Origin of the sequence: Micromonospora sp. NPDC047644 (assembly GCF_040704315.1) — a bacterium.
GTDB lineage: Bacteria > Actinomycetota > Actinomycetes > Mycobacteriales > Micromonosporaceae > Micromonospora.
Map to the genome: position 1 here is coordinate 112,112 of NZ_JBEYSY010000009.1, position 57,671 is coordinate 169,782.

A 57,671-nucleotide genomic window follows, 5' to 3' on the forward strand; every position below is an offset into this window, starting at 1 on the left:
GGCTGCCCCGGCTGCTCGCCGGTCTGGCCATCGGCGTGGCGCTCGGGTTCGCCGGCGCGGCGTTGCAGTCGATCGCCCGCAATCCGCTCGCCTCCCCCGACACCCTCGCGGTGAACGCGGGCGCCCACCTGGCGATCGTCGCCGTCGCCGCGTTCGGCGTCTCGTTGCCGGCGCTGCCCTCCGGCGGCCTCGCCTTCGGCGGCGGGCTGGCCGCGGCCGGCCTGGTGATGGCGATGTCGTCCGGTGGGCAGGCCGGCACCACCCGGCTGATCCTCGCCGGCTCGGCGACCGCGCTGGCGCTCGGGTCGGTGACCACCCTGCTGCTGCTCCTCTTCGAGCAGGCCACCATCGGTCTGTTCGCCTGGGGCAACGGCTCGCTGGTGCAGAGCGACCTGACCGCGCTGACCCAACTCGCCCCGGTGATCGTCGGCGCGGCTCTCGTGCTCGTGCTGCTCGGGCACCGCCTCGACATCCTCGCCCTCGGCGACGACACCGCCACGGTGCTCGGCCTCGACGTGCGGCGTACCCGACTCACCGTCATGGTGCTGGCGGTGCTGCTCTCCGCCGCCGCGGTCACCCTCACCGGCCCGGTCGGCTTCGTCGGCCTGTGCGCACCGGTGATCGTCCGGCTGCTCGCCCCCGTGGTGCCGGGGGTGCACCGGCACCGTGTCCTGCTGCCGTTGTCCGGCATCGCCGGGGTCATCATCGTGCTCGGCTCCGACGTGCTGCTGCGGGCCGTGATGGGCGGGCAGGCCGGCGTCGACATCCCCACCGGCGTGGTCACCACCCTGCTCGGCGCGGCGATCCTCATCTGGCTGGCCCGCCGGCACCGCGACGCGGGCCCCACCCGCCGCCCGCCCGGCGGGCACGCGGCCGTCCGCTCCGCCGCCTTCCACCGCGGCGTCGTCGCGGTCACCGCCGTCGTGACCATCGCCGCCGTGACGGTCGGCATGCTCGTCGGCGACACGTGGGTGCTGCTCGGGGATGTCGTCAACTGGATCAACGGCAGCACCGGCCCCGCGTACACCTTCGTGCTGGACCAGCGGTGGCCGCGCGTCGCCGCGGCGGTCCTGGCCGGCGCGGCGCTCGCGGTCGCCGGCACCACGGTGCAGGCGGTCTGCCGCAACCCGCTTGCCGAACCCGGCATCCTCGGCATCACCGCCGGCGCCGGGCTCGGCGCGGTCTCCCTGCTCACCTTCGTGCCGCTGGCCGGGGTGTGGGCGGTCTCCGGCGTCGCCGGGCTCGGCGCGATGGCGGCGTTCGCCCTGGTCTACGGCCTGGCCTGGCGCGGCGGGCTGAGTTCCGACCGACTCGTGCTGATCGGCTTCGGCGCCTGGCAGGGCGGCATGGCAGTGATCACCTTCCTGGTCGTCGCCTTCGACCCGTGGAACACCGGCAAGGCGTTGACCTGGCTCTCCGGCTCCACCTACGGCCGGATGCCGACCCAGGTGCTGCCGGTGCTCATCGCCCTGCTCGTGCTCACGCCGGCCGTTGTCGCCGCCCGCCGGGAGCTCGACCTGATGGCGTTGGACGACGACACCCCCCGGGTGCTGGGCGTCCGTCTGGAACGCACCCGGTTGATCGCGCTCGGCGCGGCGGCGCTGCTCACCTCCACCGCCGTCTCGGCCGTCGGGGTCATCGGCTTCGTCGGCCTGGTCGCGCCGCACGCCGCGCGGGCTCTGGTGGGCGGGCGGCACTCCCGGGTGCTTCCGGTGGCGGCCCTGCTCGGCGCGGCGCTGGTCAGCATCGCCGACACCCTCGGCCGGACGATCATCGCTCCGGCCCAGGTCCCCGCCGGTCTGGTCACCGCCATGATCGGCACCCCGTACTTCGTCTGGCTGCTGTGGCGCTCCCGCGCCGTGACGAACAACCCCCGCTAGCTGCCGAGCCGAGAGAGACACCATGACCGAGACCCTGCCCATCGCCCCCTGGCGCGTGTTCACCGTCACCGTCGCGGCGCTACGCCGACTCAGCCCGTCCTTCGTCCGGGTGACCTTCACCGGCGTCGACCTCGACCGCTTCGCGGACAACGGGTACGACCAGCGGATCAAGCTGGTGCTGCCGGTGCCCGGTCAACACGGGGTGAACCTCACCGGTGGCGCGGACTGGTACGCGGCCTGGCGGGCCCTGCCCGAGCACCTGCGCAACCCGATCCGCACCTACACGGTGCGGGCGGTCCGCCCGCACCTGGCCGAGGTCGACGTCGACCTGGTGCTGCACGGCGATGGTGGTCCGGCGACGCGCTGGGCTCGGCGCGCGAGCGTCGGCGACGAGATCGCCCTCGTCGGTCCGGACGCGGGCTACGACGGCAGCCACGGCGGCATCGAGTTCCGGCCGTCGACCGGGAGCTGCCTGCTGCTGGCCGGTGACGAGACCGCCGTGCCGGCGATCGCCGGCATCTGCGAGCGGCTCCCCCTCGACACCCGGGGCACGGTCCTGCTGGAGGTGCCCGACGCCGACGACGTGTTGCCGCTGGTCACGCCCCCGGGCATCGAGGTCCGCTGGCTCCCTCGGGGCCTCGACGCACACGGCAGCCGGCTGGTGCCCGCGGTCGCCGCCGCAGCGGAAAAACTGCTGCTCCCAGGCCCGTCCGGGACCGGGCAACCCGTCGCGGACCTGGACGTGGACACCGAGATCCTGTGGGAGGTCCCCGAGGAGGTGGCCGCGGCACCCCTGTACGCGTGGTTGGCCGGGGAGGCCGGCGTGATCCGTACCCTGCGGCGGCACCTGGTCTCCGAGCGAGGGCTGGACCGGCGGGCGGTGGCCTTCATGGGTTACTGGCGTCTCGGGCACGCCGACCCCGCCTGATCGGCCGCGCCGCCGCCCCGGCAGCCACGCCGCTGGCCGGGCAGCCGCACAGCCGGGCCGAGAGCCGGGGCAGCCGTGAGGTGCATCGGTGGCCGCGCGGTGCGTACAGTTTCGGGTCGGACTTGGGGCGAGCCGGGGCGACCCGGCACGGGATACGGGACGAGACGACGACGCATGACGGTGGACAACATTACCGAAAACGGTCAAGAGGGCATTGACCGAAGCCGGCTGGAGGCCTGCCTCAGCGTCTTCGAGGCATTGGAGGCGCTGCCCTCCGACCACCCCGACGTGGTGCGGGTGCAGCGGGCCACCGCCCGGCTCTACAAGGTGATCAAGCAGCGGCGGCGGGAGGAGCGACGGGACGCCATCCTCGCCGCCGACCGCGCCGTGACGGAGGCCACCGCCACCGGCGCTCCGGGGCGGATCGACGACGAGACGCAGGGCATTCCGCTCGCGTCCACCGTCGCGGGCGAGACGGCCGGCTTCCTGCACAATCCGCGCGGCTGCTACGTCTGCAAGCAGCGCTACCGTCAGGTGGACGCCTTCTACCACCAGCTCTGCCCGTCCTGCGCCACGTTGAACCGGGAGCGCCGCGACGCCCGCACCGACCTGACCGGCCGGCGCGCGCTCCTCACCGGCGGCCGGGCCAAGATCGGCATGTACATCGCGCTGCGGCTGCTGCGCGACGGGGCGCACACCACGGTGACGACCCGTTTCCCGCACGACGCGGTCCGCCGCTTCGCCGCGATGCCCGACAGCGCCGACTGGCTGCACCGGCTGCGGATCGTCGGGATAGACCTGCGTGACCCCGCCCAGGTGATCGCCCTCGCTGACGACGTCAGCAGCCAGGGCCCCCTCGACATCCTGATCAACAACGCGGCGCAGACCGTCCGCCGGTCCCCCGGGGCGTACGCGCAGCTCATCGCCGCCGAGGCCGCGGCCCTGCCGGACGGCCCGCTGCCGGAGCTGATCACTTTCGCCAAGCCGGACGGGCAGGGCGGCCCGGTGGGCACCCTCACCGCCGGCCCGCAGTCGACGGCGCTCACCCCGCACGCGCTCACCGCGCTGGCACTGACCAGCGGTTCGGCCTCGCCGGAACGGATCGCGGCGTCCACCGCCATCGACGCCGGCGGGCTCGTGCCCGACCTGGACTCGGTCAACAGCTGGGTGCAGCGGGTCCAGGAGGTGGACCCGGTCGAGCTGCTCGAAGTGCAGCTGTGCAACGTCACCGCGCCGTTCGTGCTGGTCAGCCGGTTGCGCCCGGCGATGGCCGCCGCGTCGGCCCGCCGCAAGTACGTGGTGAACGTGTCGGCGATGGAGGGTCAGTTCGGCCGCGGTTACAAGGGGCCGGGGCACCCGCACACCAACATGGCCAAGGCGGCGTTGAACATGCTGACCCGCACCAGCGCCGAGGAGATGCTGACCGACGGCATCCTGATGACCAGCGTCGACACCGGCTGGATCACCGACGAACGCCCGCACCCGACGAAGATGCGGCTGGCCGACGAGGGCTTCCACGCCCCACTGGACCTGGTCGACGGCGCGGCCCGGGTGTACGACCCGATCGTCCGCGGCGAGCAGGGTGAGGACCTGTACGGCTGCTTCCTGAAGGACTACGCGCCCTGCGCCTGGTGATCGCCCCGAGCGACGAGGATGATCGCCCGCACCGAGAAGGAGAAGAACATGTCAGCTGACCGTGAATCGTGGCCGACGCTCGACGAGCTGCTGCGCGAGGAGGACGAGCTGGAGCTCGCGGGCCTGTCCGAGACCGACGCGTACGAGCTGGGAATGCTGGCTGTCGCCGCCGCGACCGAGCAGCGGCTGCCGGTCTCGGTGGGCGTGTGGCGGGCCGGGCGACAGCTGTTCCACTGTGGCCTGCCGGGGTCGACGGCGGACAACGACGCGTGGCTGCGCCGCAAGGGGCGGGTGGTGATGCGCTTCGAGCACTCCTCGCTCTACATGGCCCGGCTGTGCCAGGACAAGCAGGTGACGCTGGCCGAGCGGTTCGGCCTGCCGGCCTCGCGGTACGCGGCGGCCGGGGGCGCGGTGCCGCTGCGCGTGCGCGGCACCGGCGTGGTGGGCTGGGTCGGTGTCTCCGGGCTGCCGCAGGTGGACGACCACCGTTTCGTGGTCGACATCCTGCGCAAGCTCCCCCGCTAGAGCGTTCCCGGCGGCCTCGTGGGCGAGGCCGCCGGGTCACTGGCTCAGCGTGCGCGTCGGTTGGCCCGTAGGGCGCCCAGGAGCACGCCGGGGCGGGCCAGCGAGTGCGGGTGTTCGCGCAGGGAGACGACGTCGTTGAACCGCCGCGCGGTCGCCACGTCCGTGACGGTCGCGGCGATGACCTGGCTGCTGGCCCAGCGGGAGAACCGGTAGCCGCGCGGGTAGGGCCCGTCGACGTGGGGCAGGGCCAGGTCCGCCGAGGTGGAGAGCGACCAGGCGGCGTCCACCACGACCTTCTGCAGCGCGAGGTAGTGGCGCGCGGGCGCGCGCAGATCCGGACCGGAGCGAAGGTACGTCGACAGGCAGGCCGCGTGCAGGGCCGCCGCGGTCATGCCCTGCCCGTACACCGGGTTGAACGACGCGACGGCGTCACCGACGCTGATCAGACCGGCCGGGAACCGCTTGAGCGCGTGGAAGTCCCGTCGTCGACTGTCGGCATGGTGGTAGGTCTGGACATCGCCGATCATCTCCTGGTCGGCGACCTCGCCGAACTCCGGCGGGAACTGCTCGCGCAGGCGGCGGACGAAGTCACCCGCGGTACGCCCCGGACGGTCGTTGCCGTAACCGGCCATCATGGCCATCCACCGACCGTCCTCGATGGCGAAGAACGCGGCCCCGGCCACGTCCGTCGCCGATTTCGGCGTGTTCAGAGCCAGGACGACCGTCGCGGCCGGGGTGACCTCCGGGCGGCGGAACAGGGCTGTCGCGTAGTTGAGGTGCACTGTCATCCGTCGGGTGACCGGCCGGTCCCAGTCGGCCTGCTCCAGCCAGTCGGAGAGTCGGCTGGACCGCCCCATGGCGTCCACCACGAGGTCGGCGCGTTCGACACCGGGCACCCCACCGACGTCGCAGCGGACCCCGGTGACCACGGTGCCGTCGAACACGAGACCGGTGGCGCGGGCGGTGATCGTCTTGACGTTGGGCAGCCGGAGCACCTGCTGGCGGATCAGGCCCTCCAGCAGCGGTCGACTGCCCGCCAGGCTGTCGGCGTCGTCGGGGACGACGACCTTCAGACGCCCGTCGAGGTAGTTGCGCCGGGCCTCGGGCGGCGCCTCGACCGCTCCGCGCGCCAGTGCCTCGTCGCGGAAGCCGGGGAACAGCCGCTCCAGTTGGAAGAGGCCGCCGGGCAGCAGCGCGTGCAGCTGCGTTCCCTGGGGTACGCCGGGCCGCGCGCCGGTCATCTGCGGGTCGTCCCGGTCGATGATGACGACGGTGTCGGCGTGGTCGGACAGCACCCGGGCGGCCAGTAGACCGGCGACACTGCCGCCGACCACAACGGCCGTGCCCATCGTCGGGGACAGCTGGTCAGGGGGTCGCGCCGCATTCAGTGCTGCGAAGACCCGGGACGGGGAGAGGGACATCGTGCTCTCCAAGGGGGTAACGGGGGTGTGTGCCCTCCCCGGTCACTGCCAGCGACCGCGCGCGGACAGACCGGTGGACGGTCGTTCGACATTTTGCCCGCCGATCGTCGCACAACCCCCTGAAAGGCAACCGACTGTGTCCGCCAGATGACCACCTGTTGACCGATGGGTCGGATGGATCCGACGTTCGGACGGGTCAGGTGGCGCGCCGTCCGGCCGGCTGTCACGATCTCCGGCATGTCCGTCGCACGTCGCACCCTGCTCGGGGCCGGCCTTGCCGCCGCGACCTCCGCCCTGACCGGTTGCGGTGCCACCGGTGCGCCGGACACCGGGTCGGCCGGTCCCGGCGACGCGGCGACCGGGAAGGGTGCCACCGGCGGCCGGGTCGGATTCGGTCCGGCGGGTGACGCCGGACCGCCACTGAGGGCACCGGACGCACCGGTCGGCGGCAACCCACCGGTACGTCAGGCCCCCTACGCCCAGGACGTGACCGCCCTGCTCCGGCGGCACCTGCCCGCGACCCCACAGACCGTGCAACACAAGGGTTTTCCCGGCGCTGTCGCTCTCGTGATGGTGGGCGGGAAGGTAACTGTGCACACCCCGGTCGGTGAGGCGCTGCGGTATTCGGCGGGCCCGAAGCTGCTGGCGGCGAACCAGCGCGTCGCCATGCGCCGAGACTCCATCTTCGACCTCGCCTCGGTCACCAAGGTGTATACGGCCATCCTCCTGTTGCAGCAGGTCGACAAGGGTCGCGTCGACCTCGGCGCCGCGGTGCGTGACTACCTGCCCGCCTTCACCGGCACGGGCAAGGAGCAGATCACCGTCGAGATGCTGCTCACCCACACCAGCGGCCTTCCCGTCGGCGCCACGGTCACCGGCCTGCCCGACAACGCGGCCCGCTGGAACGCCGTGCTCGGCACTCCGCTGGTCTCCGGCGCCGTACCGGGGAAGACGTTCCGCTATTCCAGCGTCGGACTCATGGTCGCCGGCAAGATCGTCGAGAAGGTCACCGGTCAGCGGCTCGACCAGGCGCTCAAGACCAACCTGACCGGCCCGCTCGGTCTGCGCGACACCGGCTTCAACCCGAACGGCTGGCTGTCGGCCGCCGCGAAGGCCAGCCGACTGGTCGCCACCGACGCCCGTTCGTCCCGGGGGCTGCTGCGTGGCGTCGTCCACGACGACGTCGCCAACCACCTGGGTGGCATCGCCGGTCACGCCGGCATCTTCGCCTCCGCAGCCGATCTCGCGGCCATCGGTCAGTTGCTCCTCAACGAGGGCACCTACCGGGGCAAGCGGATCCTCGCCGCGGCGACGGTGCGCCGGATGCTCACCAACCACAACGCCGGCAAACCCGCCATCGACCCCGAGCGCCCCAACCGGACCTCGGCGCACGGCCTCGGCGTCGTGCTCAACCAGAGCTGGTTCATGGGCAAGCTCGCCTCGGCCCGGACCTTCGGCCACACCGGATTCGCCGGCCCCTCGCTCCTGGTCGCACCCGACCGCAAACTCGTCCTGGCGCTGCTCACCAACCGCGCGCACCCCAACTGGAGCTGGTCGAACCCCGACCCGGTCCGTGCCGCTGTCGGCGACCTGCTCGCCACGAAGGTCAACTGACCGGAAGGTGTGGACCATCGCGCCCCGCCCTGACACGATACTTGCGCTAGTAGTGCAAATACTTCGTCCGTCCTGGTGGAGGATCGATGCACACATCTCGCCGGAGCCTGCTCTCCGTGGTGGCCGGGGTCGCCCTCGCGGCCAGCCTGTCCGCCGTCGCCGTGCCACCCGCCGCCGAAGCCGCCACCACACCGGCACCCCGTCCAGTGATCTTCGTGCACGGCAGCGCGGGATCGGCGGCGCAGTTCGAGACCCAGGCCAAACGGCTGGCCAGCAACGGGTACCCGATCGACATCATCGAAGCCCACGAGTACGACTCCCCGAACATCGCGACGATCCTGCCCCAGCTGTACGCGGGACTCGACGCACGGATCTCCCGCCTGCTGGCGGCCACCGGCGCGGACCGGGTTGACCTCGTCGCGCACTCGCTGGGCACCTTCGTCTCGCAGGGCTATCTCAACAGCTCGCCGGAGCGTGCCGTCCGGGTCGCGCACTACGTCAACCTGGACGGGCGCACCGCGACCTCCCCGCCGGGTGGGGTTTCCACGCTCGCCATCTGGGGCGAGGGTGACCCGGCCCGCGCCGTCGTCGGCGCCACCAACGTGCACCTGCCGGACCAGTCGCACACCCAGACCGTGTCGTCGGCGGAGTCGTTCACCGAGATCTTCGGCTTCCTCCGGGGCCGTGCGCCCCACACGACACGGATCGTGCCGCAACTCTTCGGCGCCGCCCGGGTCTCCGGACGCGCCGTGCTCTTCCCGAGCAACGTCGGTGTCACCGGTGCGACCCTCGAGGTCTACCCGGTCAACCCACTGACCGGCGGCCGACTGTCACACCGGCCCGCGCATCGGCTGTCGCTCGGCGGCGACGGCTCGTTCGGGCCCCTCCCCGTGCTCGCCACGGCCCGATACGAGTTCGCCATCGTGCGGGCGGGCGCCGCGACGCATCACTTCTACTTCCAGCCGTTCCTACGCTCGGACGCGTTCCTGCGCCTGGCGACCAGCGAGCCGGGCGAGGGCCTCAGCGGCCTGGTCGAGACCAGCGACCGGCACACGGCGCTGACGATCCAACGGCAGAAGGAGTGGTGGGGCGACCAGGGCGACGCCGGCGACCGCCTCTGGATCAACGGCAGGGACGTGCTGAACGCGGCGAACACACCACGCGCCAAGCGGACGATCGGCATCTTCGCCTTCGACGACGGCAGCGACGGCGTCACCGACCTGACGGCCCCGCTGCCGGAGTTCTTCGGCCAGACCTTCATCACCGGCATGGACGTCTTCATCCCGGCGACGCCGGCACACCTCGGCCTGGTATGCATCACCGTCGGCCACCGCGGCGGCGGCCACGACGTGATCAATGTGCCCAACTGGAGATCGAGCACCGACCGGGTGACGGTCAGCGTGGACGATTTCTGACCGCACCTCGCGGACGGCCCGGCCACCTCAGGTCGAGGCGGTGGCCGGGACCCGCACGTGTCAGACGGTCACCGGGACCCGCTGGCGCGATCGCCGCCCGACGGCGAAGCCGACCAGCCCCAGGATCAACCCGACGACCGCCAGAACGACACCCACCCGGGCCGGCGCGAGGTAGCCGAATCCGGCGGCGATGGCGACGCTGCCCAGCGCGGCGCCCAGGCTGTTCGCGATGTTCATCGCCGACTGGTTGACCGCCGCGCCCATCAGTTGCGCTCCGGGCGCGACGGTGATCAGAAGCGCCTGCAGGACCGGGCCGAGATACAGGCTGGTCGCACCGACCAGGAACGCGCCCACGAACAGGCCGACGCGCGTCGACGCCACGAGGCTGAACACGGCGATGCTGACGATCATCGCCACGAAACCGATGACCATGCTGCGCTGAAGGTCACGGTCCGCCAGCCAGCCGCCCAGGGCGTTGCCGACGGTCATCCCCAGACCCACCGCGACCAACGTCCACGGCACCGTCGCGGCGGAGAGACCGGCGACGTCGGTGGTGACCGGCGCGATGTAGGTGTTCACCGCGAAGAAGCCGGCGAAGCCGACAGCGCCGGTCGCGGCGACCAGCCAGACCTGCGAGGTCCGCAGCGCCCGCAACTCGGCGGCCGGCGAGCCGTCGACCGCCGCGGCGACCTCGGGAACGACCGCCAGCACCGCCAGCAGGGTGAGCACGAAGAAACCGGCGATGACCAGGTACGCGACCCGCCAGTCGGCCGCCTGCCCGAGCCGCGTGATGAGGGGTACGCCGACCAGGTTGCTCACCGTCAGACCGCCGAGGACTGTGGCGAAACCACGGGCCTCGTTACCGGGTCCCATCAGGGTCGCCGCGAGCAGACCGGCGGCACCGAAGTACGCGCCGTGCGGCAGCGCCGCCACGAAGCGGGCCACCAGCACCAGGTCGAAGGTGGGAGCGAGCGCGGACGCGACAGTCCCGACGGCGAACATCACGAGCAGTCCGAGGACGAGCTTCTTGCGGGGCAGCCGGGCGCTCAACGCGGCGATCAGCGGCGCGCCGACGACCACACCGAGCGCGTACGCGGTGATCATCCAGCCCGCCCGAGCGACGGCGTCCGACGACGAGCGCGCGTACTCGTGCGGAAGCAGACCGCGGGCGATGTCGGGCAGCAGCCCCATCGCCACGAACTCGGTCAGGCCGACCGCGACGCCGCCCAGTGCCAGAGCGGCCAGCGCCGCCAACCGTCGCCCTCTACTCAACTCGATCACCGGAAAAATTTAGCAACAGCGTTGCGTAATAGGGTGGTGAGATGACTCGCGTCACTGCCGACGTCTCGTTCCTCCGCGGCTACAACCAGGCCCTCGTCATGGCGGTGGGGCGCACGGCTCGCACGTTCGAGCGCGCGACGGTGGTCGAGGCCACCGGCCTGACACCACAGGCGGTCTCCAAGGTCATCGCCCGGCTGACCGCCGACGGCCTGATCCGCCCGGCCGGCGTCCGGCGTCCGGGCATCGGCAAACCCGCGGTCGTCTACGAACTCGTCCCGGACAGCCGGTACGCGATCGGCGCCCACGTGGCCCGGCGCACGCTGCGGCTCGTCCTGGTCGACCTGACCGGTGCCGTGCACCACTCAGCGGTGAGCCCACTGCCCCGCGACTTCACCCCGGAGCAACTCCTCGACGCTTTGAGCGCCGGCATCGACACGATGACCGGCACCGGCGACCTGCGGGGTCGGCTCACCGGGCTGGGGATCGGCATGATCGGCCCCCTCGACCACGCGAACGGCCTGGTCCGGGACGCCCACGGCCTACGGCACTGGCACGACGTACCGCTGCGCGAGATCGCCGAGAAACACCTCGGTCTCCCAGTCCACCTGGACAAGGACGTCACCGCGGGGATCACGGCGGAGGCCTGGCGGCACGGCGCGACGTTCGGCGACGCGGCCCTCATCATGGTCGAGTCTGGTATCGGCGGCGGCTTCTGGCTGGGCGGCGCGGCCCACCGGGGGGCACACACCAACGCGGGCGAGTTCGGCCACACGGTCGTCGACCTGACCGGGCCCCGCTGCGTCTGCGGCCGGCACGGATGCCTGGAGATCGTGCACCACCGCGCCGCCGAGGCCGGCGACGTCGCCCACGCCGCCCGCGTGCTGGCCGTCGGCGTCGTCAATTTGCTCCAGACCCTCGACCTCGCCCACGTGGTGCTGGCCGGCGCGGACCTCCTGCGGCATCCGCAGATCTATCTCGCGGCGGTCACCGAGGCCGTCGGGGCGGACGCCCGGCGCGCGGACTGGCTCCGCACCAGGGTGGCCCTGTCCAGCCTCGGCGCGGACGTGATCGCCGCGGGCGCCGCCATGCAGGTCCTCGACCAGCACTACGGCATCCCGGAGCTGGGCCAGTCCGTGATCGCTGGCAGCTGAGCAGGTCGACCCGCCGAGCGAGCGCCGTGCCGAGCTGCCACCGATCGCCCTGAGGTCAGATCGCGACCATCGGGACTGGCCGGGTCGCTACGCCACCACGGTCTCGGTGCCCGTTCGAGTGCACCCGTTGGCCGGGCTCTCGCTGTGCGCGATGACCTCGTCGAGCCGCTTGCGGGCCTGCCGGAGCTGGGTGATCTGCCGGTCGATGCGGTCGCGTTCGGCGCGCAGCAGGGCACGCGACTGCGGTGTGTTGACCTTCGCGTCGACGCAGGGCAGCAGGTCCAGGATGGTTCGGCTGGACAGGCCGGCGGCGTACAGCATCTGGATCAGATACACCCGGTCGGTCGCGTCGTCGAGGTAGTGGCGCTGACCCCCGCTGCTCCGTGCGGCAGTCAGGAGGCCCTGCTCCTCGTAGTAGCGCAGGGCTCGTACCGACACCCCGGTCTTCGTGGCGAGTTCCCCGATCCGCATCGACCCCTCCCCCAGGCCGGCGACGTCAGCCACACAGCCTTCTTCCTCACGCGAACGTCAGGTTCCACCGTAGCTCGCACGCCGACCTCCGCGCGGCGACGGTGTGGTGTCTCACTGGCAGACGCGCCAGTCGCCGTTCTCCTTGACCAGCGCCACCCCCTGGGTGAACCTCGCGCCGGTGACCGCCTGGACCGTCTCGACCTGGACGGTCCCGGTGACCCGCCCGTTGTGGTTGCTGACGTTCACGCCGGTGATCTCGTAACTGCTGATCTTCAACTGCGCGCTCTGGATCCGGACGAAGTCCTCCTGCGGCATGGTGTCGTGCGCCCGGTCGCACAGCCGCCCGTACGCGCCCGCGTAGTTGCCGGCCTCGGGCCGGGAACCATTATCGGCTCGTACGTCATGGCCCGGAGGGTAGGGCTGCCGCGCCAGCGGCGAGAGCCCGCCGGGCGGCCGGTGGTTCACCCCCCGGAGGCGGACGGCCCCGGCGTCGGCACGCCACCGGCGACCGCACGGGCGGGCGGCGCCGACGCCGGGGTCGGTCGCAGATCCGCGGGTACGGGCAGCGCGCTGCCCCTGATGAACTGGCCCCAACTGCTGTTCCAGGCCGTCCAGCCGTTGCCCGACTGGAGCCGGACCTCGGTGCCGGTGAAGGTGACCAGGTCACCGACCCGGGTGACGCCCATCAGCCAGTCGGCGTTGGCCGGCGAGATGTTCGTGCAGCCGTGCGAGACGTTGCGGTGTCCCTGATCCGACACCGACCACGGTGCCCCGTGGATGAACTCGCCGCCCCAGGTGAGCCGCTGCGCGTCCTCGACGTTCACCACGTAGCCGCCGTTCGGCTCACCGCGCGTGTCGAACGTGGTGTACTGGTGCTTCTCCATGATGACCATCTTGCCGCTGGACGTGGGGGTGCTGCGCTTGCCCAGACTGACCGGGATCCTGCGGATCAGCTTGCCGTCCCGCAGCACGCGCATCTGCTTGCTGGCGTTGTCGACTTCGAGCGACACCTGCCGTCCGATCCGGAACGTCGCGGTGCGGTCGACGTCACCGACGTGACTCTTGCCGATCGGCAGACCCGCCAAACCCGCCCGGACACTGATGGTCGTGCCGGGTCGCCAGAAGTCGGAAGCCCGGTGGTAGACCTGGCTGCCGTCGTCCACCCAGGACCAGGCCCCCGGCTGCGGCGGGTTCGTGGTGACGAACAACCGACGTTGCACGGCGGCACGGGCGGCCCTGGCGATGGGCGGATCGAAACCGATGGTCACCGGCATCGCGGTGCCGTACGTCTGCTTGTCGGCGACGTACAAGGTGCTGCTCACCTGCGGCTTCGTCGACGACGCCGCGGTGGTGAAGCTGGTGGTGCGGGTGGTGGTCCGCCCAGAGTCGCCGGTGGCGGTCACCGACGCGGTGTACGTGTGCTGCGGGCGCAACGGGGCGCTCGGCACCCAGGCCGAGCCGTCCTCGCGTGGCTCCGCCCGCACCGCCGTGCCCGCCTCGTCGACGATGCGCACGGCGGTGATCTTTCCCCCCGAGACGAGCGGGACCACCTCGGCGCTGAGCGGCACGTTCCGGGAGAGATCGGCGGGTGTGACGGTCAGTTCGGGCGAGGGCACCACCTGCTCGGCGGGACGTACGGCGGCCTTCCGCTCGGTGGTGCATCCACCGAGGGCCAGCGGTGTCGCCGCGACGGCCACCGCGACGAGCGCCATCCGCCTTCGTAAACCCATCGAACGCCCCCCGGCTCCCCCGTGTGCTCCGTGGCGGCAATTCTCTCCGCGCCGACGGCACCCCGCGCCGTTTCCGGAAATCACGCAACGAAGGTGGGAACGTTCGGCACGGCAGGCGGTCCGGCCACTCGGTTGCGCTCCCCTTCCGTGATCCTCGGGGCATCGAAGCGTGATGCCGCCGTGGAATGCTTCCCACATGCGCGGAAGACGACGTCCATGGATTCTGCTCCCGCTCCCCCTCCTTATCCTGACCGCCTGCTCGCCTGCGGAGCAGCCGATTGTCGCTCTCGCCGTCCGGGACGACCAACCGGTCGGCGTACTGGTCACCTGCGACGACCGTGACGCCAATATCCGCGTGTTCGAGAACGACCATCAGGGTGATCCGGGCAAACGGTCCCTGATCAGATGGCGCATCGGCGGCCCGCCCGCGAGCGAGGTCGTCGAGGTGGCGCTGTTGGGTCAGCCGCCGGAGGGCTGGGAGGTCGCCGACGCTGTCGGCAGCCCTGCCACCGAGGCGGACGTCGAGCTGCTCACCGAATTTCGGGCCGGGGTCACCTACACCCTCGACGGGGCAAGCCGCCGCGAGGCCCTCTCGGTGGACTTCACTCTCGCGGACCTGCCACGGATCGGCCCGGACCAGGTGCTGGCGCCGAACGGACGCAACTCGAAGGTCATCTCACGGGAGACCTTCCTGCGCAAGGCACGCGACCGCTGCTGAGCCGACACGGCCGACCACTCAAGAAAGCAGAGTGCCACCGCTGCCGCCGATTACGGTTTTTGAAGAGAAATCAGAGAATTGAGATCGAGCCGACATCACTGGGACTCCACAACGATGACCAGGCAATCGCTGAGCGCTATTTAAGGGAGAATTAATCGTTCCAACTGGAAGCGGGCAGGGGGTCCACTCGTATTCTTCCCTCTCGGAAGAAAGGTGCGCCCCCGTTGAAAAATCTCCGTTCCACCCCTCGACACCGTCGTGCCGTGACCGGCCTGCTGCTGGTGAGCCTGGCGCTGGTCGGCGGCTGCAAGGAGGCGCCGGGAACGCCCGGCGCGTCCGGCCCGTCCAGCGACACCGGCATCGGCTCGTCCGGCCCGGACGCGCCGACGGCCACCGCCCCGGGCGACCCGTCGGCCACGCCGAGCGCCCCGGGCACCTCGGCCACCCCGTCCGCGCCGGGCAAGCCCGCGACGCCGGCGACCAGCGCCGCCCCGCCCACCGCGTCCGGTGGCTGGATCACCATCGACGCTGCCGCGCAGGCCGCCGCGACGAAGGCGTTCTTCGCGCGCAAGCCCAAGCCGGTGACCGGCAACCCCGTCAAGGTGCCCGAATTCAACGTCGGCTGTACGACCAGCCACCACAACAGCGACGACCCGATCGTGCTGCCGAAGCTGGTGGGTGGCTCGCACAACCACACGTTCTGGGGCAACAAGTCGACCGACGCCAACTCGACCGCCGAATCGCTGCGGGCGGCCAAGGCGACCACCTGCAACTCGCCGGACGACCAGTCCGCCTACTGGGTGCCGACGATGTACCAGAACGGCAAGGTCGTGGACCCGAAGGAGGTGACCGTCTACTACGGTTCCCGGCTGAAGGACCCGAGCAAGACCCAGCCCTTCCCGTTCGGCCTGCGAATGATCACCGGTGACGCCAAGAAGCAGGTCGACACCCCGGACAAGCAGGGCAACCACTTCTGGTGCGCCGGCATCGGCGGCGAGATCGGCCGCAGCGCCGACAAGACGTTCCCGGTCTGCGCCAAGACGGCGAACATCGTCCGGCAGATCACCTTCCCGGACTGCTGGGACGGCAAGCACCTGGACAGCCCCGACCACAAGGCGCACATGGCCAACGGGGACCACACCGGGGCCTGCCCGAAGAGCCACCCGGTGCCCGTCCCGTCGGTGTCCTTCGTGATCTCGTACCCGTTGAGCGCGAACACGGACGGCATCACCCTCGCGTCCGGCACGTCGTTCTCCATGCACGCGGACTTCTTCAACGCGTGGAAGGACGAGGCGCTCGCCGCCCGGGTGCGCAACTGCCTCGACCAGGGCGTCAAGTGCAACTCAGCGGGTAACTTCTAGAGCGATCGGTCGATCTGAGCTGGCCCACGGATCGTCGCGGGCCAGCTCAGATCGAGACGTAGTGAGGTCTCCGGTAAACGGCTCAGCCACCGGCTTGATTGAAGACCTCGCGTAGTCGGAGGGCTGGCATCAGACGAGGCGCTGGAGCCGCACCTTCGGGTGCACGTTTCTCAGGTGGCCGTGCTTGTGTTGGCGGACTTGTTCGTTCCAGACCTCCTGGTCGTAGTCAGGGTCGGCTGGGATCCACTTGTGCGAGCCGTCGCTGTAGTGGAACTTCTCGTCGCCGCGCCGCAGGATGCTCACCGAAGCCAGCCGAGGAAGCGTCTGTGCAGCGCCCCCGCCGGCACCCAGGTCAGGTCCTCCGACGCCCGCACCAGCTGGGCACCCAGGTAGATGGCCAGGGATATCGGAGCGTCATCGAACTCGGCGTGTAGCTCACGCTGCCGCGTGCGGCAGGGCCAGGGCAGGCCGCAGCCGCCGCAGCTCCATATCGGCAACACCGGGCCGTGCGTCGTCATGCGCGGCCTCCGAGCAGCGCCGCCGTCATCGACCGCGCCCGGCGATTGGTCGCCAAGTCCACCTGCCAGCATGGGTACGGCGTGAGCCGCGACACCACGCCCGGCAGCCGGCGCACATCACCTTCAGCCCTCGGACGTGCACCGCGATGATCGCCTTCCGCTGCCCGTTGCTCACCGCTCACCTTCCTGTGGCCAGTGGCAACGACTGATTGGGATCCGGTGCCGGGAACGGCAGGGCAGCTCGGCTCCGCAGCGGCAGACGCGTCGCCAAAGCAGCCATGACCACACCGGCCGATGCCTGCGGGCGAGCGTCAGTGCGGCGGCCGAAAGGTATTCGTCATACGAGACGCGCCGCACGGACCCCTCCCTCGTTCGAGCACGAGGACGGCTTCCTGCCCTCGAAGCTGAGAGGGACACGGCGGCCAGGCGATGCCCGCACCGCCCACCGCATCCCGTGAGCAAGAAGCTACGGTGGGTCGCGGAGCGGAATGGGTAAGGTTCCTACCCCTGGATCACGAGAGCAGTCCGACCTTGATCGCAAGGTCACGGGCGTCGTCACGAGTGGAACGCGGGCCGTCGAGCAGGTCCAAGGTGATGTGCCGGGCGTACCCGTTGAAGCGGATCGTCTCCGGGGCCGACTCGTACGCCTGCCGGAGGGTCAACACGGCAGCTTCCTTGTCGTCCTTGCCGTAGTGCGCCCGCGCGATCTCGATGAGGTGGCGTGCCCGGCGGGGTCTCGACGGGATCGCCGCGGAATCGTGACGGCGTGCCTGTCGCACCGCCTCACCTGACTTTTGCAACTCCACCGCCACCGTCACCGCGTGGGCACCCATGATGACCTGTGAGAACGACGTCTGCGGCTGATAGAAACCCTGCGGCAGCCGCTGCGCCACCCGGTCCGCGCGGTCCCAGTACCGCCAGGCCCGGCCTTCCTCACCAGCACGGGCGGCGGTGTAGGCAGCCTCGAAGTTCAATGCGCCCCACAGCGCCAACAGGTTCGTGTTCCCATCGCCCGCTCGCGGCTCCAGCGCCGACAGGAGGTCCAGGGTCACCGCCATCGCGGTATCCCAGTCACCGGCGTCCCGGTGCACCTGGCACAGGAACCATCCCGCGCACGCCACCGCCTCCGGGTCGCCGGACTCCTGCGCCGCCACCATCGCGCGGTCCGCAACCCGCCACAACAACTCGGCAGCGGGCTGATAAGCAAGGAACATCTGCGTCAGCCCGAACGTCTCCGCCAACAGGGCCTGAGCCCGCCGACGCTCATCACCCTCGTATGCCAACGCGGCGCGCTGCGCGTCGCGCAGCAGCCCCGGCAACAACCCGCCCAGCACAGTGCGGTGATCCGACGCCTGATGGCGTGCTCGCCACGCCATCGCGAGCCGATCCCTCAGGCTAGTCAACGACTCCGGGGAAAGCTCGTCGGACATTGCGAAGCGGTTCACCGTGTCCCGGACGGACGGCAGCGCCGGATGCTCGGGCCCGTTGACCACAGCCGACCGGGCCGCCAACTCGCCGGCAAGGGCGGACACCTCGACCTTGAGGGCCCGCGCGATCCGGTCCAGCATGTGAATGCGCGGCGGCAGGATCCGATCGGTCTCCACAGCCTTGACCCACTCGGCACTGCGACCGACCAGCCCGCCAAGCACCGCACGGGTCTTGCCAGACCGCTCACGGTAGGCCTTCAACCGCTGCCCGAAGGTCAGTTCCGGCAGGGAATCCATCCCGAACCTCCTCGCAGCGCGGAAGCACCAGCCGTATCCAGGGCCGACGTTGCATCAACGCTACCGAGCAGCCAAGATCCTCATAACCCCTCGTTGCACGTTCTGTGCGCTCCGACTGACCCCGTCCGCACACATCTCCGGGGCCGGGCGTTGGTCCGTCGCCGGCCAGCTTCGAAGCTCACTGTTCAACTCTGTTGGGCTCGCAAAGGGTGGTCAGTCTCAGTGCGGCGCACCCGGGCAGCGGGTCCCGTCGCTACCAAACGCAGTGTGCACTACCTGACTGCCCGTCACGGGGGAGCGGGACTGTCGCGGGCGGCTGGCACAATCGCTCGGGTGAGGCTCCTAACATTGAGCGTGCCGCTGCTACCGGCGATTCTCGGTGTGACTATGACTGCACTGCTCACCTTCGCACTCGGCCGTTACTTCGCTTCGCGCTCTGAACAAGGCCGGCAGCAGGCGGCCCAGCGTCGAGAGGTCGCCACCATCGTGCGAGAGCATCAGGCAAGCCTGCTCGCGTGGGCCGATGACGCGCTGGCCGGCCGTCGTGGCAAGACCACTCCGCTACCCCGCGAGGCTTTGCCCACGATCACCTCGGAAGCTGTCGTAAACCGGCCCGAGGTGACGAGCAACGAGTGGGCAGAGTCCTTCGCCCAGGCCGTCTTCTCGGCCTCGCTGTCACTTCCGAAAGCGGATCAGGACCGTGTGTTCTTCATGATGACCGCCCTGGTGGGACCGATGGGTGCCCGACTTTGCCGCGACCACGCTGCCCTGCCTCAGGAGCAGCGCGGGGAGTTCACTCGTTCGAACTGGATCCGAGCTCGCCTCGTCGCACGTCAACTAACGGCGGATGATCTGTTCCAACGAGGGAGCCTGATCAATGCACTCCACCGGGCCCGACACAACCAAGGCGATAGCCGTCGAACGGCGCTGACGACGGCACGAACTGACGCTCTGGAGGGCTTCGACAACCTGCTTCGGGTGCTGCGGTAGCTTGGCCTGGCCGAGTCTGCGGCAGGAGAGCCCTACGCACATTATCCGGCGTGCAGGTCGACGTCCGTCGCCCACTGGCTCAACTGCCGCCACATGGCGACTGCCTGCTGTTCTTCGTTACTGCCGATAGCTGTTAGTCGTCTCGGAGCGCCGCCCCGCAAGCGCGGCTCGCGACGGTCCGGCGCCCGATACGACGGCGGCGGCCGGTCACCTGACGGGTGACCGGCCGCCGTTGCGTCGATCAGTTAGAGCTTCGCCGCGCCCGCCTCGGTGGCCTCCTGCACCGCCGAGGTACGACGGACCTCGGCCCGCTGGTCGCCGGCGTCCTCCCGGTCCGGGCCGGCCACCCGGGCCGACCGGTTGGTGGTCGTGGCGGCCTGGTCACCGGTCACCCCGCCACGGATGCGGTTGTTCGCGGCCACCTGGGCGACCGGGTCGTTGCCGGTCACCGTCAACTGGCCGTTGATGATGTTGTCGTCCACCGTGACGCCACCGGTGGTGCTGGTGACGCTCACGTCCCCGCCCCAGTAACCGCCGGAGGCGCAGCTGTCGAGCCCACCGTTCGGGCCGAGCTGCACACCGCCCAGGTTGCCGGCGAAGGTCGCCCGGCCCTGGACGGCGCTGCCACACACCACGCTGCCGGTGGCGCTGTTGAGCACCGACAGCGTGCCATCGACGAACGAGTCGTGCAGGTCGGTGTAGTAGGTGCCGGTGCTGCTGAGGTTGCGCTGCACCTGGGTGCCCCGGTCCAGCCGGACCTCGCCGGCACCGACGGTGACGTGCCCGGTGACCGTCGACGCCTCGGCGAACAGGAAGCTGTCGATGGTCGTGGAGCCCTTCGGCCGTACGGTGACGGTGCCGGTGCGGGCGTCCTTCAGGAAGACGCCGTACCCCCCGGCGGCGAGTACCACCTGGCCGTCGACTGTCGTCTCGGTCGCGTCGAGGTAGCCGTCGGCGGCGACGCGTACCTCTCCGCTGACCCGGCCACCGGTCACCACCAGGTTGCCGCCGGCCGCGACGGTGACGTTGCCGGTGATCGTGGTGCCGGTGAGCGCGCAGGACTCGCCGGCGGGCACGAGCAGGTCGTTGGGCACGGTCACCGCGCCGCCGGTGCCGATGCAGTGGGTGACCAGGTCGGCGTGTGCGCTGGGCGCCACGGCCAGCACCGAGGCCGCGATGACGGCGCTCACGGTGGCGAGCTTGGCGACGGTACGTCCGGGCATCGTGGTACTCCCTGTCGGTGAGGTTCGAGGACTCATGCGCCGACGTCCGATCGGGCCGCGGCCCGGACGATGGCGCCCTGCTGCCGCCGGTCGAGCGTGCCGCCGGTCACGAGCGCGGCGGTGACCGCTTCGACGTGCCGGACGAACTCGGCGTGGCCGGGGTAGTCGGCGTGTTCGTCGATCAGATCGTTGATGGTGCAGCCGTCGCCGGTGTCCACGTTGGGCACGCCGGTGTCGCCACCGTCGATGACCACAGTGACCCGGGTGTCCGAGTCGGGGCAGCGGTCGGTGCTGTCGGCCACCACGGTGAACGACGTCGACTGCTCGGTGGAGGTGTTCCCCGCCGTGTCGGTCGCCCGGTAACGGACGGTGTGCTCGCCCGGTGCCCGGACGGCGACCGGAGCGGCGTACGCCGTCCAGCCTCCGGCATCGAGCGCGTACTCGATCGTCGCCACGCCCGACTCGGTGTCGGTGGCCGTGACGGTGACGGTCGCGCCGCCGACGTACCCGCCGTCGTCGTTGCGGTCACCGGTCACCGTGGCGGCGACGGTGGGTGGAGTCGTGTCCTCGGCCTGCGGCTCGACGACGGTGAAGTGGGACATCTGCTCCGCCGAGGTGTTCCCGGCGACGTCGGTGGCCCGGTAGTGCAGCATGTGCATCCCGGCGGTGTTCACCACGATCGGGTTCGCGTACGCGGTGAAGGCCGCCCCGTCCAGGGCGTACTCGATGGTGGCGACGCCGGATCCGCTGTCGGTGGCGGTCAGTGTGGCGGTGGCCGTACCGATGTAGTTGCCGTCGTCGTCGCGGTCGCCGGCCAGCGCGGCCTTCACCTCCGGCGGGGTGGTGTCCTCCTCCCCCGGCTCGACGATCCGGAACGCCACCGAGCCGACGGCGCTGGTGTTGCCGGCTTGGTCGGTGGCGCGGAACTGCACCGCGTGGTCGCCGATCGCGGTCACCCGCACCGGCTCGGTGTACGGCAGGAAGCTGGTGTCGTCGACCTGGTACTCGATGGTCTCGACCCCCGAGTCGGCGTCGGTGGCCGTCACTGTCACGGTGGCCGCGCCGAGGTAGTTGCCGTCCGGGTCCTGGTCACCCGCCACGGTGGCGGCCACTGTCGGCGGTGTGGTGTCGCCACCCCCGCCGCCGTCGGTGACGACCAGTTCGCCGACCATCTGGCTGTGGCCGGGGATCGAGCAGAAGTAGCGGTACCGGCCCGGGGTGAGGGTCACGGTCGCCTGGTGGCGGCCATTGTTGGCGTCGAACGGACTGGCCAGGATGTTGAGGGTCACGTCGTGGTTGTAGCCCTCGGTGCTGGTGTCGAAGGTCAGCGTGTGTGGCATCCCGATGGTGTTGCCGGTGGCCTCGCTGTTCTCCCAGATGATCGTGGTCTCGCCGGCCACCGCCTGGGCGGGCGCGGACTTGTAGCGGGTGATGTCGCCGTCGGCGGTCCAGGTCAGCACCTGTGCCGCGGCTCGGGGGGCGGCGGAGGCCGGCGTCGCCGCCCACGGGGTCACCGTGAGCAGGAGCGCCGCCAGCACTGCCGTTATTCGTCGGGGCATCGTCTCTCCTAGAGTTCCCGTACGCGGACGTTGCGGAACTCGGCCAGGTCGTTGTCACCGTGGTTCTGCAGGCCGATGAAGCCGCGCAGGAACTGCCGCAGGTCGGTCGGCGGGTCGCCGGCTCGCGACGACTGCTTGCCCGGCGTGTTGTCGAATTCGTTGATCACCACGCCGTTGCGGATCATCGTGTAGTGCTGCCCGACGGCGCGGATCTCGTAGTCGTTCCACTCGTTCTTCGGCGTCACGCCGGCCTGGTTCAGCGGCACCGGGTCGAAGTTGTAGACCGAGCCGGTCTTCTGCGGCTCACCGGTGTCGCCGTCGTAGATCTGGATCTCGTGTCCGCAGTAGATCGCCATCCACGCGGTCGAGGTCCGGGCCGAGCCGACGGTGCCGCAACTGCCCGGTGGGCGCTGTTCCAGGGGGGTTCGCAGGTCCGGGAAGCGGATGAAGACGCCGGTGTTGGCCCGGCCGGTGCCCGGTGCGATGTCCTTGAACTGGAGCCGCAGTGAGAAGTCGCCCAGCTCTCTGGTGTGCCAGAGCATGCCCAGGCCACCGCTGGGCCGCAGCGAGCCGTCGGGCTGGATCGCGAACGACCCGGTGGGTGCCTGTTGCCACCCGCGCAACGACTCGGCGGTGCCGTCGAAGAGCGGCTCGTACCCGGTGTGCCCGGTGCGGCCGATCTCCGACGCGGCGGCCAGCCGGGTCAGGGTGCCCGACTCGCGGGCGGTGAGCAGGTCGTCGTCCTGCAACGCCTGGGTCACCGTCTTGACGTGCCGGACGAAACCGTCGTGGTCGGCCCAGGTGCTCTCGTCGTCGATCAGGTCGTTGGCCGTGCAGCCCTGCCCGACCGTGCGACTGGGCACCCCGGTGTCGGTGTCGCCGAGCCAGACGTTCTGCCGGTCGTCGGGTACTGCGCAGCCCACCGTCACAGTGGTCTGCACCGTCGCCGTCTGACCGTCGGCGTACGTGACGGTGAGCTTCGCGGTGTAGGTGCCGACCGTGGCGTACGTGTGTCGGGGGTCCGCCTCGGTCGACGTGGCGCCGTCGCCGAACTCCCAGCGGTGGCTCACGCCGCCGGAGCGGGAACCGGTGAAGGCGATGGTCAGCGGTTTGTTCTGCACGGCGACCGAGGTCGCCGCCGGTGCCGGGGTGGGCGCCCCGCCGGTGTAGGTGACCCGGATCAGCTTCTGGTTCGCGTGCAGGCTGAAGAAGCCGCCGCCGTAGTCGAGCAGGTAGAGCGCGCCGTCCGGGCCGAACTTCGCGTCCATCCAGCTCTGCAACCGGGTGTCGCCGTTGCCGCCGGGGATGATGGCCCGCAGCGACTCGGCGTACACCGGTGGGGCGGCCTGCGGCACGCCGGCCGGGTCGACGGTGACCGCGACCCGGTTGGCGGCGTTCGACTGGTCGCCGATGAACCACTTGCCGTCCCAGTGCTCCGGCCACGCCACGCCGCTGGCGGTGTCGACGAGGCTGCGGTGGTACGTCGGGCCGGACATGATGGCCTGCCCGCCGCCGCGCAGGTACGGCTGGGTGTAGGTGGCGTCGGCCGCCACGTAGGTCGGCAGGCCGCTGCCGTCGGTCCGCTTCGGGAACACCGGGCCGCCACCGTCCGGCGAGTACCAGATCATGTTGTCCCGGGCCGCCGGGATGTCCTCCAGTCCGGTGTTGCGCGGCGAGGTGTTCTTGAGGTTGTCGCAGTCGTACCAGCCGGTGAGCACTGTCGCGTCGGTGTTGCTGCGGTCGCGGTACGGCTGCCGGTTGCCCATGCAGTACGGCCAGCCCTGGTTACCGGCGGAGGTGATGATGGTGGCGGTCTCGTACTTCGCCGGGCCCAGCGTCGGGCTGGGCGACGAGGCGTCCGGGCCGACCCAGCCGGCGGTCAGCCACTGGTGTTTCGGGTCGATCTGGAGGCGGGCGATGTTGCGGACGCCCATCACGTAGATCTCCGGCCGGGTCTTCTCGGTGCCCGGTGGGAACAGGTTGCCCTCCGGGATGGTGTACGTGCCGTCCGGCTCCGGGTGGATCCGGATGATCTTGCCGGCGAGGTCGTTGGTGTTACCCGACGTGCGACGGGCGTCCTGGAACGAGATGCCCTGGTACTCCTGGGTCCAGTTGTTGCCGCTGTAACCCTGCGACCCCTCCGAGGAGTTGTTGTCGCCGGAGCCGACGTAGAGGTTGCCCTTGGCGTCGAACGCCATGCCGCCGCCGGCGTGGCAGCAGCTGTGGATCTGCACCGGGAACTGCAACAGGTCCTTGCGGGTGGCCTGGTCGACGGTCTGCGCCTGCCGGTCGTAGGTGAACCGGGAGACCGTCCGCTGACCGACCCGCTTCACCCGGTCGACCGAGTCGTGCGGCATCCAGTAGACGTAGAGCCAGCCGTTCTCGGCGAACGCGGGGTCGGGCACGATGCCGAGCAGCCCCTCCTCGTTCTTGACCAGCTCGGAGCCGCTGCCCCGGTTGCCCATCACCTCCAGGGTGGTGAGCAGCTTGACCTGCTTGGTGCGCGGGTCCCAGGAGTGGATGGTGCCGCAGCCCAGGCCGACCTTCGGGTTGGTCCAGTCCGCGATGGGGCCGCTCGGGCAGGCCGCCTTGCCGACGTAGAAGACCGTGCCGTCCGGCGCGATGGTGAGCCCGTGCGGCTCGCCGATCTGGTCCAGCTGCCCGGTCTGGTTCGCGGCGGTGAGTCGCTCCACCTTGTAGTTCGCGGCGATGGTGGCCTGGCAGTCGCCGCGGACCCGACCGGTGGTCCAGTTGAGGGCACCGGCGAGGTGCGCGCGGAACGCCTCCTCGCCGTAGCTGCCCTCGGTGTGGCCCATGCCGGTGTAGAACGACCGGCCGCCGTCGTAGTCCCGGCACCAGGACACCGGGTGGAAGGCGCCGTTGGCGGCCGCGCCCGGGTTGTAGTGCCGTTCCTCGACCTGGGCGAGGGTGTGCACGGTGCCGAGCGGGTTCGGGTCCCAGTTCTCCCAGCGGTCCGACCGCGTGATGGTCAGCGGCAGCGACGCGGTGGCCGGGTGCTTGCGGTCCAGGATGTTCACCACCGCGCGGTTGACCGCGGGCGGTTCCGGAGCGGTGGTGCTGCCGGTGAACAGGCGCAGGTCGGCGAGTTGGACCAGCGGTTCACCGCTGTTCGCGGTGACGTTGAGCCGGTAGCGCGTGAACTCCTGCGGTGTGGCGATGTCGAACCGGCGGGTCTGGAAGCGGTCCGGGAAGGTCTGCCCGGTGCGGCGGTCCAGGTCGGTCCAGCTCTGACCGTCGGTGGAGCCCTGCAGGGTCCAGTCCTTCGGGTCCCGGCCGGCGGAGTCGTTCGCCGACGTGAGCGCGTACCCGGTGATCTTCTTCGGTGCGCTCAACTCGTACGCCACCCAGGCGGTCGGGGTGCGGACCAGCCACTTCGTGTTGGCGTCGCCGTCGGTCAGCTTCTCCTTGGTCTCGTTGGGCGGGTTCTCGCCGCTGGCGGTCACCCGGGTCACCGGCTCGGCGACCGGAATGGCGCCGGCCGGGCGGGTGCCGATCAGCCCGGTGAACCAGGTGGAGTCGACCTGGGCGCGGGCGGCGTCGGCGATGCCGACGAAACCGCCGCCGGCCTTGACGTAGCTCTGCAGCGCCGACTCCTGGTCGCGGTTCAGCGCGGCGCCCGTCGCGGAGAGGAAGACCACGCTGCGGTACGCGGACAGCCCGGCCGGGGTGAAGGTGCCCGGGTCCGTGCTGGCCGTGACATCGATGTCATGACCGGCAGCAAGCTGTTTGATGGTGTCCACCGCGCGCGACACCGGGTCCTGTTGCTCGGCCACCGGGCCGTGGAACACCAGGACGGCGGTCTTCTGCGGCGGTGCCGCCTGCCCGGCGGCGACCGTTCGTGGTGCCGCCGCGGCGGCCGTCGTCGCCGGGAGCAGTGTCGCCAAGGCCGCTACCGCGGCGAGGGTTCGTCGTAGTTTTCTGGTCATGCCCGTCCCCACTTTCGGTTCGGTCAGCTTCCGTGCGTGTGGGTGTGGCCCTGGAACCGGTGGATCGCCTCCTCGGCGCCCGGCGGCATGCTGCCGTCGGCGTTGCGCACCAGGAAGATCCCGGCCATGCCGCCGTCGGAGTGCGTCTGCACGTGGCAGTGGTACATCCACGCTCCGGGTCCGACGCCCTCCCCGGCCAGCACCTGGAAACCGAACGAGCTGCCGGGGTTGAGGTCCTTGTTGTCGACCACCAGGCTCGGATCGCTCGGCCCCTCCAACATCCCGGTGCGGTTGTCCGCCCAGCGGTGCGCGTGCAGGTGGAAGGTGTGGAACAGGTTGCCGTGGCCGATGGCGATCCACTCGACGCGCTCGCCCAGGTTCGCCTCGAACATCGGGGTCGCCGGAGCCATCTTGTTGTTGATCATCATGTCGTGGAACACCGCCGTGAACTGCTTCGACGGCAGGATGTCGCCACGCCGTCGAACGATCAGGGCCCCGTACAGTCCCTTCGCGACACCGCCGGTGCCGTGGTCGGTGCCCATCGCGTGGTCGTGGTAGTGCCAGTAGCCGGCGCTGCCCGGCATGTACCGCCGACCCGCCGCGGCCACCATCTCGTGGGAGCGCCAGACGTACGTCCGCGTCTCACCCGGGTTGTTGAACGAGGCGTTGAACGGACTGCCGTCGGAATCGGTGCTGTAGTCCACCCCGTGTGGATGGATGGACAGCCGCTGGTTGGTGGTGTTGACCAGGGTGATCTCCAGCGTGTCACCCTCGTACATCTCCAGGATCGGACCCGGAACGGTGGCCTGACCGGGCGCCAGGCCGTACCCGAACAGGTTGCCGGGCAACTGCTCGGCGTAGATGGTGATCTTCTTGGTGACGCCGGCGGCGGCCTGGGCGGGGCTGCCGCCCAATGCGGTGCCGATCGTTGGGGCGGACGCGCCCAACGCCCCGGCGGCGAGCGCGCCGGTGGCGATGAGCGATCTACGGGACAGGTGGCGGTGAGGGCCACCAGCGTGATCGTCCATGGGTCTCCGTTCCCGACCGGGCGAAGACGCGACGAGGGGCAGGGTGCATCGACCGCCGAGCACGGGGCGGTGGCACGACTGAGGGTGAGGCTCGTCGCGGGCTTTGCTCGGAAGACTCAGAACTTTCGATGGATGACAGCAACTTATGTAATCCATCGACGGAAGTACAGCTCTGATTGCAAAAAGATTACCTTGACATCACGAAGTTCGTCGATTGACATGAAGCTGACACGCGGGCGGTCGACCGTCAGGTCCTCGGCCCGCTCAGTGGCGGGCGAACGCCGCCGCCCGCAACGCGGGGGCGCACAGCACGACGCCGGGCTGCCCTTGAATGAGGCAACCCGGCGGGAGGGACGTACGGCAGCTGCGGTCAGAGCTGGTGGCGGTCATCCGCCGGCACGTCGGGGGTCTGCGGCGGCGCGGGCGACTGGTCCGGCTGGCCGAGCTGCGCGACGTGGGTCGGGTCGAGGACCCGGGAGAGGAACGCGCGGGTCCGTTCGTGCTTCGGCGCGCCCAGCACCTCCTGCGGCGGCCCCTGCTCGACCACCACTCCACCGTCCATGAAGACGACCCGGTCGGCGACGTCGCGGGCGAACGCCATCTCGTGGGTGACCACCATCATCGTCATACCGTCCTCGGCCAGCTTACGCATGACGGTGAGCACGTCGCCGACGAGTTCCGGGTCGAGTGCGGAGGTCGGCTCGTCGAAGAGCATCAGCTTCGGCTCCATCGACAGCGACCGGGCGATCGCTGCCCGCTGCTGCTGCCCACCGGAGAGCTGCGCCGGGAAGGCGTCAGCCTTGTCGGTCAGCCCGACGCGCTCCAGGTTGGCCCGTGCGATCCGCTCGGCCTCGGCCCGACCCCGCCGGAGCACCCGGCGCTGGGCGATGGTGAGGTTGTTCAGGACGGTCAGGTGCGGAAACAGGTTGAACGACTGGAACACCATGCCGATGCCGCGACGGACCGCGTCGATCTCGACGTCCGGGTCGGTCATCTCGACCCCGTTCACCCAGATCGTGCCGGCGGTCGGCTCCTCCAGCAGATCGACGCAGCGCAGCAGGGTCGACTTGCCGGAACCGGACGGCCCGATCACGCAGACCACCTCGCCCTGGCCGACCTCGAAGTCGATGCCCTTGAGCACCTGGAGCGGCCCGAAGGACTTGTGCAGGTCCCGGATCTCCACGGCGGGGCGGGATGGGGTGGTCGTCATCGGGGTCACCGGGCCTTGGCGTAGCGGAGTTCGAGGCGTCGTACCACCTGCGACAGCGGCAGGGTGATCACCAGGTAGGCGAGGCCGGCCACCAGCAGCGGGGTGGCGTTCACCCGGTCGTTGAGCATGTCCCGACCGAACTTGGTGATCTCGATCGTCTGCGCCGTCACCCCGAGCACGTAGGCCAGCGACGAGTCCTTGGTGAGCAGGATGAGCTCGTTCGTCAGCGGCGGGATCACGATCCGGAACGCCTGCGGGATGACGATCGTGCGCATGGCGGTGAAGTGCGACATGCCGAGGGTCCGCGCCGCCTCCATCTGCCCCTTCGGCACGGCCTGGATGCCGGCCCGGATCGTCTCCGCCATGTACGCCGCGGCGGTCAACCCGAGGCCGATCGCTATCGAGCCGAACACCCCACCGGGAATCTCGCGCTCCGGGAAGGCGATCGGGATGCCGTACCCGACGAGGAAGAGCACCAGCAGCGCGGGCAGACCCCGGAACAGCTCGATGTACGCCGTCGCCACCCAGCGGTAGGGCGCCACCCGGGACAGGCGCATCAGCGCCAGGATCGTCCCGAACACGAGGCCGAAGGCGAACGCGCCCAGCGTGTAGAGGATGGTGTTGCGCAGCGCGACGGTGATGATCGTCGGGAACATCGACTTGATGATGTCGACGCGGAAGAACGCGTCGGCCAACCTGTTCCAGTCCGCGGCGACGAGCACCGTGGCGATGATGGCGATGAAGACCAGGTACTGGAGCCCGAGGGACAGCCGCTCCCGCTGGCGGCGTCGCAGCTTCACGTTCGCTCGTTGCCTTCCCGGAGGTTACCGACGTCGGAGGGCGCGCGGGACGCGCGCCCTCCGGTGGTGCGTGGCGCTCAGGCGCTCGGCTGCTTGCCGATCCACTTCTCGTAGATCGTGTTGTACGTGCCGTCCTGCCTGGCCTTGGCCAGCACCTCGTTGATCTTCTTGAGCAACTCCGGGTTGGCGTCCTTCTTCACGGGGAAGCCGTACTGCTCGCCGGTGTCGAACTCGGCGGCCACCTCGAACCCGCCCGGGTTCTTCTTCAGGTACTCGGTCCAGACCGGCAGGTCGTTGATGGCGGCCTCGACCTGACCGTTGGCGACAGCCTGCTGGAGGGCGGCGAGGTCCTCGAACTCGACGAGCTTCAGGCCCTTCTCCGCCTCGAGCTTCTTGGCGTAGTCACGACCCGTGGTGGCCGCCTGGACGCCGAGCTTCTTGCCCGTGAGGTCGTCGAGCGACTTGTACGTCTTGCCGGTCTTCACCAGCATCGCCTGGGTGGCGTCGAAGTACGGGTCGGAGAAGTCGATGACCTTCTTCCGCTCCTCGGTGATGGTCATGCCGGCGGCGGCCGCGTCGCACTTGCCGGTGTTGAGGTCCTGACCGGACTTGATCCCCTCGAACGGGGTGTCGACGATCGTCTGCTCGACGCCGAGCTCCTTGGCGACCAGGTCCATGATCTCGACGTCGAAGCCGGTCACCTTGCCGCTGGCGTCCTTGGACTGGAACGGCGGGTAGGGCAGGTGGGTGCAGACGGTCAGCTTGCCGGCCGCGACCAGCTTGACCCCGCTGGCCTGGACCTCGCTGTCGTCCTTCTTCGCGCAACCCGCGGTCAGCGCGAGGGCGGTGACGGCCACGACGAGGCCGGCCTGACGGACAACGCTTGGGAACCTCACGGCTGTGCCCCTCCGATTCGGCTTCCAATGCGCAGAAAGCCAATCTGGTTCATAGACTTTGCGATTAGCGACCGTACCCGATCCGGCGCGTCGCCCCCAGATCGCGCCGGGACCGCTCGGCGGACCCGGCGAGGTGCCCTCAGTCGACAAACCCGACACATGCCCCGGAAGGTGCGTCAGCCACCGGTTCCCTCGGCCGCCCCGTCCGGGGTGAGGGCCCCCTCGTGGGGGTCTGTGTCCAGGAACACATGCTGGTGGCCCTGGCCGGAATCGACGCTGATCTGATCGAGCTGGGTCGCCGCGACCGACCAGATCGTCGCGGCCTCGGCCGCCTGTCGCGCGGTGACGTCCAGCAGGGCCGCCCGTTGCGCAGCCGGAACACCGGCCGCCAGCGCGTAGGCGTCGACGGCCAGCGACGCCTGCTGGACCGCGCCGCGCAGGCCTCCGCGCGCCACGTTGGTGGCGGTGGTCCCCGACGGCGGCTCGGCGAACGGCTCCGCCGCCTGGCGCATGACCCCCTGCCACTGACGCGCCTGGGCCGGGTCCGGCGCACGTCCGGCGGTCGTCTCCGTCTTGATGGCGGCCAGCACCGGGGCGACCTGGTCGCGGACGCGTCGGGCCGTCGCGATCAGCTCCACGATCTGCTGAGCGTCCCGCTTCGCCTCGTCCTGCTTGATGCTCGCGATGGTCGCCTCGGTCGCGTCCGGACGACCCAACTGGTAGCCGATCAACCCACCCAGCAGTGCGGTGACCAGTGCGATCACACCCGCGACGGCCACGAAGCGCACTGTGCGGCGGTGCCGCACATCGGCCTTGTCCAGCTGGTAGGAGGGTCGGCCGGTGCGGCGCGCCATCGCATCTCCTCACATCGATGGTGTGGGGCCAAAGATTAACCGCCCCCGTGACATCCGTCGATAGTGCCGATCGGTGCGCTCGCCGCCCTTTTGCACCCTGGCGGGGCTTATTGACCGTTTTAGGAGTTTTGCCCTTGTTTCGGTGCTTATCGTGGCGCTTGCGCCGCTGGCACCGGCCCACGTCAACCAACCGCGTTGCACCGAGGAGGACAAATTGACTGAACCGACAGGGACGGCAGTGGAGAAGCCGAGCGGTCGAAGCCGCCGTCGCAAGCTGAAGGCCATCCTGGCCGGAGGAATCGTCCTCGGCCTCGGTGCGACGATCACCCTCGCCGCCTGGAACGACTCGGAGTACGCCACGGGCACGTTCACGGCGGGCACCTTCAGCATGGAGGGCAGCACCAACGGCACCACCTACGCCGAGCACCCCACCGCCGGCACCGCGGCCGCGTTGACCTTCAGCACCGGCTTCGACGACATCAGCCCCGGTGACGTGGTCGCGGCGCCGTTCGCCGTCCGACTGACCGCGGCCACGACGTACGACGCGACAGTCACCGTGGCGTCAGCGACCCCCGCCCCAGCCGGGTTCGTCGGCCTCACCTACGGCATCGCGACCGTCCCGGCCTTCGCCGACTGCAGCGCGACGCCCACCACCCCGACCTGGATCGTGGCGCAGGGCACCCCGCTCAACTCGGTGGCCGGCGCGGTGCCGTTCAACCTGACGCAGGGCACTCCGCCCACGACGCCCGGCGCTCCGGTGAACCTCTGCTTCGTCGTCACCGCGGGGGGCACCCTGGTGCAGGGCACCTCGGTCACGGAGACCTGGCAACTGTTGGCCGAGTCCGTCTAGGTGGTGGCCGTGGTCAACCGTCGGACGCCGGCCGGAACACCACGGCTTCGCCGGACCCGTGCCGTACTCGCTGGCGCGCTCGTTCTCGGCCTGGGAACGACGTCCACGCTCGCCGCGTGGACCGACAGCGAGTACGGCACCGGGTCGTTCGGCGCCAGCGTCTTCGGCACCGAATCGCAGACCGCCTCCAGTAGTTGGGCCAGCCACACCCCGGCCGCGAACGCCGCGACGCTGGCGTTCAACGCGACGGCGATGTCGCCCTCGGTGTCGTTCTACGCCTTCCTCGACATCCGGACGACCTCGACGACGACTGTCGGCGGCGCGGTCGCGCTGACGAGTTCGTCGAACAACTCCGGCGCCCTGCTGCCCGCGCTCGAGTACCGGGTGGTGCGCACCCCCACGACCAGCACCACGTGCGCCGCCGCCGCCTTCTCCGGTTCACCCACCTGGATCGTCGGGCCCGGCTACTCCGCCGTCACCGCGGTGCCCGGCTCACCGGTGTCGTCCCCCATCACCGTGCCGGCCGGCGCGACGCCGCAGCTGAGGTTCTGCTTCGAAGTCCGGGTCCAGTCCGGCGCCAGCAACGCGTACCAGGGCACGACCGGGGTCGTCACCTGGGAATTCACCGCCACGTCTACGTGAAGGATCTGCAGATGGTGGGACGCGAACGTCGACGGCACAGCACCCTCGCCCGGGTCGGCGACCTGGTGCTGACAGTGCTCGCCGTCGGTGGGACGGCCTGCGTCGTCCTCGTCCCGCTGGCGTTCTTCTTCGACATCTCGCTCATCCTGTTCAAGACCGGGTCGATGAGCCCGACCATCCCGGCCGGATCACTGGCCGTGGTGCGGGAGATCCCCGCGTCCGAGGTCCACGTGGGAGACGTCGTCACCGTCGACCGCACGCCACTGCCACCGATCACCCACCGGGTGGTCGACATCGCCAACGGCGGTGGGCCCACCCGCCTGCTCACCCTGCGAGGGGACGCGAACCAGTCGAACGACGCCGCGCCGTACGCGGTGAGCCACGTGCGGCTCGTGCAGTGGTCGGTGCCCCGGCTCGGGTACGCGGTGCGAGCCGTGTCGAACGTGTACGCCACGAGTCTCATCACGATCGGGGCCGCCGCGATCGTCACCTGGGCGTTCTGGCCGCGTGGGGGCGAGCCGGGGACCCGACGACAGCGCGCGTGGCACCGTCGGCGACCGGATTCGGCGGTGCCCGACGAGGCGGGGGCAGCGCCGGAGGTCGGCACCGAGCCGAGCGGCACGCGAACGCGCGGCGACTCGACAGCGGGACGCATGTGGGTCGTGCTGGCGGTGCTGCCGGGCGTTGCCGCCGCGGTACTGGCGACGCCCGGTCAGGCCCGCGCGGACACCACCGAGGAGGTCATTCGGAGCAGGTACCTCACGCTGGTCTCGATCGGTGACGACGATCGCATGACGAACCTGGCGCCGGAGCAGCCCGTGCCCTGGCAGGTCGGTGTCGCGGCGCACGCGGAGCAGCCCGGCGAGGTGACCATCTCGCTGTCCGCGCTGGGCCCTCTCGCCGTCCGTCCGGACGGACTCCAGGTGATGGTCGCCGTCTGTGCCATCCGCTGGGTGAAGGGTGCCTGCCCCACCGGCCAGGGTGAGCAGGTCCTCGCCGACGGTCCCGCCACCAGGCTGGCCGCGCACCCGGTCACCGTCAGCTCGATGCGCGCCGATCAGCAGCGTTGGGTGCTCGTCACGGCGAGTCTGCTGGCCAACGCGGTGGCCTCGGGGTCGGCGGACCTGGTCGTCACGGCGACCGGGTTCGGCGACAAGGCGTCGGCGGGCGGCACTGTCGGCCCGCTTCCGCGTACTGGGACCAACCTGTGGACACCCTTGCTGGCCGGTGGCGGTGCGCTCGTCACCGGCCTGCTGCTCATGCGCGCCACGCGCCGGATCAGGGTGGGGCGGCCGTGAGGCGCTTCTGCGCGCGGTCCCTGCCGGCTCGGAAGCGAGCCGGCCACGCCCAGCGGCGCTGGCTCGCGGGTGCAGCCGCCCTGGTGCTCGCCGGCACCGCCGTCGTGCTGGCACCGCCGCAGTCGACGCTGGCCGCCTGGACCGACACCGAGTACGGTCGCGGTTCCCTGCAGGCCGGCACGGTCAACCCACCGACCAACCTGCAGTGCACGGCCGGCGTGCTCACCCCGCCGACCTTCACCTGGACCCTGCCGGTCGGCGGCCTGACCCGCAGCGGCTTCACCTGGTCGTTGTCGGGCGGTTTCAGCGGCGGCGGGACTCTCGGCGCCAGCGCCACCTCGGTCACCGTCCCCGGCGGGTTGCTGGGCCTCGGAACCGGCACGTTCAGCCTGGTCGCGAACGGCCCCGGCGGCTGGACGTCGACACCGGTCACCGGAACGGTCGGCATGCTGACGGCTGTCCTCTACTCCTGCAGCGTTCCGTAGACCGGGTAGCCCCACTCGGCCAGCGACTTCTCCAGCACCCGTTCGATCGCGGCGAGCTGCGCCGGGCTGAGTTCGTCCCGGTACGCCTCCGCCCGGCCCACGGTGAAGTCGTACCGGGAGAAGCCCTTCTCGAAGGCCGTCGACCAGCCCAGACCGAGGAAGTCGAGCATTCGTCCGACCTGCTCGCGCGGTTGCTCGACCAGGTCCTCGTAGCGCACGTCCAGCCACTGGTCGGCCGGGTGACGCAGCCGCGCCTGCGCGAAGGCGTCCATCAGCATCTTCCAGCCCAGCGCGGCGAGTACCTGGAAGGAGCGACCGGACTCGGCCCACTCCTCCCGAAGGTCGGACGGGAGTGGGCCGTAGATCCAGTTGTCCGGCCCGCGCCAGCCGTCCCACCAACCCATCTGGAGCCACGAGTTGGCCACCGCCCGGCCGTCGCGCACCACGTTGACCACCCGCAGCTCCGGGTACGCGGCGTGCAGCAGGCCGGTCCGCGGCCACCCGGTGACGTGCTGCACCAACTGCTGACAGCCCTGCCGCGCGATCCGCTCGTCGAAGAAGGCCCGCAGCCGCCGGGCCACGAACGGGGTCAGGTCCTCGGCGACCAGGTCCCGACACGGTCGGGAGAAGCCGGCCAGGACCTGCCGGTCGAGCAGGTGGTACGCCTCCGACGGCGCGACCCGGAGTCGGCCCCGCTCCAGCAACCGTCGACTGTGCCGCAGCGAGGTCATCCCCGCCGGGCGCGGTGCCGAACGCCGGTAGAGCGGGCCGTTGAACCTGCCCTTCGGGTTGAGCCGGGACAGTTTGTCGTCCAGACCGGAGACGAAGCCGACCGCGGGATGCCGGGAGAGCAACTCCTGGACCAGTGTCGAACCACAGCGACCGGTGCCCACCACCAGTGAGAGCATCGTTCAGCCTTCCTGCCGGGTGGCGGGTGACGGGGAGACGGCCGGGTCCGCGGCGAAGCGGGCGGCGGGAGAGGTGGCCGCCGGGCGGCGCAACGGGTAGCCGAAGCGGGTCAGCGCCACGGCGGTCAGCCCGGTCACCACCGCGTACGCGCGGGTGGGCAGCCCGGTCAGCCACTCGCTGTCGGCGACCACCTCGACCAGTCCGGTGCGGTGCCGCGACGGGTTGCCGGCCACCGAGTGGGTGGGCGCGAGCCGCACCGTGGCCGGGGTCGGAAACGGAAGCTCGTCGGGGATCGCGCCGACGAAGCCGGCGATCCGGGCGGTGACGCCGGCCGGGTCGGCCACGAAGTCCTCGTAGCGCACCCGCAGGTAGCGGCCCGGCGCACGGCGACGGCCGCCCCACAGCCGTACGGTCGCGGTGTTCCAGACCAGCCAGAGCAGCGCGGCCTTGCCGACCGGTGGGCGGCTCATCAGCTGGTCGTCGGCGCGCCCGTCCAGCCGGCGTCGGCGACGCCACGAGTACGCGGTGGCGCGCGGGTCGCGCACCACGTGCAGGACGTACAGGTCGATGCCGGGCAGGCCGCCGAGCAGGGCCCCGTACGGCGGCAGCTTGGAGGAGTCGACGATGACGCCGTCCGGCCGGCCGGCCAGGGCGTGCTCGGCGATCGAGGCGTAGAGCCGGGCCAGGTGGGTGTCGTCGGGGTGGCCCGCGACCGGCGGCTGCCCCCGACGCTGGCGGCGCAGCAGTGCGGGCAGTCCGCGCAGCCGCAGCCGCTGGGCCAACCGGGCGGCGATGCCGGCCGGGTCGGCGTCGGTCAGGTCGGCGCGCACCCGGGCCCAGAGCGGGCAGTCGGCGACCGGGGCGCCGCAGCCGCAGGGTCGGTTCTCCAGGATGCCGCGCCGCCACAGGTACCGCAGCTCGCCGGCTGCGAAGAAGCCCGGCAACTGTCCCAGGACCGTGGTCACCAGCGTGCTGCCACTGCGACCACTGCCGGCGAGGTAGAGCACCCGTACCGGGCTCACCGGGCCGCTCCCCCACCGGCGGCGGCCCGACGCGACGGCAGCGCCCCGGCGGCCTCCGCGTACAGCCCACGGATCCGGTCCAGGTGCCGGTCCGGGGCGAACTGGGCGGCGATCTTCGACCGGCCCGCTCGGCCCATCCGGTACGCCCGGTCCGGGTCGGCCAGGAGGTCGTTGAGCGCGTCGCCGAGGGCCGTCGGCGCGTCGGCGGCGACGACGCGGCCGTCCACCTCGGGCTCGATCAGTTCGGGAAGCCCGCCCAGGTCGGTGGCGACCACCGGAACCCCGCAGGCGAACGCCTCCAGCACCGCCATCGGTTGGTTCTCGTGCCATCGCGACGGTACGGCGACCACTGCCGCCGACCGGATCAGCTCGTGCAGGCGCGGCTTGTCGAGACGGCCATGGAAACGGACCCGGCCGGGCACCCGCCGCGCGGCGAGCGCCTCCAACTCCGGGCGGGCCGGGCCGTCACCGGCGATGTCCACGACGATCCCGTCCGGCAGCGCGGCGGCCGCCTCGATCAGCACGTCGACCCCTTTCTCCGACGCCAGCCGCCCGGCGAAGACGACACCACCGCCGGGTGTCTGCTTGGCCGCGACGCCGGTCAGGTCGACGAAGTGGTTGACCACCCGCAGCCGGTCCGGGTAGACGCCCGCGCGGCGCATCACGTCGGCCAGGAATTCGCTCGGGCTCACGAAGAGCTGCACCGGGTCGTACGCGTCGAACTGCCGGTGCAACCACGACTCGACGGCGAGCAGGCCGCTGCGCGACAGCGATCCGTCCTTGCAGCGGCGACGGGCCGCCTGCAACGGGCCGCCGGTGACGCACGCCTGGCAGGGGCGGCCCCGGTCCAGCAACTGGTAGCTCGGGCAGGCGAGCTTGTAGTCGTGCATGGTCAGCACGCACGGCACACCGGCGGCGCGGGCGGCGGCGAGCACCGACGGGGACAGCTGGTGGTAGATGTTGTGCAGGTGCAGCACGTCCGGCCGAAAGTCGTCGATCACCCGGGCCAGCCCGCGGCGGCTCGTCGGTGACCACAGCATCCGGCCGACGGCCACGGCACGGGGCCGCAGCCCGCTCGGCGCCGGCTCCAACTCCACTTCGGACGGAAACCGCGCCGCGTACGGCAGCGGCGACTCGTTCTCCGGGTGGCTCATGCCGAAGTAGGCGACCGTGTCGCCGGCGACCCGTTGCAGGTCGGCGAGATCGAGCAGGTACCCCTCCGCGCCGCCACGGCGGTAGAGGAACTTGTTCACGTGCAGCACGCGCATCGACTCGCCCTGCTCACATCGATCGGGCGATCCGGGCCCGGAGGTGATGACCGGGGTCTGCCCGCCCCGACCAGGGCCCACGGTATGCAGGGCGGGTCGGCGAGTCCAGCTCACGTTTGGCATGTGGCTGAACGGGTGATCTTCGTCTGCCCGTGCGGTCCGCGCCCTGGCCTCCCGCCATGATCTCCCGATAGCCTGGCTGCCGCCGGTCACGCCCGCTCTGGTGCAGGGCCGGTGTCCGACGAGGAGGACCGTGGCAGCCGACGACGAGGTCTCCGCGCTCGCGTACACCGCGCGCCGGATCCGGCGGCATCTGCGCTGGGCTCGCACCGAGGGGATCGGACGGCTGATCGAGGAGGACCGCCTCAACCCGGTCGACCGGATCGGCACCGCCCTGGCGAAGCGACGCTGGCGGCGGCGGGCTGGCCGGACGCCCGGCTCGGCGATGCCGGTCTACCTGGTCGGTCTGCAACGCTCCGGCACGAACATGCTGGTCCGGGGCCTGGACGCCGCCGGCGAGGTCGAGGTCCGCAACGAGAACGACAGCACCCTCTTCCACCGCTTCCACCTGCGCCCCGACGCGGTGCTGACCGCTGCCATCCAGCGCAGCCGGCACGCGTACGTGCTGGTCAAGCCGCTCTGTGAGAGCCACCGCGTGGACGAGTTGCTGGCCCTGCCGGGGCTGACCCCCGGGCGGGCGCTCTGGGTCTACCGCGACGTCGACGACCGGGCCCGCTCCGAGGTCGCCAAGTTCGGTGACGCCAACCTGCGGGCCCTGTCGGCGATCGCCGACGGCAGCATCGGCCGTCGGTGGCAGGGGCAACGCCTCGACGCCGACACCGTCGAGCTGATCCGGGCCCACGACCCGCAGCGGATGGATCCGCACAGCGGCGCCGCGCTGTTCTGGTACGTCCGCAACTCGCTGTTCTTCCAGCTCGGCCTGGACCAGCGGGCCGACGTGCTGCTCTGCCGCTACGACAGCCTGGTCGCGGAGCCCGCCGCGCAGCTCCGGCGGCTCTGCGCCTTCCTCGACTTCACCTACCATCCCCGGCTGCACGCGCACATCGCCCCACGCGCGTCGCACGGCCCGGCGCACCACCGACGGCTACCGATCGACAGGCGTGTCCGGGCCCGCTGTGACGAGCTGACCGACCGGCTCGATCGCGCCGCGGCCGACGCCCGATCCGAGACGACGAAGGCGGTCGACTGTGGCTGAGACCGGAACCCGTACCGCACCGATCTTCCTGGTCGGCTGCCAGCGGTCGGGCACCACGATGGTGCGTCTCGTCCTGGACTCGCACTCGCGGATCAGTTGCGGTCCGGAGACCCGGTTCCTGCCGGACCTGCGACGGATCGTCGGCCGGGACTGGGAGCGACTGGCCCGCTTCGGTTTTCCCCGCGAGGACTGGTTGCGCCGGATCCGGGACTTCTTCGGCGGCGTGCACGCCGACTACGCCGCCACCCGGGGCAAGGCCCGGTGGGCCGACAAGACCCCGCTGTACGCCATGTCGCTCGACTTCGTCACCGAGGTCTTCCCGGACGCCCAGATCGTGCACCTCATCCGGGACGGGCGCGACGTGGTGGTCTCGCACCGCAAACGGTTCGGCTACTGGTCCGCGGTGAAGTGCGTGGTGAAGTGGCCGCGCTACATCCGCGCCGCGCGGGCCGTCGGCGCCACCCTGCCGGCGGACCGCTACTACGAGCTGCGGTACGAGCAGGCGGTCAGCGAGCCGGAAAAGACGATGCGCGGCCTCTTCGAATTCCTCGGCGAGCCCTGGGAGGACGGCATCCTCGACTACGAGAGCCAGCAGCACGACGTGGCGCAGAAGTACACCACCGAGGCGGAGCGACGACGGGCGGCGGTGGGCGAGACCGCGCCCATCTACGGCTCCCGGGTGGGCAGCTACCGCCGCGAACTCGACCCGTTCCTGCGCCTGCTGGTCTGGGTCTTCTCCGGTCCGACCCTGCGCGCGCTGGGCTACCGGTGACCCGCCCGGGCCGGCTGCGCGCGGTCGCGACCGCCGTCGCCGTCACGCTGCTGCTCACCGCCGGGTGCACCGCCGGTGACGACGATCCGCCACCGACCGCCACCCCCTCCGCGACGGCGACCCCCGCAGCCGCCCCGCCGGGGCGCGCCGGCGACCCGGTGAGCAACCCGTTCGGCGCGCACTGGGACTGGTCGCGGTACCAGCAGTTCGAGCCGTACCTGCGCCGGCTCGCCGGTTCGGCGACGTACGAGGAGATCTCCTGGTGCGACATCGAACGGACCTCCGGGCAGGTCGACTGGGCCGGGCTGGACGAAATCGCCTCGCGCAGCCGGGACCTGGGCGTCACGCTGCACCTGAAGATCCGCACCGGCGTGTGCTGGGCGACCGGTGGCACCGCCCGCTACACCCGGGGCGCGGCGAACAAGACCGAGTCGGCGATGCCCACCGACCTCGGCGCGTACCAGCGGTTCGTTCGTTCGGTGGTGCAGCGCTACGGCCCGTACGGGGTGCGGGAGTACGCCATCGAGAACGAGGTCAACGCGCCGAGCTACTGGGCCGGCAGCCCGGAGGAGTACGCGCGGCTGGTCCGCGCCGCCGCCGAGACCATCCGCGCGACCGACCCGAAGGCGCTGGTGGTCGACTCCGGCATCAGCAGCGTCGCGTACGGCATGGGTGTCGCCGACCGGCTGGTGCGCGCCGGTCGGATGCCCGAGGCCGTCGCCGCCTACCAGGCGTACTTCCACCGTCGGGTCGGCACCCGGGGGCAGCAGATCCCGGCGGTGACCGGGGAGGCGCAACTGCGCCGGGCGCTCGGCACCGAGACCAACAGCCGCAGCCTGCGCTTCCTGGCGGTGACCGAGTCGCTGTTGACCGACCGCACCGTCGACGTCCGCCAGCTGCACTTCTACGAACACTTCAGCGGGGTGGCCCCGCTGCTGGACTACCTGCGCGCGACCACTCCACCGGGCACGCCGATCCAGGCGTGGGAGGTCGGTCAGTTCTGGCGCGACGGCGACGGTGACGCGGCCAGCCGGGCGGCGGAGATGGTCAAGACGGTCACCCTGCTGGCCGCCGGCGGGATCGGTGAGATCAGCTGGCTGCCGTTGGCGTACAACCCGAACAACGCCGCCGGTAGCGAGGTCCGCTACGGCCTGCTCGACCCGGACGGCGCCGAACGGGAAGCGGGCCGGATGCTGGCCGCCCTGGCCGACGCGGCGCGGGACGCCACAGTCACCCCACTGCCCGCCCCGGTGGCCGACAGGCTGCACGGGGTCGCGTTCGTCCGGGGCCGGTCGAGCACGCTGGTGCTCTGGTCGGCGTCGAACACGCCGGTGACCGTGCCGGCGACACCGGGCGGACGGACCGGGGCGGTGGGTTCCCCGCTGGGCGCGGCCGGCGGCGGCACCACAGTGGCCGACGTTCCCGTCCTGCTCCGCGCCGACCAGCCGGTGGACCGGATCCTCGCCGCCGTCCGCTAGACGGGTAGCTCCCCGGTCAGGCACCGCCACACCACGGGACAGCCGACGAGGGCGCGGCGGCGCGGCGGACATCGTCCAGGTGCAGCGAGCGTGGACCCTCAGCTCGTGCCGCGCGTAGCGGCCACCTCTTTCACCCGGCCGGTCTTGCCGGAACGCTTGAGGAGGTACGCGCCACCGCCAACGAGGACGACGCCGAGCGCCAGCCCGATGAGGTCGCTCCGGGACAGCGCACTGAACAGCATCAAGATGCCGAAGATGACTGCCACGCCACCGATGAGTCGCATGAGGTAGTGGCCGACCAACGTGCCTCGTCTATTCGCCATGGCGTGTCTTGTGCCCAACCCTGGTATTCCACAAACGACGGTGACACCGCCTAGCCGGGCCAGGTTTCGGGCCAGCCGAGCAGGGCGGCCAGGCGGGTGTTGTGCGGCGCGAAGTGCTCGGCCAGCCGGTCGCGCAGGGCCGGCGTCAGCTCGGAGACACCCAGGTCCACGCGACGGGTGTGCCGGGTGAACGCCTCCGGGGTGAAGGCCGGCAGGCCGAGGAAGCACAGCATCTCGGCGTACGTGCCGGCCGGGTCGGTGTGCAGGTCCTCGGTTCGGGTGACGTGGATCCGCTCCCGCGGGACCTGGGCGAACCAGCGGTCCAACTGCTCGGCGTAGCGGCCCCGGGCGGCATACGAATAGTTGCGCAACGCCCGGTGCGCGGCGGCGCTGTCCGGGCCACCGCGCGTCGCCCGGGCCAGCCGCTCCTCCTCCGCGTCGAGGGCGTCGGCGAAGGAGAGCGGCTCGACCCCGTACGAGCGGGTGTGCAGGTAGTGCGAGTAGGCACGCTGCACCGGGTCGCGCAGCAGGACGACGAAGCGCGCCTGCGGCAGGGTCGCCGCGACCCGGGCCGGCACGCTCGGATGGAACAGGTAGTACGGGCTCGCCTCGAACGTGCGCTCGCCCGGGGCGAGACGAGGGAAATGCCCCCGGTACCACAGCGGGCCCCGACCGTGGTGGATGCTGAAGTACTGCAACTCCTTGCCGCTGGCCACGCGGACCTGCGGATGCGCGGCAAGGTGGTGGTACAGCGACGTGGTGCCGCAGCGCTGCCCGCCGATCACCAGGAAATCGGGCAACGGACCGGGCTCTCCCGGCGTCGCCGCGCGCCCCCACGCCCGCGCCGCGCGCACCCCCCGACGCAGCCGGTCGGTGACCTGACGCCGCACCACGCCGGTCACGAGCCGACCTCGGCGGGGGTGGGTTTGGCGGCGCGACGGCGAGCGCCTCGGCGGGTCACCGAGCGCAACACCATGACATCCTCCCGACTGAGCCCGAGGGCGAGCACCACGGCGAGGTAGACCGCCATGATCGCGGCCAGACCGACCACGAGCTGGACGGTCCCGCCGCCGACCAGCAACCGCACACCGAACCCGGCGCCCATCGCCACCAGCGCGGCGATCAGGCCCTTGACCATGCCCGCCGTCACCGGCACGGTGTGCACCTGCGCGCGCACCTGCCAGACCCGGGCGACGTTCACCGCCGCCAACGACACCGCCCAGGCCACCGCCGCACCGAGAATGCCGTACGCCGGGATGAGCCAGAGGTTGAGCAGGACGTTGAGCAGCAGGGCCGCGAGGTTGTCCACCATGTTGACCGAGACCCGGCCGGACATGTTCAGCAGCGTCCCGCAGGGCCCGGTGGCGGCGTTCACGAGTTGCCCGAGCGCCAGCACCACGGTCACCGCCGCACCGCCGGCCAGACCCGGACCGCCGACCAGGCGCAGCAACTGCTCCGGAAAGACCAGCAACGCCACGAAGGCCGGCAGCGACAGCCGGAGCACCCAACCGGTGGCGACCCGGTAGATGCGGCGTACCTCGTCCAGTCGACCCTGGTGGTAGAGGTGCGCCAGGTGCGGACCGAACGAGGCGTTCACCGGTGCCAGCACGAACACCGCGATCGTGACCAGCCGGGTCGCCACGTGGTAGACGCCGATCGCGTCGGGACCGTAGTCGAAGAAGCCGAGCAGCAGCGCGTCCACCCAGATCAGCCCGGTGGACGACAGCGACGAGACCCAGCTGACGGTGGAGAAGCGGAACAGCTCACCGGGCCGGTACGCGGGCCGGGCGGCGGGCACCCGGCGCAGCATCCGGGCGAGCGCCACGAGGGCGAGCCCGGCCGCGCTCCAGCTCGCCGCCACCAGCGCCCAGAACGCGCCGGTCAGGCCGGTCCCGAGGGCGAGCGCCAGGGCGGTGAGCACCAGCCGGGCGGCCGGCTCGTAGACCTGGCCGATGAGCGCGTACGCCCGCTGCGTACGCCACCCCCGGGTGGCGGCCAGGGCGGCCTCGCAGACGGTGGCGGCGGGCAGGCAGAGCGCCGCCAACCGCAGCCCGGTGGTGAGCTGCGGGTCGTGCAGGGCGTCGGCGAGCCACGGCGCGCCGACCACCAGACCGAGGGCGATCACTGTAGACGCCACGGCCGAGATGCCGATCCCGAGCCGGATCGCGCCCCGCAGAGCGGCCGGCTCGTCGTCGGCGAGGTGCACCGCCACGAACCGGGTCAGCCCGGCTCGGAAACCGGAGAGCGAGAGCAGCCCCAGCAGCGACAGCACGGCGTAGACCTGGGCGTACCGGCCGAGTTCGCGTACGCCCAGGACCCGGGCCAGCAACAGCATGACCAGGAAGAGCGCCACCTGGCTGAGCACGGCGCCGCCCAGGTTCAGCACACCGCCGCGGGCCATGCCGCGTACCTGCTGGTCGCCGGTCTCCGGCGCGGCCGGTGACCGGCCGGTCACCTCGCGCACCCGCCGGGCCGTTCTCCGACGGTCACGGCCGTGCCGCGCTCACGGTCTCCGCCGGCGCCGAGGGGGCCGCTGTGGTCGCCGCCGGCGCCGCCGGCCGGGCGGCGGCACGACCCCGGGAGAGCAGTTCGAGGACGCCCACCAGCAGCACCCCGAGCAGCAGACCCGCACCGCCGACCGGCAGGGCGGTGCGCACCAGCTCGGTCATCCGGCTCACCTCGTGTGCCTCGCCGATGCTGGTCACCTGCTGCGGGTCGGCGGCCTGGGCCTGCGCCCGCGCCGCCTGCAACCCTTCCCGCGCCTGGGACAGGGCGCTGGTCGCCGCGTCGCGCTGGGCCAGCAGGGCCTGGTAGTCGGGCAGCTTCGGCCCCAGCTCGTCGAGCTTCTTCTGAGCGGTGGTGATCGCGGCGGTCGCCGCGTCGACACCTCGGCCGTTGCCGACCGCCTGCATGGAGAGCTGCTGCTGGCGCAGGCTGGTCAGCTCGCTCAACGTGGCCTGGTAGATCCGGTCCGGCTGGGAGACCTTGTTCGCCTTCTCCCACTCACCGATCGCCTTGGTCGCCGCGGTGACGTCGGCGTTGGCCGCCTCGACCTCACCGGTGGCGATGCCGACCTGGGAGGAGAAGAGGAAGGCCAGCGCCCGGGTGGTGGTCGCGGTCAGCACCGGCGCGACCCTCGCCCGGTCGCCGGCGGTGTAGGTCACCTCCAACTGGCTGCTCGCGCCGACCTGGGTGATGGCGAGCCCGTCGCGCAACCGCTCCGGCGGCACCCCGGTGTCGGCGGCCACGTCGGCGAGGACGCGGGGCGAGGTGACCGCCGCGCCGAACGCCGCGACGAACTGGTTCGCCGCCTGCGTACCGGTGTACTGCGTTCCGGCCACGCCACCCACCAGGGCCGGCGCCGCCACGTACGCGGTCCCGCTGAACTGCTGTGGCGCTGACAGGACGATGGCGGCCGCGGCGCCGGTGGCGAGCACCGGCACCCCCACGAGTACCCAGAGGCGCCGCCGGGCGACCCGCAGGTAGTCGACGATCTCCACTTTTTCCCCAATGCTGTCGTTCAGTCAAACCGGGACGGACGTGCCTCGTGGCTGCTCGCCGGTCAGGTTCGGAGCCGGTTGGCGGGCGATCACGCTGGCCGCCGCGGCGAACGCGACGAAGTACCAGAGGGTGACCACGTTGGAAATGACGTTGGAGGCGGCGCTGACCGCCACGAACGCGGCGGCACAGCCGGTGAACCCGACCGCGACGCCGCGCTCGAAGCTGCCCGGCGGCGCGCGCCGCAGCGCCGTCCGGGCCGTGTGCAGAAGAGCGAACAGCATCAGCAGGTACGCCCCGAGGCCGAGCAGCCCGGTCTCGACGTACGCCCGCAGGAAGTCGTTGTGCGGCTTCTTGGCCTCGTCGGTCTCCCGCTGGGTCATGTTCGGCCCGATGCCGGTCACCGGGTTCCGGTCGGCGAGCGTGACGATCTCGGTCCAGTAGCCGATCCGCCAGGCCAGGGTGTTTCCGGTCGGGTCCCCGCCGACGACGCGGGACGTGCCGAGTTGGGCGAAGCGTTCGCCGACGGCGGGCACCAGGGCCACCCCGGCGACCGCCACCACGCAGAGGGTGACCAGCATCCGCTTGCTGCGATGCAGTGCCGCGACCACCACCAGGCCGATCGCCGCACCGAGCAGGGCGCTGCGCGTGTTGGTGAGTAGCAGGAACAGCAGCGAGAGCGCCAGCAGCACCCCGAGGGACGCCCGCAGGCGACGACCCAGGAAGCGGTACACCGCGAACCCGAAGATCACCATGAACATCAGGTAGCGGCCGAACGTGGTCGACTGGCTGAACGTGCCGCTGATGCGGGTGAAGTCGCCCTTCACCTCGGCCGGCGGGTGGCCGAGCAGCGACATCACCACTGTGTAGCCCAGCGCCAGCACCAGCGAGGCGTAGCAGGCGAGCAGGACCCGACGGATCGCCGCGGTGTCCGGCATGAGCTGTTCCAGCACCACGAACATCACCACCACGGTGAGGGTCCGCAGCGCCTCCAACAGGCTGTTCGCCGGCCGGCTGGCGCCAAGGGCGCTGACCAGGCTGCTGGCACCGACGAGCAGCATGGCCCAGCTGAGCGGGGAGCCGCGTAGCCGCCCGTGCCGGCTGAGCTGCGCGGCCAGCCAGAGCCCGGCGGCGAGGAGGAACAGCACCGCGAGCAGGGTGGAGGGGTCCATGGCCCGGGCCGTGCCGCCGGATTCGGCCTGGCCGGCGCTCGGGCCGGTCAGCTTGAACAGGTCGACGCAGGAGCGCATCGCGAGCATCAGCAGCACGTACCCGGCGAACCGGGTCAGCGCGAGGACGGCCACCGCGATCCCCGCGACCGCCGCGAGCGGCAGCACCATCCCCCTGCGGTCACCGGCCGCCACGGAGACACCCGCGACCACCGCCACGACCGCGGCGGCAAGCGCCGCCGCGCCGGTGAGCAGGCGGGTCGGGTCGAGCCGCCTGGTCATGAGCGGAGTGACCTGCTGCGTGTGTTGTTCCACTGATCCCACTGAACTGAATCGGCGCTGCCCGGCCGCTGCCGGGCGCGGCCAACCGATGTCCTCCCGGCACAAGATCGGTTCAATCTAGTCCTGTCACCTCGACGGCAGAAGGGGCCGTTGCACCGACTGCCCCGTCCCCCGGTGGGCTGATCCGACTCTGCCCCGGCCGACCCCGTCCCGGTCAGTCGGTCGGAGTGGGTCGTGCCCTGGCCCGGCGGCCCGGCTCCGGGGCCAGCCGGAGATAGAGCTGCTCCAACTCGCGGCCGGCGGTGTCCCAGCTGTACCTACTGGTGATCCGCTCGCCCAGCGCCACCGCGCCGGCCCGTTCAGCCGGCAGGTTGGCCAGCAGCGAGGTCAACACCCGGACCAGGTCGTCCTCGTCGCCGTCGCGGAACAACCGCCCGCCGGCGGTGTCGGACGTGAGCACCTCGACGTGCGGCGCGATGTCGCTGGCGACCACCGGCAGCCCGTACGCGGCCGCCTCCAGCAACGTCAACGGCAGTCCCTCCAACCGGGACGGTTGGACGAAGCCGGCGGCACTGGCGTACAGCTCGGCCAGCAGGTCGTCGTAGGCGAACCCGGTGAAGACGATCCGGTCGTCCGTCCCGGCTTCCCGGCGCAGCCGGTCCACGAAGTCGTCGGTGAAGGACGACCCGCCGACGATCGCCAGACGCATCGGGGTCTCGGTCCGGCGGAAGGCCCGGATCAGCAGGTCGGCCGCCTTCTCCGGCACCAGCCGACCGACCAGCAGCAGGTAGCCGTCGGGGGTCAGCCCGAACCGGTCCTGGATCTGACGGGTCCGCGCCGGTCGGGCCGGGTTCACGCCGTTCGGGATGTAGGTCGTCGGGCGGCCGAACCGGGCGTCGTAGTGGGCGGCGAGCCCCTGGGAGACCGCCACCCGCTGGTGCGGGACGTACCCGCTGAACCAGTGGGCGCTGCCCAGTACGGTCCGCGCGGCGAGCCCCCACTTGCCCCGCTGGTTGTCCAGCCCGTGCACCGTCAGCACCACGCGGGCCCGGGACAGGGCACGCGGAAGTGGGGCGACCAGGGCCGGCCCGAGCCCGTGGTAGTGCACGATGTCGGGCCGCGCGGCCACCGCCGCCATGGTCGAGGTGGCCGCGTGCACGATCGCGTCGAGGTGCTTGCTCGCTATCGTGTGGGTCTGGCGCAGCCGTACGCCCCGGTAGCGGTCGGCGGGCGTCTCGCCGTAGCTCCGGCGGCAGTAGACAGTGACCTCGTGGCCGTAGCTGGCGAGCCGGCTGGCCATCTCCTCCACGTGCCGTTCGATCCCGCCGTAGGTCGCCGGTATCCCCTTCTGGCCGATCATCGCGATCCGCAGCGGACGCCAGGCGACGGCTGTCTCGGCGACGCCCGCTCGGGACCGTCCGGCGACGGCCACCCGTTGCCGGGGTATCGCAGGGCTTCCGGCGTGCTGGTCCACGTCCTCGGCCTGCAGGTCGGGATGGGCCACGTTGACTCCCTGCGTGACTAGGTCCGCGCCCGCCGCCCGGGGCAGGGTCAACACCTTGCCATGGATGGGCCCGTCCGCCACCTGATCAATGAGACAGGAAAATCATCCATGGGATTAGCCGAGAAGGGAATGGCACCGGGGGTGACATCGAGGTGACCGACGCCGGTGCCGCGTCGATCGGCACGCGAACGGCGACGAGCCCCGGTCGATCACGGGCGGATCGGCCGGGGCTCGTCGGTGGTACCTGTCAGGCGAGATCGAACCGGTCGAGCTCCATGACCTTGGTCCAGGCGGCCACGAAGTCGGCGACGAACTTGTCGCGGGCGTCATGGCTGGCGTAGACCTCGGCGAGGGCGCGCAGCTGCGAGTTGGACCCGAAGATGAGGTCGACCGCGGTGGCGGTCCACTTCACCTCATCGGTGGCCAGGTCGCGGATCTCGTACACGTGCTCCTCGGACTTCGACGCGCTCCACCGGGTGCCCGGGGAGAGCAGGTTGGCGAAGAAGTCGTTGGTGAGCACGCCCGGCTTGTCGGTCAGCACACCGTGCTGGCTGCCGCCGACGTTGGCGCCGAGGGAGCGCAGGCCGCCGATGAGGACGGTCATCTCGGGCGCGGTCAGGTTGAGCATGTACGCACGGTCGACGAGCAGCACCTCCGGCTGGGTCTTCTCGCCGGCGCGCAGGTAGTTGCGGAAACCGTCGGCGCGCGGCTCCATGACCCGGAAGGAGTCGGTGTCGGTCTGCTCCTGGGTCGCGTCGGTGCGGCCCGCCCGGAACGGCACGGTCACCTCGACGCCGGCGTCCCGCGCCGCCTTCTCGACGGCGGCCGAACCGGCCAGCACGATCAGGTCGGCGATCGAGATCTTCGCGCCGCCGGCGTCGTTGAACTCCCGCTGGATGCCCTCAAGGGTGCTCAGGACGCTCGCGAGCTGCTCCGGCTGGTTGACCTCCCAGCTGCGCTGCGGCTCGAGGCGAATGCGCGCCCCGTTGGCACCGCCGCGCTTGTCGGTGTGCCGGAAGCTGGCGGCAGACGCCCAGGCGGTGGAGACCAGCTGGTCGATGGTGAGACCGGACTCGAGGACCTTCGCCTTGAGCGCGGTGACGTCGGCGTCGCTCACCAGCTCGTGGTCGACGGCCGGCACCGGGTCCTGCCAGAGCTGCGGCTCGGCCACCCACGGCCCGAGGAAGCGCTCGATCGGGCCCATGTCGCGGTGCAGCAGCTTGTACCACGCCTTGGCGAAGGCCAGCGCGAACTGGTCGGGGTTCTCCAGGAAGCGGCGGGAGATCTTCTCGTACGCCGGGTCGACGCGCAGCGACAGGTCGGTCGTGAGCATCGTGGGCCGGTGCTTCTTCGCCGGGTCGAAGGGGTCCGGGATGATCGCCTCGGCGTCCTTGGCGACCCACTGCTTCGCGCCACCGGGGCTGGTGGTGAGCTCCCACTCGTAACCGAAGAGGATCTCGAAGAAGCGGTTGCTCCACTGCGTCGGCACGTCGGTCCACGTCACCTCGAGACCACTGGTGATCGTGTCGGCGCCCTTGCCGCTGCCGTGGGTGCTGAGCCAACCCAGGCCCTGCGCCTCCAGCGGGGCGCCCTCGGGCTCCGGACCCACGTGGTTGTCGGCGGTGCCGGCACCGTGGGTCTTGCCGAAGGTGTGACCACCGGCGATGAGGGCGACGGTCTCCTCGTCGTTCATCGCCATCCGGCCGAAGGTCTCGCGGATGAAGTGCGCCGCCGCGGCCGGGTCCGCGTTACCGCGCGGGCCCTCCGGGTTGACGTAGATGAGCCCCATCTCGGTCGAGCCGACGCCCGCCGCCATCTCCTTCTCGGAGGCGTAGCGCTCGTCTCCCAGCCAGGTGTCCTCCGGACCCCAGAAGATCTCCTCGGGCTCCCAGACGTCCTCACGACCGAAGCCGAAGCCGAAGGTCTTGAAGCCCATCGACTCCAGCGCGACGTTTCCGGCGAGCACGAGCAGGTCGGCCCAGGAGATCTGCTGGCCGTACTTCTGCTTGACCGGCCAGAGCAGCCGACGGGCCTTGTCCAGGTTGGCGTTGTCCGGCCAGCTGTTGAGCGGCGCGAACCGCTGCCCACCGTCGCCGGCACCGCCCCGGCCGTCCTCGATGCGGTACGTGCCGGCGGCGTGCCAGCTCATCCGGATCATCAGGCCGCCGTAGTGGCCGAAGTCGGCCGGCCACCAGTCCTGCGAGGTGGTGAGCACCTCGACGATGTCGCGCTTGAGGGCCTCGACGTCGAGCTTGGCGAACTCCCTGGCGTAGCTGAAGTCCTCGCCCAGCGGGTTGCCCTTGGACGAGTGGGCGTGCAGCACCGAGAGGTCGAGCTGGTTGGGCCACCAGTCCCGGTTGGTGCGCGGACGACCACCGGTCTTCGGGGTCGGCGAGTCGATCGCCGGGTTCTCACTCTCGCTGCCGTGCGCGGTTACCGAGTCGTGCGCGACCGGGCAGCCGGCCGCTGCCTTCTGGTCCACGCCCTGCGCACTGACGGGGCCGTTGTCCTGGGTGTCGCTCATGTACTTCCTTCCGAGCTTGCGGATCTCTGGGGCGTGCGGTCGGTCGCGCAGTCGGGACAGGTGCCCCAGTAGACGACCTCCGCCTCGTCGACCACGAAACCGTGGTCGCCCGAGGCGGTGAGACAGGGAGCGTGGCCGACGGCACAGTCGACGTCGGCGATGGCGCCGCAGGAGCGGCACACGACATGGTGGTGATTGTCCGAGATGCGGGACTCGTATCGGGCGGTCGCCCCGGCCGGCTGGATGCGCCGCACCAGCCCGGCGTCGGTGAGCACCCGCAGCACGTCGTACACCGCCTGGTGGGAGACCGTGGGGTGGTCCGCGCGGACCAGCGCGATCACCGCGTCGGTGCCGACGTGCGGGTGGTCGCGCAGCGCCGCGAGCACCGCCAACCGGGGCCGGGTCACGCGCAACGAGACAGCCCGTAGCTGCGCCTCGAAGTCGGACATCACGGGTACGAACATTAGCTCACTAATTTGGAACGAATCAAGTTTTGTGCCGCCTGAGCTACCCCAACGGCGGACGATTCACCCGAGGTTAACCTGCGGGAGGAGGAAAATCGGACAGCCATGTCGAGAAGTGCCGAGCGGCTCCGTCCCCCACGTGAACGCGACCACGACGGGTCGCCGCCAACACCGAGGAGCACCACGATGGCCAAGTACCTGCTGCTCAAGCACTACCGGGGCGCCCCAGCCGCGGTCAACGACGTGCCCATGGACCAGTGGACGCCGGCGGAGATCTCGGCCCACATGCAGTACATGCGCGACTTCGCGGCCCGACTCGAGGAGACCGGCGAGTTCGTCGACGGTCAGGCACTCGCCCCGGAAGGGACGTTCGTCCGGTACGACGGCGAGGGCCGCCCGCCGGTCACCGACGGCCCGTTCGCCGAGACCAAGGACCTGATCGCCGGCTGGATGGTGATCGACGTCGACAGCCACGACCGGGCTGTCGAGCTGGCCGGGGAGCTGTCGGCCGCGCCCGGGGCGGGCGGGAAGCCGATCCACGAGTGGCTGGAGCTGCGCCCGTTCCTGAGCGAGCCCCCCACCATCACGGAGTGACGACTCCGATGGACGAGACGCTGCTGCGTAACCTCACGCCGCGCGTCCTCGGGATCCTCGTCCGCCGCGGAATCGACTTCGCGGCGGCCGAGGATGCCGTGCAGGACGCCCTGGTCGAAGCCGTCCGGGTCTGGCCGGCCGACCCGCCGCGCGACCCGTTGGGCTGGCTGACCACTGTGGCGTGGCGACGGTTCCTCGACGCGGCCCGCGCCGACACCGCTCGCCGTCGACGCGAGGATCTCGTCGAGGAGGAACCGCCCCCGGGGCCGACCCCCGCCGCGGACGACACGCTCCAGCTCTACTTCTTGTGCGCCCACCCGTCGCTGACGCCGTCGTCCGCTGTCGCGCTCACGCTGCGCGCTGTCGGCGGGCTGACCACCCGGCAGATCGCGCACGCCTACCTGGTGCCCGAGGCGACCATGGCGCAACGCATCAGCCGGGCCAAGCGCACCGTCTCCGGGCGGCGGTTCGACCGACCCGGTGACGTCGCCACCGTCCTGCGCGTCCTCTACCTGGTCTTCAACGAGGGCTACTCCGGTGACGTGGACCTCGCCGCCGAGGCCATCCGGCTCACCCGGCAGCTCGCGGCCGCGATCGGCCACCCCGAGGTGGCGGGGCTGCTCGCCCTCATGCTGTTGCACCACGCCCGGCGCGCCGCCCGGACCGCCCCCGACGGCAGCCTGGTGCCGCTCGCCGAGCAGGACCGCAGCCGTTGGGACACCCGGTCGATCGCCGAGGGCGTCGCGATCCTGCAGGCGGCCCTGGCCCGCGACCACCTGGGTGAGTTCCAGGCCCAGGCGGCCATCGCGGCGCTGCACGCGGACGCGCCCACCGCCACGGAGACCGACTGGGTGCAGATCGTGCAGTGGTACGACGAACTGGCGCTCCTGACCGAAAACCCGGTCGTCCGGCTCAACCGTGCGGTGGCGGTCGGTGAGGCCGACGGCCCCCGGGCCGGCCTGGCGGCGCTCGCGGCGGTGGACGACTCGCTGCCCCGGTACACGGCGGTGGCGGCCTACCTGAACGAGCGGGACGGCGACCTGGCAACGGCGGCGCGGCTGTACGCCGAGGCCGCCCAGCAGGCCCCCAACCTCGCCGAACGCGACCATCTGACCCGCCAGGCCGCCCGGCTCAACGACCTACGGCGTCGCTGACCCCTCGGGCAACGGGAGCGTCCGCCCGTGCGGTTGGCCAAGGCCGGGCACCTGGTCCGGAAAGTCTCCGGAACTTTCGGCGGCCTCATCCCGGCCGGTGTTCGGCTGCTGGAACGCCGTGACTACTGCCCTGACCTCTGATCCACTACTGACCTGGTTGGATGCCGCTCCGGCGATGGCGGCGGTGTTGCTGCTTCGTTTCCGGAAATTGTTGACAAGGCGACGGCCGGGTTAATACGGTCGCCATCGACGGCGCTCGATTGTCGTCAGCACCAGCCACCACGCCCCACTTCTCCGATCGTCGTGCAGGACGACCGGCCCCACCACCACCGAGCGGTACGACGCCGTGGCCGTTACCCGACCACCGGCAGCCTGCCGAGGCGTACCGCGCCGCTGGCCCCCGCCAGCCGTCAGAGGAGGCAACAGTTCCATGACCGACACCAGCCACACCAAACCGAGAGGCCGCGGCCGCATGCGGCTGCTCCTGGGCGCCGCGTGCGCGGCCGTCGTGGCCGTCGCCGGCACGATGACGGCCACCAACGCGTACGCCGAGGCCGACCGGACCCTCACGTCGAACCTCACCGGCACGCACAACGGGTACTACTTCTCGTTCTGGAAGGACAGCGGCAACGCCAGCATGACGCTGCGCGCCGATGGCCGATACACCAGCAGCTGGGACAGGAGCACCAACAACTGGGTCGGCGGCAAGGGTTGGGCCACCGGCAACCGACGGACGGTCACCTACTCGGGCACCTACAACCCGGGCAACAACAACACCTACCTCGCCCTGTACGGATGGACGCGCAACCCGCTCATCGAGTACTACGTCGTGGAGAACTTCGGCACCTACAACCCGAGCAGCGGCGCCACCCGGATGGGCACCGTCACCACCGACGGTGGCACCTACGACATCCTCCGCAGCCAGCGGGTCAACGCCCCGTCGATCGACGGCAACCAGACGTTCTACCAGTTCTGGAGCGTCCGCCAGCAGAAGCGCTCGAGCGGCACCATCACCACCGCCAACCACTTCGACGCCTGGGCCCGCGCCGGCCTGAACCTCGGCACCAACCACAGCTACCAGGTGATGGCCACCGAGGGCTACCAGAGCCAGGGAAGCTCCGACATCACCGTGCGGGAGGGCGGCGGCGGCAACCCGACCTCCCCGCCCACCACAGGCAACCCGGGGACCGGCAACTGCAACGCGACGATCTCCGCCGGCCAGCAGTGGGGTGACCGGTTCAACCTCAACGTCGCCGTCAGCGGCACCAACAACTGGGTGGTCAGCCTCGGCCTCGGTGGCGGCCAGAGCATCCAGAACAGTTGGAACGCCTCCGTCAGCGGCAGCAGCGGCACCGTCACCGCGCGACCGAACGGCAACGGCAACAACTTCGGGATCACGGTCATGGCCAACGGCAACTGGACCTGGCCGACGATCAGCTGCAGCACCGGCTGACCCGACCGACTCCTGACCCGCACTGCTGGCGTGGCGGCCTCGGCCGTCACGCCAGCACTGCGTCGCTAGACCTCCGGTGCCGCGTTCTCGTCCGCTGCCGGCGCCCCCGGGGACGGCTTCTTCGTCGGCTCCGTGGCCGGCTCCTCCTCGGTCTCCTCCGACGCTGTCGCGGTCGGCGCCGCCGTCGTCTCCCCGGTCGGGGCTGCCGTCGGCTCGGCTGGCGGGCTCTCGGACGAGGTGGGCTCGGGCGCGCTCCCGGTGCTCCCCCCGGAGGGCGTTGGCTTGCCGACCGGCCCCGCACCCGCCGAAACGCCTGCCGTCGGGGTCGGGGAGCCAGGCGCGCGGACCGGCAGACCCCCGGAACCGCGGGTTGCTGGTTCGCCGCCACCCACGCCCAGGTCGGGCTCGCGCTGCGACGGGCCCGTCGTCGACACCGCCGGCGGCGTCGACGGCCCGTCGGTCGGGCCCGTCATCATCCCGGTGGGATCGGCGAGCACCAGGACGGCGGCCGCGGCGGCCACCGATCCGAGGGCCACCGCGAGCACCTTGGGCCCGGGGCGGCCCGACCGCTTGGCCGCACCGCCGACGACGGGCCGCTGAATCTCGGTGCGTTCGACCGCCGCCCCGACCGGCGCTCCGACGGCAGTGCGCAGCTGATCGGCCGGATCCGCGAGCACCTGGGCCGCCGCGGCCATTGTCGCCGCCGTCGGGAAGCGACGGGTCGGGTCCTTGGCCATCGCGGTGGCGACCAACCGCCCGACCGCCTCCGGAACGTCCTCGGGCAGCGGCGCCGGCTCCTCTTCGAGATGACGCAACGCCACCGCCACCGCGTTCTCGCCCTCGTGCGGGGGTCTGCCGGCGAGACAGTGGTAGACGACCGCTCCCAGCGCGTAGATGTCGATCGCCGACGTCGTCTCGCTCCTGGTGACCTGCTCGGGTGCCATGTAGAGGGCGGTGCCGACGACCTGGTTCGTCCCGGTGAGGCTCGCCGCCTCCTGGGTCACCGCGACGCCGAAGTCGACGAGTACGACGTGCCCGTCCGGCTCGATGATCAGGTTGCCGGGCTTGACGTCCCGGTGCACGACGCCGGCGTCGTGCGCGGCCTGGAGCGCGCGGGCGGTCTGCGCGGCGATCGACATCGTCTCGGCCACACCCAGCCGGCCGGTCTCGGCGATCCGCTCCGACAGGGGCTGCCCCTGCACGCACTCCATGACGATGTACGCGAGCACCGGCGCGTCGGGCTCGGACACCTCACCGTAGTCGTAGACCTGCGCGACACCCGGGTGACGCAGGGCCGCCATCGCCCGGGCCTCGCGACGGAACCGTTCGCCGAAGCCGGGATCGGTGACCAGCCGAGGTCGCAGCATCTTGATCGCGACGCAGCGGTCCAGGGTTTCGTCGACCGCCCGCCAGACGTCGCCCATTCCACCGCTGGCGATGCTCTCGAGCAGACGGTAACGGTCCCCGACGACTTCCCCCACAATCGGCATGACACCGTCGGTACCCCGGACTGCCCGATCCCAAGCACCGCGACGTCGGCCGAGCCCGGTGTCACCGCAAACCGGCCCCGTCGTTGCCGACGGGGCCGGTCCGACCGTTCGGGGGTCTGATCAGCTGTTCAGCCGGGCGATCAGGGCGGTGGCCATGCCCTGCTCACCTCGGGCGTTGGGGTGGAACGGCGCGGCCGAGTTCTGCGGCACCAGACCCTCGATCCACCGGGTGCCGCTGCTCTTGCACGCGTCACGGCCGATCGACGGGGTGTAGACGTCGGCGTAGGTGGCGCCGTTGGCGCTCGCGACGCTGGCCAGCATCGCGTTGAGCGACTTCTCCACCCCCCGCAGGTAGGGCACGTCCTGGTAGGCGATCGGAACGACCGGCCAGCAGCCGTACCCGCTGTCCGGCAGGATCGCCGGATAGCCGAGCACCACGACCCGCGCGCCCGGTGCGGCCTGCCGGACCGCCTGGAGCACGGCGGTGACCTTCGGTGTGGCGGCGACGATCCGCGCCTGCAACTGGTCGACGCCTCCGGCGGTGTACCGGTTCTTGCACGGCGATCCGAGCGGGCTGCTGACGCTCGCCTCGGCGCAGTCGCCGATGATGCCGGAGAAGCCGATGTCGTTGCCGCCGATCTGCACCGTCACCAGGGAGGTGTTCGAGGTGACCGCGTTGAGCTGCGGTGGCGTCGTGATGCCCAGTTGGCCGCTGCCGCCGTAGAGGATGTCGTCGGTGGTGGCGCCGGAGCAGCTCACGTCGGCGAACGACGACGAGCCGGCGGACGCCGCCACCAGCGACGGGTAGTTGCGGTTGGATCGCAGGCAGTTGAGGTCGACCTGGGTGGGGATCAGCGGGCCTGCGGTGTACGAGTCGCCCAGCGCTACGTAACGGCCGGTGGGCACGGCGGCGCTGGCGGGGGTGGCGACGGTGAGCAGCACGCCGGCGGTGGCGAGGGCGAGTGCGGCCAACCGGGTGGCTGCCCGCAGGAGGGGCAGGCGGGGACGGGTCATGGCGCCTCCCAGGAGGGATCAGGGTGGTGGTGCCCGAGATCCTGTCGCCGCCGAGGCCGCCCCGTCAATATCGATGAACCTCACTAAACATCTGCCCGGAGTGTGGGATGGACCGATGGCGGTCAATCCAGCGGCGCATACCACTGGGCGCCGGTGACCTTGATCCGCCGGGACTGCTTGCGGTTCCACTCCACCCGCATGCCGTGCTTGCGCAGCACCGGGAACGCGACCTCGTCCAACAGTCGCTCCAGGTCGGCCTGGTAGCTGGCCTGCTGCTCGGCCTCCGACAGGCCCGCGTAGGCGGCCTCGTCGAAGTCGGCCGGCGGATAGACGCCGTAGCCGAGATAGACCTCGCCGTCCTCGCTGGCGAGCAGCGACTCGGTGTCCTGCTGGTGGTACCAGAGAAACCCGCGCCAGTGCCGTGAGTCGTCCCGCTCGTCGTCGATCTCGGCGCTCGCGCAGGTGCCACAACAGCTGAAGTTCTCCCGGGCCAGCACCCCCAGCCCGTTGAGCTCGACGAAGGCACGGGTGAGGTTGCCGCTCACCTCACCCCACTCGCGCTGTTGCTCCCGCCGAACCGCCAGCGCCGTCTCGTGCGCCGCCCTGAGCTCGTCGTCCGTCGCGCCGCAGCGCTCGTCGGCGTCGTCGAAGAAGTCGACGAACTCGTCCGCGTCGCTCTCGCCACGCACCACCCAGGCCCACAGCTCGTCCTCGATGGCGGTGCGGCCCGGCTCCGGGATCCGGTCGGTGAGGAACCTGGCACCCGCGGGGCGATCGTTGTACGTCCACTCAGTCACGCCGAGATCTTCACATGAGACTACGACGACCTCCGCTCGGGAACTGCCGGCGCGACGGCCGTCCCCGCCAGCAGAACACCTAGTTCCCGGCCGGCACCTGGTCCTTCACCTCGTCGTATCCGACCGGCGTCGGCGTCGGGCCCGGCGCGTAGATCACGCGAAGGACACCCGTTGGGAACGCCTCCGTTGCCAGCAGTCGCAGGTGGTACGCCGCGTCACCCTCGTCGAACAGCCTGCGGCCCTTGCGCGCGGCCACCGGATGCACCAGCAGACGCAGTTCGTCGATCAGGCCGGCGGCGAGCAGTTGCTGCACGACGGAGATCGACCCGGGGATGAGAACCCCCCGCACGCCGGCCTCGGCCTTGAGCGCGGTGACGGCATCGAGGAGGTCCCCGTCGATCAGCTCGGAGTTGCGCCAGGAAAACTCCGGCGACTGACGCGAGGCGACGACCTTCCGCATGTCACCGAGTTGCTTGGCGAACGGCGCGTCCTCGCCACCGGCGGCCTCACGGTCCGGCCAGGCTCCGGCGAAGCTGTCGTACGTCTCGCGGCCGATGAGCAGCACGTCGGCGGCGTCGTAGTCCTC

General features: G+C 71.1%; 51 protein-coding genes (2 of these 51 running past the window's edge). 20 read left to right on the forward strand and 31 right to left on the reverse strand.

Annotation, left to right across the window (positions count from 1 at the left end; translation table 11 throughout):
- The 4 genes from AB0877_RS16530 to AB0877_RS16545 all read left to right on the forward strand — a co-directional run.
- On the forward strand, positions 1-1,880 hold the 3' portion of the coding sequence (locus AB0877_RS16530; RefSeq protein ID WP_366609856.1) for an iron ABC transporter permease. The gene continues 220 nt to the left of window position 1, outside the view; 1,880 of the gene's 2,100 nt are visible here — the last part of the coding sequence; the start codon falls outside the window, past its left edge; the stop codon is at positions 1,878-1,880.
- A gap of 22 nt (positions 1,881-1,902) precedes the next feature.
- Complete coding sequence (locus tag AB0877_RS16535; RefSeq protein WP_366609554.1) at positions 1,903-2,808, forward strand: siderophore-interacting protein; 906 nt, start codon at positions 1,903-1,905, stop codon at positions 2,806-2,808.
- Between the two features lie 174 nt (positions 2,809-2,982).
- Positions 2,983-4,443 carry an SDR family NAD(P)-dependent oxidoreductase gene (locus AB0877_RS16540; RefSeq protein ID WP_366609556.1) on the forward strand — a complete coding sequence of 487 codons (1,461 nt, stop codon included), beginning with the start codon at positions 2,983-2,985 and terminating at the stop codon, positions 4,441-4,443.
- A gap of 48 nt (positions 4,444-4,491) precedes the next feature.
- Positions 4,492-4,968 carry a heme-degrading domain-containing protein gene (locus tag AB0877_RS16545; protein ID WP_366609558.1) on the forward strand — a complete coding sequence of 159 codons (477 nt, stop codon included), beginning with the start codon at positions 4,492-4,494 and terminating at the stop codon, positions 4,966-4,968.
- Between the two features lie 44 nt (positions 4,969-5,012).
- On the opposite strand, the gene AB0877_RS16550 is transcribed toward AB0877_RS16545, so the two are convergent.
- Complete coding sequence (locus AB0877_RS16550) at positions 5,013-6,389, reverse strand: FAD-dependent oxidoreductase (protein WP_366609560.1); 1,377 nt, start codon at positions 6,387-6,389, stop codon at positions 5,013-5,015.
- 237 nt (positions 6,390-6,626) lie between these two features.
- On the opposite strand from AB0877_RS16550, the gene AB0877_RS16555 reads away from it, so the two are divergent.
- The gene (locus AB0877_RS16555) at positions 6,627-8,003 is read left to right on the forward strand and encodes a serine hydrolase domain-containing protein (protein ID WP_366609562.1); all 1,377 of its coding nucleotides are present in this window, start codon (positions 6,627-6,629) and stop codon (positions 8,001-8,003) included.
- Between the two features lie 86 nt (positions 8,004-8,089).
- Positions 8,090-9,418 carry an alpha/beta hydrolase gene (locus tag AB0877_RS16560; protein WP_366609563.1) on the forward strand — a complete coding sequence of 443 codons (1,329 nt, stop codon included), beginning with the start codon at positions 8,090-8,092 and terminating at the stop codon, positions 9,416-9,418.
- Between the two features lie 60 nt (positions 9,419-9,478).
- Here AB0877_RS16560 and AB0877_RS16565 read toward each other — a convergent pair whose 3' ends face one another.
- Positions 9,479-10,699 (reverse strand): MFS transporter, encoded by a 1,221-nt coding sequence (locus tag AB0877_RS16565; protein ID WP_366609564.1) that lies wholly within the window; start codon positions 10,697-10,699, stop codon positions 9,479-9,481.
- A gap of 41 nt (positions 10,700-10,740) precedes the next feature.
- Between AB0877_RS16565 and AB0877_RS16570 the strand changes: the two genes are divergently transcribed.
- On the forward strand, positions 10,741-11,850 hold the full coding sequence (locus tag AB0877_RS16570) for an ROK family protein (RefSeq protein ID WP_366609565.1): 1,110 nt from the start codon (positions 10,741-10,743) through the stop codon (positions 11,848-11,850).
- 87 nt (positions 11,851-11,937) lie between these two features.
- On the opposite strand, the gene AB0877_RS16575 is transcribed toward AB0877_RS16570, so the two are convergent.
- The 3 genes from AB0877_RS16575 to AB0877_RS16585 all read right to left on the reverse strand — a co-directional run bounded on the left by AB0877_RS16575 (position 11,938) and on the right by AB0877_RS16585 (position 14,033).
- Positions 11,938-12,321, reverse strand: a complete 384-nt coding sequence (locus tag AB0877_RS16575) for a MerR family transcriptional regulator (RefSeq protein ID WP_366609857.1) — start codon at positions 12,319-12,321, stop codon at positions 11,938-11,940.
- Positions 12,322-12,432: 111 nt separating this feature from the next.
- Complete coding sequence (locus AB0877_RS16580; protein WP_366609566.1) at positions 12,433-12,786, reverse strand: hypothetical protein; 354 nt, start codon at positions 12,784-12,786, stop codon at positions 12,433-12,435.
- Positions 12,783-14,033 (reverse strand): Ig-like domain-containing protein, encoded by a 1,251-nt coding sequence (locus AB0877_RS16585; protein ID WP_366609568.1) that lies wholly within the window; start codon positions 14,031-14,033, stop codon positions 12,783-12,785. The genes AB0877_RS16580 and AB0877_RS16585 overlap by 4 nt, the downstream gene beginning before the upstream one ends.
- Positions 14,034-14,247: 214 nt before the next feature.
- Between AB0877_RS16585 and AB0877_RS16590 the strand changes: the two genes are divergently transcribed.
- Both AB0877_RS16590 and AB0877_RS16595 read left to right on the forward strand, forming a co-directional pair.
- On the forward strand, positions 14,248-14,769 hold the full coding sequence (locus AB0877_RS16590; protein WP_366609569.1) for a hypothetical protein: 522 nt from the start codon (positions 14,248-14,250) through the stop codon (positions 14,767-14,769).
- Between the two features lie 263 nt (positions 14,770-15,032).
- Positions 15,033-16,130: a DUF1996 domain-containing protein gene (locus AB0877_RS16595; protein ID WP_366609571.1), complete on the forward strand. Its 1,098-nt coding sequence runs from the start codon at positions 15,033-15,035 to the stop codon at positions 16,128-16,130.
- A gap of 129 nt (positions 16,131-16,259) precedes the next feature.
- On the opposite strand, the gene AB0877_RS16600 is transcribed toward AB0877_RS16595, so the two are convergent.
- The 3 genes from AB0877_RS16600 to AB0877_RS16610 all read right to left on the reverse strand — a co-directional run bounded on the left by AB0877_RS16600 (position 16,260) and on the right by AB0877_RS16610 (position 18,372).
- Positions 16,260-16,433, reverse strand: coding sequence for a hypothetical protein (locus tag AB0877_RS16600; RefSeq protein WP_366609572.1), 174 nt, complete (start codon positions 16,431-16,433; stop codon positions 16,260-16,262).
- Positions 16,430-16,648, reverse strand: a complete 219-nt coding sequence (locus AB0877_RS16605; RefSeq protein WP_366609574.1) for a hypothetical protein — start codon at positions 16,646-16,648, stop codon at positions 16,430-16,432. Before AB0877_RS16605 ends, AB0877_RS16600 begins: the two co-directional genes overlap by 4 nt.
- A gap of 512 nt (positions 16,649-17,160) precedes the next feature.
- The gene (locus tag AB0877_RS16610; RefSeq protein ID WP_366609576.1) at positions 17,161-18,372 is read right to left on the reverse strand and encodes a helix-turn-helix transcriptional regulator; all 1,212 of its coding nucleotides are present in this window, start codon (positions 18,370-18,372) and stop codon (positions 17,161-17,163) included.
- 348 nt (positions 18,373-18,720) lie between these two features.
- Between AB0877_RS16610 and AB0877_RS16615 the strand changes: the two genes are divergently transcribed.
- A complete protein-coding gene (locus tag AB0877_RS16615) occupies positions 18,721-19,362 on the forward strand; it encodes a hypothetical protein (protein WP_366609577.1) in 642 nt (213 codons plus the stop codon).
- A gap of 245 nt (positions 19,363-19,607) precedes the next feature.
- On the opposite strand, the gene AB0877_RS16620 is transcribed toward AB0877_RS16615, so the two are convergent.
- The 8 genes from AB0877_RS16620 to AB0877_RS16655 form a co-directional block, all read right to left on the reverse strand.
- Positions 19,608-20,585: a hypothetical protein gene (locus AB0877_RS16620; protein WP_366609579.1), complete on the reverse strand. Its 978-nt coding sequence runs from the start codon at positions 20,583-20,585 to the stop codon at positions 19,608-19,610.
- Positions 20,586-20,617: 32 nt separating this feature from the next.
- Complete coding sequence (locus tag AB0877_RS16625; protein WP_366609581.1) at positions 20,618-22,144, reverse strand: copper-binding protein; 1,527 nt, start codon at positions 22,142-22,144, stop codon at positions 20,618-20,620.
- An 8-nt stretch (positions 22,145-22,152) separates the two neighbouring features.
- Complete coding sequence (locus AB0877_RS16630; protein ID WP_366609583.1) at positions 22,153-26,091, reverse strand: ThuA domain-containing protein; 3,939 nt, start codon at positions 26,089-26,091, stop codon at positions 22,153-22,155.
- A gap of 23 nt (positions 26,092-26,114) precedes the next feature.
- Entirely contained in the window at positions 26,115-27,119 is a 1,005-nt protein-coding gene (locus tag AB0877_RS16635) for a multicopper oxidase domain-containing protein (protein WP_366609584.1), read from the reverse strand.
- Between the two features lie 370 nt (positions 27,120-27,489).
- Positions 27,490-28,329 (reverse strand): amino acid ABC transporter ATP-binding protein, encoded by an 840-nt coding sequence (locus tag AB0877_RS16640; protein ID WP_366609586.1) that lies wholly within the window; start codon positions 28,327-28,329, stop codon positions 27,490-27,492.
- A 5-nt stretch (positions 28,330-28,334) separates the two neighbouring features.
- Positions 28,335-29,129 (reverse strand): amino acid ABC transporter permease, encoded by a 795-nt coding sequence (locus tag AB0877_RS16645; protein WP_366609588.1) that lies wholly within the window; start codon positions 29,127-29,129, stop codon positions 28,335-28,337.
- Between the two features lie 77 nt (positions 29,130-29,206).
- Positions 29,207-30,025, reverse strand: a complete 819-nt coding sequence (locus AB0877_RS16650) for a basic amino acid ABC transporter substrate-binding protein (protein WP_366609590.1) — start codon at positions 30,023-30,025, stop codon at positions 29,207-29,209.
- A gap of 176 nt (positions 30,026-30,201) precedes the next feature.
- A complete protein-coding gene (locus AB0877_RS16655; RefSeq protein ID WP_366609592.1) occupies positions 30,202-30,879 on the reverse strand; it encodes a hypothetical protein in 678 nt (225 codons plus the stop codon).
- Between the two features lie 214 nt (positions 30,880-31,093).
- On the opposite strand from AB0877_RS16655, the gene AB0877_RS16660 reads away from it, so the two are divergent.
- From AB0877_RS16660 to AB0877_RS16675, 4 genes are read left to right on the forward strand one after another with little or no spacing between them, the layout of a single operon-like run.
- Positions 31,094-31,729: a SipW-dependent-type signal peptide-containing protein gene (locus tag AB0877_RS16660; protein WP_366609594.1), complete on the forward strand. Its 636-nt coding sequence runs from the start codon at positions 31,094-31,096 to the stop codon at positions 31,727-31,729.
- Between the two features lie 9 nt (positions 31,730-31,738).
- Entirely contained in the window at positions 31,739-32,371 is a 633-nt protein-coding gene (locus AB0877_RS16665; protein WP_366609595.1) for a SipW-dependent-type signal peptide-containing protein, read from the forward strand.
- An 11-nt stretch (positions 32,372-32,382) separates the two neighbouring features.
- Positions 32,383-33,669 carry a signal peptidase I gene (locus AB0877_RS16670; protein ID WP_366609597.1) on the forward strand — a complete coding sequence of 429 codons (1,287 nt, stop codon included), beginning with the start codon at positions 32,383-32,385 and terminating at the stop codon, positions 33,667-33,669.
- The gene (locus AB0877_RS16675; RefSeq protein ID WP_366609599.1) at positions 33,666-34,154 is read left to right on the forward strand and encodes a hypothetical protein; all 489 of its coding nucleotides are present in this window, start codon (positions 33,666-33,668) and stop codon (positions 34,152-34,154) included. Before AB0877_RS16670 ends, AB0877_RS16675 begins: the two co-directional genes overlap by 4 nt.
- Here the strand turns inward: AB0877_RS16675 and AB0877_RS16680 are convergent.
- The 3 genes from AB0877_RS16680 to AB0877_RS16690 are packed head-to-tail and all read right to left on the reverse strand — an operon-like array spanning position 34,133 to position 37,353.
- The gene (locus tag AB0877_RS16680; RefSeq protein WP_366609600.1) at positions 34,133-35,062 is read right to left on the reverse strand and encodes a sulfotransferase; all 930 of its coding nucleotides are present in this window, start codon (positions 35,060-35,062) and stop codon (positions 34,133-34,135) included. The genes AB0877_RS16675 and AB0877_RS16680 overlap by 22 nt on opposite strands.
- Positions 35,063-35,065: 3 nt before the next feature.
- Positions 35,066-36,085: a sulfotransferase gene (locus AB0877_RS16685; RefSeq protein ID WP_366609602.1), complete on the reverse strand. Its 1,020-nt coding sequence runs from the start codon at positions 36,083-36,085 to the stop codon at positions 35,066-35,068.
- Positions 36,082-37,353, reverse strand: coding sequence for a glycosyltransferase (locus tag AB0877_RS16690; protein WP_366609604.1), 1,272 nt, complete (start codon positions 37,351-37,353; stop codon positions 36,082-36,084). The genes AB0877_RS16685 and AB0877_RS16690 overlap by 4 nt, the downstream gene beginning before the upstream one ends.
- Before the next feature lie 253 nt (positions 37,354-37,606).
- On the opposite strand from AB0877_RS16690, the gene AB0877_RS16695 reads away from it, so the two are divergent.
- The 3 genes from AB0877_RS16695 to AB0877_RS16705 are packed head-to-tail and all read left to right on the forward strand — an operon-like array spanning position 37,607 to position 40,819.
- Entirely contained in the window at positions 37,607-38,569 is a 963-nt protein-coding gene (locus tag AB0877_RS16695; protein ID WP_366609606.1) for a hypothetical protein, read from the forward strand.
- Complete coding sequence (locus AB0877_RS16700) at positions 38,562-39,341, forward strand: sulfotransferase (protein ID WP_366609608.1); 780 nt, start codon at positions 38,562-38,564, stop codon at positions 39,339-39,341. Before AB0877_RS16695 ends, AB0877_RS16700 begins: the two co-directional genes overlap by 8 nt.
- A complete protein-coding gene (locus AB0877_RS16705; RefSeq protein ID WP_366609610.1) occupies positions 39,338-40,819 on the forward strand; it encodes a hypothetical protein in 1,482 nt (493 codons plus the stop codon). The genes AB0877_RS16700 and AB0877_RS16705 overlap by 4 nt, the downstream gene beginning before the upstream one ends.
- Positions 40,820-40,917: 98 nt before the next feature.
- Here the strand turns inward: AB0877_RS16705 and AB0877_RS16710 are convergent, their stop codons facing one another.
- From AB0877_RS16710 to AB0877_RS16745, 8 genes are all read right to left on the reverse strand, one after another.
- Positions 40,918-41,142 carry a hypothetical protein gene (locus tag AB0877_RS16710; protein ID WP_366609612.1) on the reverse strand — a complete coding sequence of 75 codons (225 nt, stop codon included), beginning with the start codon at positions 41,140-41,142 and terminating at the stop codon, positions 40,918-40,920.
- Positions 41,143-41,192: 50 nt separating this feature from the next.
- Positions 41,193-42,044 (reverse strand): sulfotransferase, encoded by an 852-nt coding sequence (locus AB0877_RS16715; RefSeq protein ID WP_366609614.1) that lies wholly within the window; start codon positions 42,042-42,044, stop codon positions 41,193-41,195.
- Positions 42,041-43,606: an oligosaccharide flippase family protein gene (locus AB0877_RS16720; protein WP_366609615.1), complete on the reverse strand. Its 1,566-nt coding sequence runs from the start codon at positions 43,604-43,606 to the stop codon at positions 42,041-42,043. Before AB0877_RS16720 ends, AB0877_RS16715 begins: the two co-directional genes overlap by 4 nt.
- A gap of 22 nt (positions 43,607-43,628) precedes the next feature.
- Positions 43,629-44,642 carry a Wzz/FepE/Etk N-terminal domain-containing protein gene (locus AB0877_RS16725; RefSeq protein ID WP_366609617.1) on the reverse strand — a complete coding sequence of 338 codons (1,014 nt, stop codon included), beginning with the start codon at positions 44,640-44,642 and terminating at the stop codon, positions 43,629-43,631.
- Between the two features lie 24 nt (positions 44,643-44,666).
- On the reverse strand, positions 44,667-46,124 hold the full coding sequence (locus AB0877_RS16730) for an O-antigen ligase family protein (protein ID WP_366609618.1): 1,458 nt from the start codon (positions 46,122-46,124) through the stop codon (positions 44,667-44,669).
- 181 nt (positions 46,125-46,305) lie between these two features.
- Entirely contained in the window at positions 46,306-47,676 is a 1,371-nt protein-coding gene (locus tag AB0877_RS16735) for a glycosyltransferase family 4 protein (RefSeq protein WP_366609619.1), read from the reverse strand.
- A 166-nt stretch (positions 47,677-47,842) separates the two neighbouring features.
- Positions 47,843-50,119: a catalase/peroxidase HPI gene (gene katG, locus AB0877_RS16740; RefSeq protein WP_366609621.1), complete on the reverse strand. Its 2,277-nt coding sequence runs from the start codon at positions 50,117-50,119 to the stop codon at positions 47,843-47,845.
- Entirely contained in the window at positions 50,116-50,571 is a 456-nt protein-coding gene (locus tag AB0877_RS16745) for a Fur family transcriptional regulator (protein WP_366609858.1), read from the reverse strand. The genes katG and AB0877_RS16745 overlap by 4 nt, the downstream gene beginning before the upstream one ends.
- 198 nt (positions 50,572-50,769) lie before the next feature.
- Between AB0877_RS16745 and AB0877_RS16750 the strand changes: the two genes are divergently transcribed.
- The 3 genes from AB0877_RS16750 (at position 50,770) to AB0877_RS16760 (ending at position 53,784) form a co-directional block, all read left to right on the forward strand.
- Entirely contained in the window at positions 50,770-51,177 is a 408-nt protein-coding gene (locus tag AB0877_RS16750; RefSeq protein ID WP_366609623.1) for a YciI family protein, read from the forward strand.
- Between the two features lie 8 nt (positions 51,178-51,185).
- Positions 51,186-52,331 carry a DUF6596 domain-containing protein gene (locus AB0877_RS16755; RefSeq protein WP_366609859.1) on the forward strand — a complete coding sequence of 382 codons (1,146 nt, stop codon included), beginning with the start codon at positions 51,186-51,188 and terminating at the stop codon, positions 52,329-52,331.
- A gap of 430 nt (positions 52,332-52,761) precedes the next feature.
- A complete protein-coding gene (locus AB0877_RS16760; protein ID WP_366609625.1) occupies positions 52,762-53,784 on the forward strand; it encodes a glycoside hydrolase family 11 protein in 1,023 nt (340 codons plus the stop codon).
- 65 nt (positions 53,785-53,849) lie between these two features.
- Here the strand turns inward: AB0877_RS16760 and AB0877_RS16765 are convergent, their stop codons facing one another.
- The 4 genes from AB0877_RS16765 to AB0877_RS16780 form a co-directional block, all read right to left on the reverse strand.
- Positions 53,850-55,274 carry a protein kinase gene (locus tag AB0877_RS16765; RefSeq protein WP_366609626.1) on the reverse strand — a complete coding sequence of 475 codons (1,425 nt, stop codon included), beginning with the start codon at positions 55,272-55,274 and terminating at the stop codon, positions 53,850-53,852.
- Between the two features lie 120 nt (positions 55,275-55,394).
- Complete coding sequence (locus AB0877_RS16770; RefSeq protein WP_366609628.1) at positions 55,395-56,288, reverse strand: SGNH/GDSL hydrolase family protein; 894 nt, start codon at positions 56,286-56,288, stop codon at positions 55,395-55,397.
- Positions 56,289-56,410: 122 nt separating this feature from the next.
- Entirely contained in the window at positions 56,411-57,085 is a 675-nt protein-coding gene (locus AB0877_RS16775) for a hypothetical protein (RefSeq protein WP_366609629.1), read from the reverse strand.
- A 79-nt stretch (positions 57,086-57,164) separates the two neighbouring features.
- Positions 57,165-57,671 carry the 3' portion of a dihydrofolate reductase family protein gene (locus AB0877_RS16780; protein ID WP_366609630.1) on the reverse strand. It continues 108 nt past the right edge of the window, so 507 of the gene's 615 nt are visible here — the last part of the coding sequence; its start codon lies off the right edge, out of view — the gene reads right to left on this strand; its stop codon occupies positions 57,165-57,167.

Excerpts from the sequence above, each read along its gene's own strand:
- AB0877_RS16535 (WP_366609554.1), top strand. The coding sequence starts at position 1,903 with ATGACCGAGACCCTGCCCATCGCCCCCTGGCGCGTGTTCACCGTCACC.
- AB0877_RS16540 (WP_366609556.1), top strand. The coding sequence starts at position 2,983 with ATGACGGTGGACAACATTACCGAAAACGGTCAAGAGGGCATTGACCGA.
- AB0877_RS16545 (WP_366609558.1), top strand. The coding sequence starts at position 4,492 with ATGTCAGCTGACCGTGAATCGTGGCCGACGCTCGACGAGCTGCTGCGC.
- AB0877_RS16550 (WP_366609560.1), bottom strand. The coding sequence starts at position 6,389 with ATGTCCCTCTCCCCGTCCCGGGTCTTCGCAGCACTGAATGCGGCGCGA.
- AB0877_RS16555 (WP_366609562.1), top strand. The coding sequence starts at position 6,627 with ATGTCCGTCGCACGTCGCACCCTGCTCGGGGCCGGCCTTGCCGCCGCG.
- AB0877_RS16560 (WP_366609563.1), top strand. The coding sequence starts at position 8,090 with ATGCACACATCTCGCCGGAGCCTGCTCTCCGTGGTGGCCGGGGTCGCC.
- AB0877_RS16570 (WP_366609565.1), top strand. The coding sequence starts at position 10,741 with ATGACTCGCGTCACTGCCGACGTCTCGTTCCTCCGCGGCTACAACCAG.
- AB0877_RS16575 (WP_366609857.1), bottom strand. The coding sequence starts at position 12,321 with ATGCGGATCGGGGAACTCGCCACGAAGACCGGGGTGTCGGTACGAGCC.
- AB0877_RS16585 (WP_366609568.1), bottom strand. The coding sequence starts at position 14,033 with ATGGCGCTCGTCGCGGTGGCCGTCGCGGCGACACCGCTGGCCCTCGGT.
- AB0877_RS16590 (WP_366609569.1), top strand. The coding sequence starts at position 14,248 with ATGCGCGGAAGACGACGTCCATGGATTCTGCTCCCGCTCCCCCTCCTT.
- AB0877_RS16605 (WP_366609574.1), bottom strand. The coding sequence starts at position 16,648 with ATGACGACGCACGGCCCGGTGTTGCCGATATGGAGCTGCGGCGGCTGC.
- AB0877_RS16610 (WP_366609576.1), bottom strand. The coding sequence starts at position 18,372 with ATGGATTCCCTGCCGGAACTGACCTTCGGGCAGCGGTTGAAGGCCTAC.
- AB0877_RS16620 (WP_366609579.1), bottom strand. The coding sequence starts at position 20,585 with ATGCCCGGACGTACCGTCGCCAAGCTCGCCACCGTGAGCGCCGTCATC.
- AB0877_RS16625 (WP_366609581.1), bottom strand. The coding sequence starts at position 22,144 with ATGCCCCGACGAATAACGGCAGTGCTGGCGGCGCTCCTGCTCACGGTG.
- AB0877_RS16630 (WP_366609583.1), bottom strand. The coding sequence starts at position 26,091 with ATGACCAGAAAACTACGACGAACCCTCGCCGCGGTAGCGGCCTTGGCG.
- AB0877_RS16635 (WP_366609584.1), bottom strand. The coding sequence starts at position 27,119 with ATGGACGATCACGCTGGTGGCCCTCACCGCCACCTGTCCCGTAGATCG.
- AB0877_RS16640 (WP_366609586.1), bottom strand. The coding sequence starts at position 28,329 with ATGACGACCACCCCATCCCGCCCCGCCGTGGAGATCCGGGACCTGCAC.
- AB0877_RS16655 (WP_366609592.1), bottom strand. The coding sequence starts at position 30,879 with ATGGCGCGCCGCACCGGCCGACCCTCCTACCAGCTGGACAAGGCCGAT.
- AB0877_RS16670 (WP_366609597.1), top strand. The coding sequence starts at position 32,383 with ATGGTGGGACGCGAACGTCGACGGCACAGCACCCTCGCCCGGGTCGGC.
- AB0877_RS16680 (WP_366609600.1), bottom strand. The coding sequence starts at position 35,062 with ATGCTCTCACTGGTGGTGGGCACCGGTCGCTGTGGTTCGACACTGGTC.
- AB0877_RS16690 (WP_366609604.1), bottom strand. The coding sequence starts at position 37,353 with ATGCGCGTGCTGCACGTGAACAAGTTCCTCTACCGCCGTGGCGGCGCG.
- AB0877_RS16710 (WP_366609612.1), bottom strand. The coding sequence starts at position 41,142 with ATGGCGAATAGACGAGGCACGTTGGTCGGCCACTACCTCATGCGACTC.
- katG (WP_366609621.1), bottom strand. The coding sequence starts at position 50,119 with ATGAGCGACACCCAGGACAACGGCCCCGTCAGTGCGCAGGGCGTGGAC.
- AB0877_RS16750 (WP_366609623.1), top strand. The coding sequence starts at position 50,770 with ATGGCCAAGTACCTGCTGCTCAAGCACTACCGGGGCGCCCCAGCCGCG.
- AB0877_RS16755 (WP_366609859.1), top strand. The coding sequence starts at position 51,186 with ATGGACGAGACGCTGCTGCGTAACCTCACGCCGCGCGTCCTCGGGATC.
- AB0877_RS16760 (WP_366609625.1), top strand. The coding sequence starts at position 52,762 with ATGACCGACACCAGCCACACCAAACCGAGAGGCCGCGGCCGCATGCGG.
- AB0877_RS16765 (WP_366609626.1), bottom strand. The coding sequence starts at position 55,274 with ATGCCGATTGTGGGGGAAGTCGTCGGGGACCGTTACCGTCTGCTCGAG.
- AB0877_RS16770 (WP_366609628.1), bottom strand. The coding sequence starts at position 56,288 with ATGACCCGTCCCCGCCTGCCCCTCCTGCGGGCAGCCACCCGGTTGGCC.